General features: G+C 72.6%; 51 protein-coding genes and 1 riboswitch (1 of these 52 running past the window's edge). Of the genes, 33 read left to right on the top strand and 18 right to left on the bottom strand.

From position 1 onward, the window contains the following. From cobM to KBX71_RS22175, 7 genes are all read right to left on the bottom strand, one after another. Positions 1-706, bottom strand: the 5' portion of a protein-coding gene (gene cobM, locus KBX71_RS22205; RefSeq protein ID WP_210819867.1) for a precorrin-4 C(11)-methyltransferase. It extends 128 nt beyond the left edge of the window; only the first 706 of its 834 coding nucleotides appear in the window; it begins with the start codon at positions 704-706; the stop codon falls past the left edge of the window. After that, positions 703-1482, bottom strand: coding sequence for a precorrin-2 C(20)-methyltransferase (cobI, locus tag KBX71_RS22200; protein ID WP_210819866.1), 780 nt, complete (start codon positions 1480-1482; stop codon positions 703-705). Before cobI ends, cobM begins: the two co-directional genes overlap by 4 nt. Then, positions 1479-2834, bottom strand: coding sequence for a cobyrinate a,c-diamide synthase (locus KBX71_RS22195; protein ID WP_210819865.1), 1356 nt, complete (start codon positions 2832-2834; stop codon positions 1479-1481). The genes cobI and KBX71_RS22195 overlap by 4 nt, the downstream gene beginning before the upstream one ends. Further along, a complete protein-coding gene (cobO, locus tag KBX71_RS22190; protein ID WP_124823190.1) occupies positions 2828-3439 on the bottom strand; it encodes a cob(I)yrinic acid a,c-diamide adenosyltransferase in 612 nt (203 codons plus the stop codon). The genes KBX71_RS22195 and cobO overlap by 7 nt, the downstream gene beginning before the upstream one ends. 72 nt (positions 3440-3511) lie before the next feature. Continuing rightward, on the bottom strand, positions 3512-5656 hold the full coding sequence (locus KBX71_RS22185; protein WP_210819917.1) for a magnesium chelatase subunit D family protein: 2145 nt from the start codon (positions 5654-5656) through the stop codon (positions 3512-3514). A 148-nt stretch (positions 5657-5804) separates the two neighbouring features. Continuing rightward, complete coding sequence (gene cobN / locus KBX71_RS22180; RefSeq protein WP_210819864.1) at positions 5805-9473, bottom strand: cobaltochelatase subunit CobN; 3669 nt, start codon at positions 9471-9473, stop codon at positions 5805-5807. A gap of 281 nt (positions 9474-9754) precedes the next feature. Then, positions 9755-9884, bottom strand: a riboswitch (cobalamin riboswitch). 326 nt (positions 9885-10210) lie between these two features. After that, entirely contained in the window at positions 10211-10546 is a 336-nt protein-coding gene (locus KBX71_RS22175; protein ID WP_210819863.1) for a hypothetical protein, read from the bottom strand. A 128-nt stretch (positions 10547-10674) separates the two neighbouring features. On the opposite strand from KBX71_RS22175, the gene KBX71_RS22170 reads away from it, so the two are divergent. The 5 genes from KBX71_RS22170 (at position 10675) to ileS (ending at position 16654) form a co-directional block, all read left to right on the top strand. Further along, positions 10675-11256, top strand: a complete 582-nt coding sequence (locus KBX71_RS22170) for an RNA polymerase sigma factor (protein ID WP_210819862.1) — start codon at positions 10675-10677, stop codon at positions 11254-11256. Beyond that, on the top strand, positions 11249-11962 hold the full coding sequence (locus KBX71_RS22165; RefSeq protein ID WP_210819861.1) for a hypothetical protein: 714 nt from the start codon (positions 11249-11251) through the stop codon (positions 11960-11962). Before KBX71_RS22170 ends, KBX71_RS22165 begins: the two co-directional genes overlap by 8 nt. A gap of 89 nt (positions 11963-12051) precedes the next feature. Further along, positions 12052-12537 (top strand): hypothetical protein, encoded by a 486-nt coding sequence (locus KBX71_RS22160; protein WP_247683908.1) that lies wholly within the window; start codon positions 12052-12054, stop codon positions 12535-12537. Between the two features lie 30 nt (positions 12538-12567). Beyond that, entirely contained in the window at positions 12568-13230 is a 663-nt protein-coding gene (locus KBX71_RS22155) for a hypothetical protein (RefSeq protein WP_210819859.1), read from the top strand. A 277-nt stretch (positions 13231-13507) separates the two neighbouring features. Beyond that, positions 13508-16654 (top strand): isoleucine--tRNA ligase, encoded by a 3147-nt coding sequence (gene ileS / locus KBX71_RS22150; RefSeq protein WP_210819858.1) that lies wholly within the window; start codon positions 13508-13510, stop codon positions 16652-16654. A 19-nt stretch (positions 16655-16673) separates the two neighbouring features. Here the strand turns inward: ileS and KBX71_RS22145 are convergent, their stop codons facing one another. Continuing rightward, positions 16674-17912, bottom strand: coding sequence for an MFS transporter (locus KBX71_RS22145; RefSeq protein WP_307847236.1), 1239 nt, complete (start codon positions 17910-17912; stop codon positions 16674-16676). Between the two features lie 160 nt (positions 17913-18072). On the opposite strand from KBX71_RS22145, the gene KBX71_RS22140 reads away from it, so the two are divergent. Next, complete coding sequence (locus tag KBX71_RS22140; protein ID WP_210819857.1) at positions 18073-19062, top strand: LacI family DNA-binding transcriptional regulator; 990 nt, start codon at positions 18073-18075, stop codon at positions 19060-19062. A gap of 91 nt (positions 19063-19153) precedes the next feature. After that, positions 19154-19882 carry a phospholipase gene (locus KBX71_RS22135; protein WP_307847234.1) on the top strand — a complete coding sequence of 243 codons (729 nt, stop codon included), beginning with the start codon at positions 19154-19156 and terminating at the stop codon, positions 19880-19882. A gap of 12 nt (positions 19883-19894) precedes the next feature. On the opposite strand, the gene KBX71_RS22130 is transcribed toward KBX71_RS22135, so the two are convergent. After that, positions 19895-21019 carry an aromatic acid exporter family protein gene (locus tag KBX71_RS22130; protein WP_210819856.1) on the bottom strand — a complete coding sequence of 375 codons (1125 nt, stop codon included), beginning with the start codon at positions 21017-21019 and terminating at the stop codon, positions 19895-19897. Positions 21020-21672: 653 nt separating this feature from the next. Next, the gene (locus KBX71_RS22125) at positions 21673-22302 is read right to left on the bottom strand and encodes a TetR/AcrR family transcriptional regulator (RefSeq protein ID WP_210819855.1); all 630 of its coding nucleotides are present in this window, start codon (positions 22300-22302) and stop codon (positions 21673-21675) included. A 66-nt stretch (positions 22303-22368) separates the two neighbouring features. On the opposite strand from KBX71_RS22125, the gene KBX71_RS22120 reads away from it, so the two are divergent. The 18 genes from KBX71_RS22120 (at position 22369) to KBX71_RS22035 (ending at position 40344) form a co-directional block, all read left to right on the top strand. Then, on the top strand, positions 22369-23532 hold the full coding sequence (locus tag KBX71_RS22120) for an FAD-dependent oxidoreductase (protein WP_210819854.1): 1164 nt from the start codon (positions 22369-22371) through the stop codon (positions 23530-23532). 169 nt (positions 23533-23701) lie between these two features. Further along, on the top strand, positions 23702-24484 hold the full coding sequence (locus KBX71_RS22115) for a DUF3153 domain-containing protein (RefSeq protein WP_210819853.1): 783 nt from the start codon (positions 23702-23704) through the stop codon (positions 24482-24484). Between the two features lie 145 nt (positions 24485-24629). Continuing rightward, positions 24630-24965 (top strand): hypothetical protein, encoded by a 336-nt coding sequence (locus KBX71_RS22110; protein WP_124815279.1) that lies wholly within the window; start codon positions 24630-24632, stop codon positions 24963-24965. An 11-nt stretch (positions 24966-24976) separates the two neighbouring features. Continuing rightward, a complete protein-coding gene (locus tag KBX71_RS22105) occupies positions 24977-25585 on the top strand; it encodes a glycine zipper family protein (RefSeq protein WP_210819852.1) in 609 nt (202 codons plus the stop codon). Then, positions 25582-26280 carry a carboxypeptidase-like regulatory domain-containing protein gene (locus KBX71_RS22100; RefSeq protein ID WP_210819851.1) on the top strand — a complete coding sequence of 233 codons (699 nt, stop codon included), beginning with the start codon at positions 25582-25584 and terminating at the stop codon, positions 26278-26280. The genes KBX71_RS22105 and KBX71_RS22100 overlap by 4 nt, the downstream gene beginning before the upstream one ends. Before the next feature lie 23 nt (positions 26281-26303). After that, the gene (locus KBX71_RS22095; protein WP_112590216.1) at positions 26304-27566 is read left to right on the top strand and encodes a phage tail sheath subtilisin-like domain-containing protein; all 1263 of its coding nucleotides are present in this window, start codon (positions 26304-26306) and stop codon (positions 27564-27566) included. A 1-nt stretch (position 27567) separates the two neighbouring features. After that, complete coding sequence (locus KBX71_RS22090; RefSeq protein ID WP_124815287.1) at positions 27568-28050, top strand: phage tail protein; 483 nt, start codon at positions 27568-27570, stop codon at positions 28048-28050. Between the two features lie 1063 nt (positions 28051-29113). After that, entirely contained in the window at positions 29114-29455 is a 342-nt protein-coding gene (locus KBX71_RS22085; protein ID WP_210819850.1) for a hypothetical protein, read from the top strand. Continuing rightward, positions 29455-30348 carry a hypothetical protein gene (locus tag KBX71_RS22080; protein ID WP_210819849.1) on the top strand — a complete coding sequence of 298 codons (894 nt, stop codon included), beginning with the start codon at positions 29455-29457 and terminating at the stop codon, positions 30346-30348. Before KBX71_RS22085 ends, KBX71_RS22080 begins: the two co-directional genes overlap by 1 nt. Beyond that, a complete protein-coding gene (locus KBX71_RS22075) occupies positions 30345-31937 on the top strand; it encodes a phage baseplate assembly protein V (protein WP_210819848.1) in 1593 nt (530 codons plus the stop codon). The genes KBX71_RS22080 and KBX71_RS22075 overlap by 4 nt, the downstream gene beginning before the upstream one ends. Next, positions 31937-32275, top strand: coding sequence for a hypothetical protein (locus KBX71_RS22070; RefSeq protein WP_210819847.1), 339 nt, complete (start codon positions 31937-31939; stop codon positions 32273-32275). Before KBX71_RS22075 ends, KBX71_RS22070 begins: the two co-directional genes overlap by 1 nt. Beyond that, complete coding sequence (locus tag KBX71_RS22065) at positions 32272-32706, top strand: GPW/gp25 family protein (protein WP_124823053.1); 435 nt, start codon at positions 32272-32274, stop codon at positions 32704-32706. Before KBX71_RS22070 ends, KBX71_RS22065 begins: the two co-directional genes overlap by 4 nt. Next, positions 32703-35414, top strand: a complete 2712-nt coding sequence (locus KBX71_RS22060; protein WP_210819846.1) for a putative baseplate assembly protein — start codon at positions 32703-32705, stop codon at positions 35412-35414. The genes KBX71_RS22065 and KBX71_RS22060 overlap by 4 nt, the downstream gene beginning before the upstream one ends. Next, positions 35395-35910, top strand: coding sequence for a phage tail protein (locus KBX71_RS22055; protein ID WP_124815534.1), 516 nt, complete (start codon positions 35395-35397; stop codon positions 35908-35910). Before KBX71_RS22060 ends, KBX71_RS22055 begins: the two co-directional genes overlap by 20 nt. Continuing rightward, entirely contained in the window at positions 35907-36836 is a 930-nt protein-coding gene (locus KBX71_RS22050) for a hypothetical protein (RefSeq protein WP_210819845.1), read from the top strand. The genes KBX71_RS22055 and KBX71_RS22050 overlap by 4 nt, the downstream gene beginning before the upstream one ends. After that, a complete protein-coding gene (locus KBX71_RS22045; protein ID WP_210819844.1) occupies positions 36833-37294 on the top strand; it encodes a hypothetical protein in 462 nt (153 codons plus the stop codon). Before KBX71_RS22050 ends, KBX71_RS22045 begins: the two co-directional genes overlap by 4 nt. 30 nt (positions 37295-37324) lie before the next feature. Next, on the top strand, positions 37325-38080 hold the full coding sequence (locus KBX71_RS22040) for a hypothetical protein (RefSeq protein WP_210819843.1): 756 nt from the start codon (positions 37325-37327) through the stop codon (positions 38078-38080). A gap of 50 nt (positions 38081-38130) precedes the next feature. Then, positions 38131-40344, top strand: a complete 2214-nt coding sequence (locus KBX71_RS22035; protein WP_210819842.1) for a hypothetical protein — start codon at positions 38131-38133, stop codon at positions 40342-40344. 21 nt (positions 40345-40365) lie between these two features. On the opposite strand, the gene KBX71_RS22030 is transcribed toward KBX71_RS22035, so the two are convergent. Genes KBX71_RS22030 through KBX71_RS22005 form a run of 6 tightly spaced genes read right to left on the bottom strand, consistent with a single transcriptional unit; the run spans position 40366 to position 46266 of the window. Then, the gene (locus KBX71_RS22030) at positions 40366-41211 is read right to left on the bottom strand and encodes a PmoA family protein (RefSeq protein ID WP_210819841.1); all 846 of its coding nucleotides are present in this window, start codon (positions 41209-41211) and stop codon (positions 40366-40368) included. Further along, complete coding sequence (locus tag KBX71_RS22025; protein WP_210819840.1) at positions 41208-41867, bottom strand: hypothetical protein; 660 nt, start codon at positions 41865-41867, stop codon at positions 41208-41210. The genes KBX71_RS22030 and KBX71_RS22025 overlap by 4 nt, the downstream gene beginning before the upstream one ends. Next, complete coding sequence (locus tag KBX71_RS22020; RefSeq protein WP_247683907.1) at positions 41851-42750, bottom strand: carbohydrate ABC transporter permease; 900 nt, start codon at positions 42748-42750, stop codon at positions 41851-41853. Before KBX71_RS22020 ends, KBX71_RS22025 begins: the two co-directional genes overlap by 17 nt. After that, positions 42750-43733 carry a carbohydrate ABC transporter permease gene (locus tag KBX71_RS22015; RefSeq protein ID WP_210819839.1) on the bottom strand — a complete coding sequence of 328 codons (984 nt, stop codon included), beginning with the start codon at positions 43731-43733 and terminating at the stop codon, positions 42750-42752. Before KBX71_RS22015 ends, KBX71_RS22020 begins: the two co-directional genes overlap by 1 nt. 36 nt (positions 43734-43769) lie before the next feature. Beyond that, on the bottom strand, positions 43770-45116 hold the full coding sequence (locus tag KBX71_RS22010) for an ABC transporter substrate-binding protein (RefSeq protein ID WP_210819838.1): 1347 nt from the start codon (positions 45114-45116) through the stop codon (positions 43770-43772). Between the two features lie 19 nt (positions 45117-45135). After that, complete coding sequence (locus KBX71_RS22005) at positions 45136-46266, bottom strand: LacI family DNA-binding transcriptional regulator (protein ID WP_124822892.1); 1131 nt, start codon at positions 46264-46266, stop codon at positions 45136-45138. A gap of 235 nt (positions 46267-46501) precedes the next feature. On the opposite strand from KBX71_RS22005, the gene KBX71_RS22000 reads away from it, so the two are divergent. The 7 genes from KBX71_RS22000 to KBX71_RS21970 all read left to right on the top strand — a co-directional run bounded on the left by KBX71_RS22000 (position 46502) and on the right by KBX71_RS21970 (position 55752). Further along, positions 46502-47830 (top strand): Gfo/Idh/MocA family protein, encoded by a 1329-nt coding sequence (locus KBX71_RS22000; RefSeq protein WP_210819837.1) that lies wholly within the window; start codon positions 46502-46504, stop codon positions 47828-47830. 25 nt (positions 47831-47855) lie between these two features. After that, entirely contained in the window at positions 47856-49289 is a 1434-nt protein-coding gene (gene uxaC / locus KBX71_RS21995; protein WP_210819836.1) for a glucuronate isomerase, read from the top strand. Continuing rightward, complete coding sequence (locus KBX71_RS21990) at positions 49286-50590, top strand: enolase C-terminal domain-like protein (RefSeq protein ID WP_210819835.1); 1305 nt, start codon at positions 49286-49288, stop codon at positions 50588-50590. Before uxaC ends, KBX71_RS21990 begins: the two co-directional genes overlap by 4 nt. Next, entirely contained in the window at positions 50581-52074 is a 1494-nt protein-coding gene (locus tag KBX71_RS21985; protein ID WP_210819834.1) for a mannitol dehydrogenase family protein, read from the top strand. Before KBX71_RS21990 ends, KBX71_RS21985 begins: the two co-directional genes overlap by 10 nt. After that, positions 52064-53278: a Gfo/Idh/MocA family oxidoreductase gene (locus tag KBX71_RS21980; protein WP_307847233.1), complete on the top strand. Its 1215-nt coding sequence runs from the start codon at positions 52064-52066 to the stop codon at positions 53276-53278. The genes KBX71_RS21985 and KBX71_RS21980 overlap by 11 nt, the downstream gene beginning before the upstream one ends. Before the next feature lie 105 nt (positions 53279-53383). Further along, positions 53384-54109, top strand: a complete 726-nt coding sequence (locus tag KBX71_RS21975) for an HD domain-containing protein (RefSeq protein ID WP_196926509.1) — start codon at positions 53384-53386, stop codon at positions 54107-54109. 149 nt (positions 54110-54258) lie between these two features. Continuing rightward, positions 54259-55752, top strand: a complete 1494-nt coding sequence (locus tag KBX71_RS21970; RefSeq protein ID WP_210819833.1) for an FAD-binding oxidoreductase — start codon at positions 54259-54261, stop codon at positions 55750-55752. A gap of 77 nt (positions 55753-55829) precedes the next feature. Here the strand turns inward: KBX71_RS21970 and KBX71_RS21965 are convergent, their stop codons facing one another. Beyond that, positions 55830-56195, bottom strand: a complete 366-nt coding sequence (locus KBX71_RS21965; protein WP_210819832.1) for a barstar family protein — start codon at positions 56193-56195, stop codon at positions 55830-55832. Positions 56196-56213: 18 nt separating this feature from the next. Beyond that, positions 56214-56663, bottom strand: a complete 450-nt coding sequence (locus KBX71_RS21960; protein WP_307847232.1) for a ribonuclease domain-containing protein — start codon at positions 56661-56663, stop codon at positions 56214-56216. A 245-nt stretch (positions 56664-56908) separates the two neighbouring features. On the opposite strand from KBX71_RS21960, the gene KBX71_RS21955 reads away from it, so the two are divergent. Further along, a partial coding sequence (locus KBX71_RS21955; RefSeq protein ID WP_210819831.1) for a hypothetical protein occupies positions 56909-57671 on the top strand: 763 nt, incomplete at its 3' end.

The following is a 57671-nucleotide window of genomic DNA, read 5'->3' as shown; positions in this document are numbered from 1 at the left end:
CGGCGAGGGCCGGCCCGACCAGGAACAGGGTGTGCTTCCACAGCTTGTGCTGCTTGACAGTCGCCTCCAGGCTGCCGACCGTGCAGCGCACCACCAGTTCGTCGGGCCAGGTCGCCTGGTACGCCACCACGGCCGGGGTGTCCTCCGGGTAGCCGCCGGCCAGCAGTTCGGCCTGCACCTGTCCGGAGCGGGCGGCGGAGAGGAACAGCGCCATGGTGGTGCCGTGCCGGGCGAAGTCGCGGACCCGCTCGCCGGGCGGCATCGGGGTCTTGCCACCTTCGAGGCGGGTGAGGATCACCGACTGGGCCACCTCGGGCACTGTCAGCTCCCGTCCGACGATCGCCGCGACGGCGGTGAACGAGGACACCCCGGGCACGATCTCGACGGCCAGGTCGAGGGCCCGGCACAGGTCCAGCTGCTCCTGCACCGCGCCCCACAGCGCCGGGTCTCCGGAGTGGATCCGGGCCACGGTCAGCCCCTGCTCGGCGGCACGCTCGTAGAGCGGCAGCACGCCCTCGATGGGTAGCTGCGACGAGTCGACGATCTCCGCGCCGGGGCGGGCGTGGTCGAGCACGTCGGCGTGCACCAGGCTGGCCGCCCAGATCACGATGTCCGCCTCGGCGATCACCCGGGCGGCCCGCAGGGTCAGCAGGTCCGCCGCTCCGGGGCCGGCTCCGACGAACCACACAGTGCCATCGCTGGTCACAGCTTTCCTCCTCGGTGCTCGCGGCGGGCCGGAACCAGCAGCGTCGACAGATAGGGCAGGTCGTGCTCGGTGTCCTCGACCGGCCCGATACGTTCACCGGGCAGTCCCAGGCTGCGTCCGAGCACGGCGTCGGCGAGGCGGCCCTGCCGGCGCAGCTCGGCGAGCAACTCCGGGTGCCGCCGCCAGCCCTTGTAGGCGACCACGCTGCCCGGCCCGGCCAGGGCGTCGGCGAAGAGCGCCAGGCCCGCGGTGGCCGGCAGCAGGGTGAGCGGTTCGCGTCCCTCGCAGAGCGGGGTGCCGCTACGCGCGGCCAGCTCCTGCATGGCGGTGACGCCGGGCACTGTCGCCACCCGCACCGCCGGGCGCAGCGCGCGGACGCTCTGGGCCAGGTAGCCGAAGGTGGAGTAGACGTTGGGGTCGCCGATGGTGGCGAACGCGAGGGACCGCGCCCCCGCGTCGATCGCCTCGACCACCACCCGGGCGGCCTCGTCCCAGGCCGCCGCCCGTCGGGCGGTCACCCCACCCCGGTCGTCCAGCGCGAACGGCAGCCGGCGCATCCGGTCCGCCGCGACGTACTCCCGGACGGTCGCCTCGGCCCGCCCGGCGTCCGCTGCCGGTGGCGTCGGGCCGGCGGTCACGGTGGTCGCGACCCGGTCCGCCATCACGGGTACGAAGACCAGGTCGGCCTCGCGCAACAGCCGCACCGCCTTGACGGTGAGCAGTTCCGGGTCACCCGGGCCGACGCCGACCCCGGTGAGCGTGGCGTCGGCGCTCACCGGCACGCCTCGACGAGTCGACGGGCCGCGTCCGGGTGGCCGGACCAGTGGGTGTGCAGGTAGGACGCGTGCACCCGGCCGGTGACGAAGCCGTGCTCGGTGTCGTTCCAGCGCCACGCCGGCGCGTCGCCGTGCCCAGGGTCGGTGGCGGTGCGGTGGAACTCGTGGCCGCGTACCGGCTCGCCGGCGCGCGCCACGGGCGAGTCGGTGACGGCCACTGCCTCGCGGTAGCCGAGGGTAAGCCGGTCGGTCATTCGGGCGGTCAGGTCCAGTCGGCCGCACATCGGCACACCGTCCAGGGACCGCCCGAGGTAGAGCAGCCCGGCGCACTCGGCCACTATCGGCCCGTCGAAGTCAGCCAGTTCGGCGCGGAGCGCCGTGTTGTCGGCCAGTGTCTGCGCGTACGCCTCGGGGAAGCCGCCGCCGATCACCACCGCCCGGGTGCCGGTGGGTAGCGCCGGGTCACGCAGCGGGTCGACGGTGACGACCTCCGCGCCGGCCGCGGCGAGCAGTTCGGCGGTCTCCGCGTACGAGAAGGTGAAGGCCGGACCACCGGCGAGGGCGACCCGTGGTCGCTCGACGCCGGCCGGCCCGCCGACGGCGGCGACCGGGTCCCACGCCGGGGTGGTCAGCGGCGGGGCGGTCCGGGCCAGGTCGAGCACGGCGTCGAGGTCCACTGTGGCCTCGACCAGCTCGGCGAGCGCGGTGACGATCGCGACCGATTCGGGTGCCCGCTCGGCGACCGGCACCAACCCGAGGTGCCGGGCCGGCGCGGCCACCTCGGCGGCGCGGGTGACAGCCCCGAGCACCGGTACGCCCACCTCGGCGAGGGCGTCGCGCAGCAGCGTCTCGTGCCGGGGAGAGCCGACCCGGTTGAGGATCACCCCGCCGATCCGTACCGCCGGATCGAACGCGGCCATGCCGAGGGTGAGCGCGGCGGCCGACCGGCCCTGCGCTGTGGTGTCCAGAACCAGCAGCACGGGTGCCTCGATCAGCCGGGCGACGTGTGCCGTGGAGGCGTAGTCGCGGCGGCCCACCGCGCCGTCGTGCAGCCCCATGACGCCCTCGACCACTGCGATGTCGGCGGGCGTGGGGACGCTCGCACCGTGGCGCAGCAGCGGGGCGATCCGGTCGACCCCGACCAGGAACGGGTCGAGGTTGCGCCCTGCTCGCCCGGCGGCGAGGGCGTGGTAGCCGGGGTCGATGTAGTCGGGGCCGACCTTGTGCGGGCTGACCGTCAGACCCCGACGGCGCAGCGCGGCGAGCAGCCCGGTGGCCACAGTGGTCTTGCCGTGGCCGCTGGCCGGGGCGGCGACCACCACCCGGGGCAGCGCCCAGTGCGCGCTCACCACTCGATGCCCTTCTGGCCCTTCTGGCCGGCGTCCATCGGGTGCTTGACCTTGGTCAGCTCGGCGACCAGGTCGGCGGCGGCGACCAGGCGCGGGTCGGCGTCCCGACCGGTGATCACGACGTGTTGGAAGCCGGGCCGGTCGGCCAGTGTGGCGACCACCTCGTCGACGTCCACCCAACCCCACTTCATCGGGTAGGTGAACTCGTCCAGCACGTACAGCCCGTAGCGCTCGGCGGCCAGGTCACGCTGAATCTGCCGCCAGCCCTCCAGGGCGTCGGCGGCGTGGTCGGCCTCGCCGCCGCGCTGGATCCAGGACCAGCCCTCGCCCATCTTGTGCCAGGCCACCGGGGCGCCCTGGCCGGTGCGCTCGTGCACCTCACCGAGCGCCCGGAAGGCGTTCTCCTCCCCCACCCGCCACTTGGCGCTCTTGACGAACTGGAACACCCCGACCGGCAGGCCGGCCGTCCAGGCCCGCAACGCCAGCCCGAAGGCCGCCGTCGACTTCCCCTTCATCTGTCCGGTGTGAACGATCAGCAACTGTCGGTGCCGCCGCTGCCGGGTGGTCAACCCGTCAGCAGGCACGTGACTCGGTTGTCCCTGCGGCATCAGCACGTCCCCCGTCCCGCGGACACTCCCGCGATCTTGCGGTTTCTGTTGGTCATATGCGCACTTCGCCCTCTATGCCGCGACAGGAAGTGCAAGATCGCGGGGGTGGGGGTGGGTGAGGGCTTCGAGGGGCGTTCGGGGGGCGTTCAGCTGGGTGGCCAGGCGGGCGGCCAGGTGCAGGCGGACCGGGCCGGACTCGCAGTCGACGACCACGCACGGAGCCCCCGTGGCGGCCAGGACGCCGGCCGCCGCTGCCGCCCGGTCGAGGGGACGAGTGCCCGCCGTGGCTCTCCCGTCGGTGACGACAAGGACCAACGGGCGGCGCTTCGGATCGCGCAGGCGCTCCACCCGCAACAGGTCCGCGGCGGCGAGCAACCCCTCGGCCAGCGGCGTACGCCCGCCGGTGGGCAACTCGGCCAGCCGGGTCGAGGCGGCCAGCACCGACGAGGTCGCCGGCAGCAGGATCCGGGCGTCGGCACCCCGGAACGCGATCACCGCGACCTTGTCCCGCCGCTGGTACGCGTCGGTGAGCAGGGCGAGCACCGCGTCCTTCACCGTGGTCATCCGCTGCCTGGCGCCCATCGAGCCGCTCGCGTCCACCACGAAGAGCACCAGGTTGCCCTCGCGCCCCTCACGAACCGCCTCGCGCAGGTCGTCCCGGCGCAGTCGCAGCGGACCGGTCAGCCGGCCCCGGGCGGCCTGGTGCGGCGCGGCGGCGCGGATCGTGGCCGGCAGGTGCAACGCCCCGACCCGGCCCGTCGGCACCCGCGCGCCGGTGGTGCGGCCCCGCCCGGTGCGGGCGCGCGAACGCCGGCCCGGCACCCCGTCACCCACGCCGGGCGCGGTGAGCACCCGCGCCTTCAACCCACCCCGGGGTACGGCCACCGGCTGGGACTCCCCGCCGCCGGTCGGGTCGTCGTCACCGGTCACCGACTGCCGGCCGCCGCGCGGGCGCGCGTTCTGGCCGTCGCCGCCTCGGTCGCCCTGCTGGTGCTGCGGCCAGCCGCCGGTGCCGTCCGGGCCGTCGGTGCGCCCCTCGGGGCCCGCGCCGTCCCGCGCCGTCGAGTGCTCCGTCGACCCGGGTTCGCAGTCGTCGACGCCGTTGCCGCCCTGCGGTCCGCCGCCGCTAGGGCCGCCCCCGTTTGGTCCGCCCCCGTTCGGGCCTCCGTCACCGGCCGGGCCACCGCCGTCCGGGCCGCCGTCGTCGGGGCCGGCGTCGTCCGGGTCGTCGGGGTGGGCGTCCTGGGCGCGCTGCAACGCCTCGTCGAGGCGCTTCTCGTCCAGCCCCGGGGTGTCGAACGGGTCGCGGCGGCGGCGGTGCGGCAGCGCCAGCCGGGCGGCCACCCGGACGTCGTCGATGGTGACCCGGTCCCGGCCGTGCCAGGCGGCGTGGGCGAGGGCGGTACGGGCGGTGACGATGTCGGCCCGCATCCCGTCCACGTCGAACGCCGCACACACCTCGGCGATCTGCCGCAACGCGGCGTCCGGCAGGCGTACCCCGGGAAGTCGGCGGCGGGCGGCGACCACCTGGGCGGCGATCTCCGCGTCGGCGTCGGCCCAGCGGGCGGCGAAACCGACCGGGTCCGCGTCGGCGGCCAGCCGGCGGCGGACCACCTCGACCCGGATCTCCGGGTCCCGACTGGCACCCACCTCCACGGTGAGCCCGAACCGGTCGAGCAGCTGCGGGCGCAGCTCCCCCTCCTCCGGGTTCATCGTGCCGACCAGCAGGAACCGGGCCGCGTGACTGACCGAGACGCCCTCCCGCTCAACGTGGCTGCGGCCCATCGCCGCCGCGTCCAGCAGCAGGTCGACGAGGTGGTCGTGCAGCAGGTTGACCTCGTCGACGTAGAGCACCCCCCGGTGCGCGGCGGTGAGCAGGCCCGGCTCGAAGGCGCGTACCCCCTCGCCGATCGCCTTCTCCAGATCCAGCGCGCCAACCACCCGGTCCTCGGCGGCGCCCACCGGCAGCTCGACGAGGCGGGCCGGGCGGGTCTCGGCGGCGGCGTCGGCCGGGTGCGGGCCGTCCGGGCAGGCCGGGTCGGGCTCGGCCGGGTCACAGCCGAAACGGCAGCCGGCCAGCCGGCGCACCGGCGGCAGCAGCGCGGCGAGCGCCCGCACGGCTGTGGACTTGGCGGTCCCCTTCTCACCACGGACCAGCACCCCGCCGATCGCCGGGGACACCGCGTTGAGCAGCAACGCCAGCCGCATGTCGGCCATGCCGAGCACCGCGCTGAACGGGTAAATCGTCACTGTGCCTTCTTCCGTTCGCGACTGCGGGGCTCGCAAAACCGGCTCACTCCTCGCGCTAACTGTGCTTCCTTCGATCGCGACTGCGGGGCTCGCAAAACCGGCTCACTCCTCGCGCTCACACCCGGTCCTCCAGGTCGCCCTCGCTGGCCAGGTACGTGTCGCGCAGCCGATCGAGGGTGGCCGGTTCCGGCTTGGCCCACAGCCCCCGGTCGGCGGCCTCCAACAGCCGCTCGGTGATGCCGCGCAGCGCCCACGGGTTGGACTTCTCCAGGAACTCCCGGGTCGTGCCGTCGAAGAGGTACGCGGCGGCCAGGTGCTCGTACATCCAGTCGTCGACCACGCCGGCGGTGGCGTCGTAGCCGAACAGGTAGTCCACTGTGGCCGCCAGCTCGAACGCGCCCTTGTAGCCGTGCCGGCGCATCGCGGCGATCCACTTCGGGTTGACCACCCGGGCCCGGAAAACCCGCCGGGTCTCCTCGCCCAACGTGCGGGTGCGCACGTCGTGCGGCATCGCCGAGTCCCCCACGTACGCCTGCGGTGACGTGCCGGTGAGGTGGCGGACCATCGCCACCATCCCGCCGTGGTACTGGAAGTAGTCGTCGGAGTCGACGATGTCGTGCTCGCGGGTGTCCTGGTTCTTCACCGCCACAGCGATCCGGGCGAACGAGCGCTCCATGTCGGCGCGCGCCTCCCGCCCGTCCAGGCCCCGGCCGTACGCGTAGCCACCCCACACCGCGTACACCTCGGCCAGGTCGGCGTCGCTGCGCCAGGTCCGGGCGTCGATCAGGGGCAGCAGCCCCGCGCCGTACGCGCCGGGCTTGGAGCCGAAGATCCGGGCGGTGGCCCGCCGCTCGTCGCCGTGCTCGGCGACGTCGGCGGTGACGTGTGCCCGCAGGTAGTTCTCCTCGTCCGGCTCGTCCAGGGCGGCGACCCGCCGGACGGCGTCGTCGAGCAACGCCACGACGTGCGGGAACGCGTCGCGGAAGAAGCCGGAGATGCGCACTGTGACGTCGACGCGGGGCCGGCCCAGCTCGGCGGTCGACACCACCTCGATGCCGGTGACCCGCCGGGACCTGTCGTCCCAGACCGGCCGGCAGCCCAGCAGCGCGAGCACCTCGGCGATGTCGTCGCCCTGGGTCCGCATGGCGCTGGTGCCCCACACGGTCAACCCCACCGAGCGGGGGTACGCGCCGGTGTCGGCGAGGTGCCGGGCCAGCAGCGAGTCGGCGAGGGCCACCCCGACGTCCCAGGCGTTGCGGCTGGGGATGGCCTTCGGGTCGACGGAGTAGAAGTTGCGGCCGGTGGGCAGCACGTTGACCAGGCCCCGGGTGGGTGAGCCGGACGGGCCGGGTGGAACGAACCTCCCGTCCAGCGCCCCGAGGGTGTTGGTCAGCTCGTCGGTGGTCCGGTCCAGTCGGGGCACCAGCTCGGTGGCGGCGAAGTGTAGCACCGCGGCGACGTCCGGGATCGACCGACCGGTCACCTCCGTCACCACGGCGTCGACAGTGTCCACGGCCCAGTCCAGGGTCTCCATGCCGACGACCAGCCGCCGCGCGAGGGCCTCGATGAGGTCGATCGCGTCGGCGGCGGTGCCGGCCGGCCCGTCCACCACGTCGGTCAGCGCCGTGGGCAGCGCCAGTCGCTGTCCCGGCGACGCGAGCAGCTCCTGCTCGTCGAGGGAGTACGCGGCGGCGAGGGCCTGGCGCATGCCGGGCAGGGCGCGGGCGCCGCCCCAGATCTGCGGGGCGCGCAGCACCGCGAGGACCAGATTGACCCGTGGCTCGCCGGTGGGCGCGTCGGCGAGGATGTGCAGCCCGTCGCGGATCTGCACGTCCTTGACCTCGCAGAGGTACCCGTCGAGGTGCAGCACGAAGTCGTCGAAGTCGTCCGCGTCGGGCATGGCCTCGGCGTGCAGGTCGTGGTGCAGCTCGGCGGCGCGCACCAGGTCCCAGATCTGGGCCCGCACGGTGGGCACCTTGGCCGGGTCGAGGGCCTGCACTGTCGCGTACTCGTCGAGCAGTTGCTCCAGTTTGGCCAGGTCGCCGTAGGTCTCGGCGCGGGCCATCGGCGGGACCAGGTGGTCGACGACCACGGCGTGCGCCCGCCGCTTGGCCTGGGTGCCCTCGCCGGGGTCGTTGACGATGAACGGGTACACCAGCGGCAGGTCGCCGAGGACCGCGTCGGGCGCGCAGTCGGCGGCGAGGCCGAGGCCCTTGCCGGGCAGCCACTCCAGGGTGCCGTGCTTGCCCAGGTGCACCACGGCGTCCGCGCCGAAGCCGCCGTCCGCGACGGGCGCTGTCAACCAGCGGTACGCGGCCAGGTAGTGGTGGCTGGGCGGCAGGTCCGGGTCGTGGTAGATGGCGATCGGGTTCTCCCCGAAGCCGCGGGGCGGCTGGATCAGCAGCACCACGTTGCCGAAGCGCAGCCCGGCGAGCACGATGTCGCCGCCCTCGGTGTACAGCTCGCCGGGCGGCTCACCCCAGTGCTCCCGCATCCGCTCGCGCAGTTCGGCCGGGACCTGGTCGAACCAGCGCCGGTACGTCGGCCCCGGTATCCGGGCCTCGGCGGCGGCCAACTGCTCCGGGGTGAGCCACTCCACGTCGTGGCCACCGGCGGCGATCAGCGCGTGGATCAGCGCGTCGCCGTCGTCGGGCGGCGGCGCGTCACCCAGGTCGTAGCCGGCCTCGGCCAGCGCGGCGAACAGCCGGACCGCCGAGGCCGGGGTGTCCAGCCCGACGGCGTTACCGACCCGGGAGTGCTTGGTGGGGTACGAGCTGAACACCACGGCGACCCGCTTGTCGGCGTGCGGCACGTACCGCAGCCGGGCGTGGCGCACCGCGATCCCGGCGACCCGGGCGGCCCGCTCGGGGTCGGCGGCGTAGACCGAGAGCCCGTCGGCGTCGATCTGCTTGAACGAGAACGGCACTGTGACGATCCGGCCGTCGAACTCGGGGATGGCCACCTGCATGGCGGCGTCCAACGGGGACAGTCCGGCGTCGCTGTCGGCCCACTGCGCGTGGGTGCTGGTGAGGCAGAGCGCCTGGATGACCGGCACGTCCAGGGCGGCCAGGGCACCCACGTCCCAGGCGTCCTCGTCGCCGCCGCCGGAGGCGTCCGCGGCGACCGCGCCGCCGGCCGCGAGCACCGTGACCAGCAGAGTGTCACAGCGGGCGAAGAGCCCGAGTGGGCCGGCGCCGGCGGTCAGCCCGCGCAGTGAGCCGCAGAAGATCGGCAGCGGGTTGCCGCCGGCCTTGTGGACGGCGTCCGCGAGCACGTCGACGAAGTTGGTGTTGCCGGCGAGGGCGTGCGCCCGGTAGAAGACGATTCCCACTGTGGGCCGGTCCGGGTCGGCGGGGTGGTCGCCGTGCACGCCGTACGCCGGGGTGGCTGTGGGCGGGGCGAACCCCTCACCGGTGAGCAGCACCGTGTCGGACAGGAACCGGGCCAGCTGCCCCAGGTTGTCCGGCCCGCCCTCGACCAGGTACGCCAGCGCCTGGGTGACGACCCCGGACGGCACCGTGGAAATGGCCATCAGCTCCGCGTCGGGGAGCGCCTCGCCGCCGAGCACGACCGTCGGCACGCCGGTGGCGAGCACCACGGCGAGGCCGTCCGGCCACGCCTGCCGACCGCCGAGCAGGCGTACGACGACGAGGGCGATCCCGTCGAGCAGGGCGGGCACCTCCTCGACGGTGACCCGCGCGGGGTTGGCCAACCGGTAGTCGGCGCCGCTGGCACGGGCGGCCAGCAGGTCGGTGTCGGCGGTGGACAGCAGCAGGATGCGCACGGCAGGCTCCGGAAAGTGACGCCCTGGGCCGCCACGAGGGCGACCGGGGACGATGCGGGTGGGTACGGCGTCAGCCGGTACGACGGCCCGGGCGAACGGCGCACCGACGCATGCGTCGGGGCCGGTCAGCGCCGGGCGATCAGCTCAGCGGTGCCGGTGGCCGGTGTCCTTGGAACGCACTGCCTGGAGCGCGATACGACGATGATCGTCGATGAATGAGACGCCGTGCGTCATCGGGTCCTCCTCGGGTGTCCACGCCCTGGGGTACGTCCCGACGGCCGAAGTATCCTGGCTTCCGGATCGACGCTCTCCCCCGGCCTTCCAACCGCAGACACACGGCCGTGACTCACGAGGGGGGATCGCTCCCCGGTGACAGTGGCGGGACCGCGTCGGAATTGCACCGACTTCCTTCACTGCCGTCAGGCCGCGAATGCTGCCACACCGCCGCGTCACCGGTCAACGCGGACCCCGGCGTCGCCCGGTCACGCCCACCACATCGACCTGCGGAAATATCGGTGCGCGGGGGGTCGAGTGTTGCCGTGGCAGGGTGGGGTGGTGCGGTGGCAGGGGGCGAGGTGTCCACGCGGGCCCTTTGGAGCTGATGTCGTCAACGATTCAGCCGCCTTGACTCCCGGCTGGGACGTACGGCGATGTCGCCAACGATTCAGCTCCAAAGGAGCCGAACGACACACGCCCGGAGCGAAGCGACGCCCGCCCAGGGCCGAGCGACGCCAGGGTCAGCGGGCGTGACGTTCCGGGTGGGCCCGGCTCCAGGTCCGCATCCGTTCCGGGTAGCCGGTGCGCGCCGCCTCGTAGAGCGGCACCGCGTGTTTGCGGGCGATGGTCCCGGCCGCGCGGGGCGTTCCGGTACGGCGACGGATCCACTCGCCGTCGTGGGCGATCGCCACCACCGTCGTGTCCGTCGCGGTCGTCTCCGGTTCCAGGTAGAACTCCACCCCGCGCCGGGTGGCCACGAACGCCTCCAGCGCCGCGAGGTCGTCGCGGGTCGCCTCCCGGTCCAGCTTCGTCGGAGTCGGCTCGGCACCCCGTGACCGGCGATTGAACCAGCTCATGCCCCGCCCCTCTCCTCGACACCTCTCCAGTGCAGCACCGATTCCTGGCAATACGCTGCACGCCGGATGGGAGACAGCTGACCTGCGTCGGGAAGGCCCTGTGGAACCCGCGGCGGGTGGGCGGTGTCATGAGTGTGATCCGAACGGAGGCTCCCCTGGACGACGAGGCGCTCGTCACCCGCGCTCGGGCAGGTGACCTGGAGGCGTACAACCTCCTGGTCGCCCGGCACACCGCGTCCGCGTACCGGACCGCGGTGCTGCTCGGCGCCGGCTCGGACTCCGAGGACGTCATCCAGGAGGCGTTTGTGAAGGCGTACCGGAAGTTGTCCCGTTTTCGCGGCGACTCGTCATTCCGGTCGTGGCTGCTCACGATCGTCGCCAACGAGACCCGCAACCTGCACCGCTCCCGTGGCCGGCGCGACGGGCTCGTCCTGCGGGCGGCGGCAGCGGACCCGACGTCCGAGGTCGCCGAGGACGACGCGGTCGGCGCGGTCCTCGCCGGGGAGCGCCGGGCGTCGCTGGTGCAGGCCCTGCGACAACTGCCGGTACGCGACCGCGAGGTGATCGTCTGCCGGTTCTTCCTCGATCTCACCGAGGAGGAGACGGTGGCGGCTCTGGGTTGGCCCCGGGGAACTGTGAAGTCGCGCACGTCCCGGGCGCTGGCGAAGCTTCGCGGCCTGCTCGACAGTGCGGAGGTCCGGCATGGGTGACCTCGAACGGGAACTGCGTGACCTCTCCACCTGGCTCGACACACCCGATCCTCCTGACGTGACGGCCCAAGTCCGCGCACGGCTCGACAGGCCCACGCGCCGGTGGCGTGCGCTCGTCGCGGCGGCGCTCGTCGCCCTGATCGTGGCGGTGGTGTTGCCGCCGAGCCGGGCCGCCATCGCCGACGCCGTCACGGGGCTGCTGCGCTTCGCCGGTGTCAGCATCGCCACCGCGCCCGCCCCGACGCTGCCCAGCGGTGGTGCCTCGCCGTTGCCGGGGCAGCGCGCCGCCGGCCTGGAGGAGGCACAGCGAGCGGTACGGTTCCCGATCCGCCTGCCGGCGAAGCTGGGTCCGCCCGAGCGGGTGCTGGTCGCCGACCCGGATGCCACGGGGCGGTACCGGGTGGCGACGCTGCTCTACGACGGGGGCGGGCTGCGCGTCGACGCCTTCGATGGTCGCCTCAACCTGTCCTTTCACAAGGAGGTCATCCCGCCGGGAGCGGAGTGGGTCCAGGTCAACGGCGACTTCGCGGTGTGGGTCGACGGCCCACACGCGCTGTCGTACGTGGACCGTGCGGGGAACGTCCGCGAGGAGAGCGCCCGACTGGCCGCCTCGACCCTGATCTGGCAGGACAACGACGTGAGCTACCGGCTCGAGGGCGACCTCACCAAGACCGAGGCGATCGAGATCGCACGCTCACTGCACTAGGAACCTGGCGCGTCCGGGCGGTGTCGGAAAGAGGCGACGGGTCGTCGACGCGTACCGGAAGGAGCGAGATGGTTTCCTGGGGCAGGTTGATGCTGGCATCCTCGGTGGTCCTGCTTGCGGGGTGCACCGCCACGACCAGTGGAGCGACGCCGACGGCGGGTGCGGCCACCACGGCGGGCACCGCGACCGCCTGCGCGGCACGGGTCGAGACGGGGTCCCTGCCGGACTGGGCGGACGCCGGATTCAGCGGGGACGCCCGGGTTCCCCACGTCTTCGGCGCGAAGGGTGACATCGTGGCGGTGTTGTTCGCCCATCCGCTGCGCCAGGTCCGCGAGGACGGGTCCAACAACAAGATCCTCTGGGTGGCTCGCGCCGCCACGACCTCGCCCGACCCGACGGCACCGGCAACCCTGGTGATCACCGCGAAACTGGACGGCACCGACACCCGGGTGACCCGGGAGGTCGCCGGCGGGCCAGGGCCGTCGATCATCGACCTGCCGCAGGCCGGGTGTTGGCGCCTCGACCTGCGCTGGTCCGGGCACACCGACACGATGGACCTGGTCTACGCCCCCTGACAGCACCTCGGGCCGCCTAGGCTGCCGATCATGCCCATGGACGGGCGGGCGGCGGCGGCCCGCAACAACGCCGAATGGTGCGACATCGTCTGCGGCAGCCACGGGCTGGCCGGCCGTACCGACGCCGACGCCTGGTCGGTCCCCCACCGTTCGCCACAGTGGTACCCGGACGCGGTCACCCTGCGGCCGCGCGTCGACGCCGAGGCCCTGCTGGCCCGGATCGACGCGGGGCCCGGCGCGTCGGTGAAGGACAGCTTCGCCGACCTCGACCTGTCCGGGTACGGGTTCCGGGTGCTCTTCGACGCGCAGTGGATCCACCGGCCACCGTTGGCACCACCTGTCGACCCACCGCTGACCCCGGTCACCACTCCCGACGACCTGGCGTCCTGGGCGGCGGCACACGGCGGCGGGGAGTTGTTCCGCCCCGCGCTCCTGGCCGACCCCCGGGTACGGGTGCTCGCCCGCCACGACGACCGGGGTGTGATCACCGGTGGAGCGGTGCTCAGCGGCGACGGTCCGTACGGCGTCTCCAACCTGTTCACCCGCACCGACGGCTCCCGGGACATCTGGCGCGCGGTGTGCGCCACCCTGCCCCACGCGCCGCTGGTCGGCTACGAAACCACAGCGGACCTGACGCCGGCGCTCTCCGCTGGCTTCACCACCACCGGCCCTCTCCGCATCTGGCTGCACTAGCACTCCGGCCACTGCTCCGCGCGCGGACAGCTATGCTGGACGGCATCGGCACCGATCCGGCCATCACCGGGGAGCCTCCGGAAGAACGGGCAGCTCAACTGCCCCAGTAGAACCGGACGTAGCGGCACGTCACGTCGCAGAATTGAGCGGCGCCCGCACCATCGAGGCGCAAGCGGGGTGGTACCGCGGAGTCCTGGCCATACGCCCGGCGCTTCGTCCCCGCGTGGGCAGTGAGCTGATGCCCGCGCAGCGGATGTGAAGTGTAGGGAGAACGTCGGTGCCGGACGGTCCATCGAAGTCGCCATTCGTGCCACTGCCCACCAAGATCGACTTTGGTGCGCTGGACCGCACGGTCATCGAGTGGTGGCAGGCCAACAACGTGTTCGACCGGAGTCTGGAGCAGACCGCCGACGGCCCGTCGTGGGTGTTCTACGAGGGACCGCCGACCGCCAACGGCACGCCGGGCACCCACCACATCGAGGCGAGGGTCTTCAAGGACCTCTTCCCCCGGTACCGGACGATGCGCGGCTTCTCGGTGCCCCGCCGTGCCGGCTGGGACTGTCACGGCCTGCCGGTCGAACTCGCGGTCGAGAAGGAGCTGGGGCTCGGCGGCAAGCCCGACATCGAGAGAATGGGCATCGCGGAGTTCAACGCCCTGTGCCGCACCTCGGTGCTGCGGCACGTCGACGAGTTCGTCCAGCTCAGCGAACGTATGGGGTATTGGATCGACCTGGAGCATCCGTACGAGACGATGTCCCCGGAGTACGTGGACAGCGTCTGGTGGTCACTGAAGCAGATCCACGACGGCGGGCGCCTGGTGGAGGATTTCCGGGTCGCGCCGTACTGCACCCGCGACGGCACGACCCTGTCCGACCACGAGGTGGCGCAGGGGTACGAGACGGTCGTCGACCCCTCCGTGTACGTGCGGTTTCCGGTGCACGGGGAGGTAGCCGGACACAGCGGTGTCGACCTGCTGATCTGGACCACCACCCCGTGGACCCTGGTGTCCAACACCGCCGTCGCCGTACACCCCAGCATGACGTACACGGTCGCCCGCACCGAACGGGGCACGTTCGTCGTCGCCGAACCGCTGACTCGGCGGGTGCTCGGCGACGAGGCGGAGATCCTGGCGACCGTACCGGGGCCGGCCCTGGAGGGCTTGCGGTACGAGCGGCCGTTCGACCTGGTGGACATCCCGGACGCGCACCGGGTGGTCCTCGCGGAGTACGTCACGACCGAGGACGGCACCGGCCTGGTGCACCAGGCGCCGGCCTTCGGCGCGGACGACCTCGCCGTCTGCCGCGCGTACGGGTTGCCGCTGGTGAACCCGGTCGCCCCGAACGGGCGGTTCAACGACGGCATCGACCTGGTCGGCGGCGTGTTCTTCAAGGACGCCGACGCGTTGCTCATCGACCGTCTCAGGGAGTCTGGTCGGTTGTTCCGGCATGAGCCGTTCGAGCACCCCTACCCGCACTGCTGGCGGTGCCACACCCCGCTGATGTACTACGCGCAGCCGTCCTGGTACATCAGGACCACCGAGGTCCGCGACGAGCTGACCCGGGAGAACGAGAACACCAACTGGTTCCCCGAGCACATCAAACACGGCAGGTACGGCGACTGGCTGAAGAACAACATCGACTGGGCGGTGTCCCGCTCCCGGTACTGGGGTACCCCGCTGCCGCTGTGGCGGTGCCCGGACAACCACGTGACAGCTGTCGGTTCCCGCACCGAGCTCGGCGAGCTGGCCGGCGCCGACCTGTCCGAGCTGGATCCGCACCGCCCGTACGTCGACGACATCACCTTCGCCTGCCCGGAGTGCGGCCGGACCGCCACCCGGGTCCCCGAGGTGATCGACGCCTGGTACGACTCCGGCGCGATGCCGTTCGCGTCGTTGGGCTACCCCCACGTGCCGGGTAGCAAGGAAATCTTCGAGCGCACCTACCCGGCTCAGTACATCTGCGAGGCCATCGATCAGACCCGCGGGTGGTTCTACACGCTGATGGCGGTGGGCACGCTGGTCTTCGACAGGTCCCCGTACGAGAACGTCGTCTGCCTCGGGCACATCCTGGCCGAGGACGGCCGCAAGATGAGTAAACACCTGGGCAACATCCTGCTGCCGATCCCGTTGATGGACACGCACGGCGCCGACGCGGTGCGCTGGTTCATGGCCTGCTCCGGCTCACCGTGGTCGCCGCGCCGGATCGGGCCCGGCCCACTCGACGAGATCGTCCGCAAGGTCTTGATGACCTACTGGAACACCGCGGCGTTCTTCTCCCTCTATGCGGCGAACACGACGTGGGCGCCGCACCTGGCGCAGCCGGTCGCCCAGCGACACGTGTTGGACCGGTGGATCGTCGGCGAGGTCCACGCCCTCGCGGCCGCCGTGGACGAACGTTTGCAGAACTACGACACGGCGCGCGCCGGCCGACTGCTCGCCGACTTCATCGACGACCTGTCGAACTGGTACGTGCGGCGGTCGCGGCAGCGTTTCTGGGAGGGCGACCCCGACGCCCTCACCACCCTGTGCGAGTGCCTCGACATCCTCACGCGGCTGCTCGCGCCGTTCATTCCCTTCGTCACGGAGGAGGTGTGGCAGCAGGTCGTCCGGCGGGGGGCCGCATTGGCCCCGGAGTCGGTGCACCTGGCGACCTGGCCCACACCCGACGCCACGCTGATCAGCGCGGAGTTGTCGGCCCAGGTCGCCACGGCGCGGGCGTTGGCGGAGGCGGGCCGGTCCGCGCGTAAGACGAGCAGTCTGCGGATCCGTCAGCCGTTGAGCCGCGCGCTCGTGGGGCTGCCGTCCGGCACCGTTCTCCCGCAGGCGTTGCTGGACGACATCGGCGACGAGTTGAACGTCAAGGTCCTCGAACCGCTCGATCCCCAGAGCGGGATCATCGACGTGCAGGTCAAGGCGAACTTCCGGACCCTGGGCCGCCGGTTCGGCAACCGCACCCAGCACGTCGCGAAGGCCATCGCCGGCGTGGCCGCCCGGGAGTTGGTCGACGGTGTCCGGGCGAACGGGACGTACCCGCTGTCGGTCGACGGCGCGCAGGTCGAGGTGGGCCTCGACGACATCCTGATCACGGAGGTGCCGCGCACCGGTTGGGTCGTCGAGTCCCAGCGCGGGGCGACGATCGCGTTGGACACCGAGATCACCCCCGAACTGGCGGCCGAGGGCGTCGCACGCGACGTCGTACGCATCGTCCAGCAGGCCCGCCGCGAAGCCGACTTCGAGGTCTCCGACCGGATCACGGTGGCGATCGCCGCGCCCGCGGACGTCGCGGCGGCGATCTCCACGCATCAGAAGCTCATCGCGCACGAGACCCTCGCGCTCCAGCTGACGGTAGTGGACGCGTTGTCGGAGGGGTTCTCCGGCACCGTGGGCGACGGCCACGAGATCGTCGTACACGTCGTGCGGGCCTGAGCGGCAGCGGGGTGGGAGGTCAACGGGGCTGGGTCGGCGGGCGCAGCACGGGCACCAGCAGCAGGGTCGGCAGCAGCAGCAGCGGCACCACCAGCAGCGCGCGCAGGGTGCCGACCTCGTCGCCGATCAGCCCCAGCAACGGCGGGCCACCGAGGAACGCGGTGTAGCCGATCACCGCGACCACGCTCACCCGCACCGCCGCGTGCGCCTCGTCGTCGGCCGCCGCGCTCATCCCGACCGGGAAGCCCAGCGACGCACCGAGGCCCCACAGCGCGACGCCGATGATGGCCACCGGTCCGGAGCCGGCCAGCACGGCCAGGCCGGCTCCGACCACGGCGAGGCCGATGGTGCCGCTGAGCACCGGCACCCGACCCCACCGGTCCAGCGCGACAGTGCCGGCGGTACGCCCGACGGTCATGCCCACCACGAAGACAGCGAAGACCGCCGCGCCGGCGGCCTCGCTCAGGTCCCGTCCGTCGATGAACGCGACGGCCAGCCAGTCGTTGGCCGCGCCTTCGGTGAACGCCGCCACCAGCACGAACAGCCCGATCAGCAGGGTGCGCGGCTCCCGCCAGGCGGCGAGCTGCGCCCGACGGCGGGCAGCCGGGGTGGCGTCCGCCGGATCGCCGGTGTGATCGCTGCCCACGGGCAGGAACGTCCGGGCGGCGAGCGCGGTGCCGGCCAACACCACCACCGCCACCGCGACGAGATGCGCGCCGACCGACACGTCGAACCGGGCCGCCCCGGCGCCGAGCACCGCTCCGGCCACCGAACCGAGGCTCCACCCCGCGTGGAAACGGGGCATGATCGTACGACCCAGCCGCCGTTCCACCGCCGCGCCCTCGATGTTCATCGCCACGTCGCAGGCGCCGGAGCCGTAGCCGAGCGCGACCAACCCCAGGGCGACGACGGCGAACGACCCGGTCGTCGTGGCGCCCAGCCCCGCCACGGTCAGACCGACCGCGACCAGCACGGTGGCCATCGTGACGGTGCGGGCCGCGCCGAATCGCTGGGCGAGCAGGCCGGAGGTGGGCATGGCGAGCAGCGCGCCGACGCTCATCGCCAGCAGCAGCAACCCGAGTCGGCCGGCGGAGAGGTCCAACGCCTCACGGACCGCCGGGACGCGGGAGAACCAGCTGCCGACGGCCAGCCCGTTGAGGGTGAAGGTGACAGCGACGCCGTTGCGGGCGAGCCGCACCGTCCGCAGGGTCGGCGACGTGATGTCCGGGGTCACGGGCCGACTGGTGGGGGCGCTCACGAGGGTGGGTCCTCTTTCTCGGGGTGATCTCCTCGCACGATCGCACACCTGAGAGCGCTACCACCACAAGCGGCAACCGCCCCTTACCGCTGCTGGTTCGGGAGGGGCATGATGTGAGCAGGCGTTGGTCCGACCGGACGGGCCGCCGCGGGAGGCGACGATGACGACAGCGGCACACCGGCCGGCCACTCTCGAGGACGTGGCCCGGGTCGCCGGCGTGTCCCGGTCCACGGCGTCGCGGGTGATCGCCGGCACGGGGTTCGCCTCGCCGACCGCTCGGGAACTGGTCACGGCGGCCGTCGACCAGCTCGGCTACGTGCCCAACCCGGCCGCCCGGGCGTTGGTCCGCGGCGGCGGCGTACGCCTGGTCGTGGCCGTTCTGGGCACCAGCGCCGCGGTGCTGGACGACCCGTACGTGCACCAGGTGGTGGGCTCGGCCGCCCGGGTGTGCACGCCCGCCGGTGTCGGGGTGGCGCTGCACTGGCTGCCGTTCGGCGACCCCCGCAGCCTCGACCAACTCGACGGGGACCGCAGCGTCTGCGGGGTGATCCTGGTCAACACCACCGAGGAGCTGCTGGAGGCGGTGCCGCGGTCGCTACGCGGGCGGGTGGTCTCGATCGGCGTCGGCTCGGCGACGGTGCCGTCGTTCGACGTCGACAACGCCGCCGGCTCCGAAGCGGTGCTGCGCCACCTGTACGCCTCGGGTCGCCGCCGGATCGCCATGGTGACCGGCCCCCGGTGGTTGCCCTGCGCGCAACGCCCCGTGCAGACGTACCGCCGACTCATGGCCGAGGCCGGCCTACCGGAGCGGATACTCCCCGGGGACTTCCGGGCGCCGCGCGGTCGGACGGCGGCCGGCGAGGCGCTGCGCTGCTGGCCGGACATCGACGCGATCTACGCGATCAGCGACGACACCGCGCTCGGGGTGATCGCGGGCCTGCGGGACGCCGGCGCGCGGGTGCCCGGCGACGTCGCGGTGGCCGGCTTCGACGACATTCCGTTGGCCGGGATGACCGCCCCGGCGCTGACCACGGCGAGTCATCCGGTGGGGCGGATCGCCGTCGCCGCGGCCACCGCCCTGCTGGACGGGCGCCCGGCTGCTCCGGTGACCCTCTTCCCGTCCGCCCTGGTGGCTCGGGCCAGCGCCTGAGTCGACACTCAGCCGAGAACGTCGACGGTTAACCCCGCACGGGCCGGGTAACCGCGTCGGACCTTCCGTCCACCGCGAGGAGCGCCCACTCGTGTCCGACTCCGCGCCGTCGCACTGGGACTCGCCGCCGAGCCCTCGGGACGGCCGGTTGACCGCCCGCCGCCACCCGCCGGTGGCACCGGGCCGCACCGGGCTCGTGCCGATGACCGGCGCCGACGGGGACCGGCTGGCCCTGGGGTACGTCCCGGAGCCGGCGACCGACGGTTCGGCGTACCGGTTGGTGCTGCTCCTGCACGGTGCGGGCGGCTCGGCGCGACAGGGACTGGATCTGCTGTTGCCCGTCGCGGACGCGCAGCACCTGCTGCTGGTCGCCCCGGACTCGTCGGCAGCCAGTTGGGATCTGATCGCCGGCGGCTTCGGGGCGGACGTGGGGCGAATCGACGGGCTGCTGAGGGCCGTCTTCGACACCTACCCGGTGTCCGACGTCACGGTCGGCGGCTTCTCCGACGGCGCCTCGTATGCGCTGTCGCTGGGCCTGGCGAACGGGGATCTGTTCGACGCGGTGCTGGCCTTCTCCCCCGGTTTCGCCGCGCCGCCGGTCACCCACGGCCGGCCACGGGTCTTCATCTCGCACGGCGTCGACGACCGGGTACTGCCCATCGACGTGTGCAGCCGCCGCCTCGTCCCCCACCTGCATGACCTCGGTTACGACGTCACCTACGAGGAGTTCCCCGGCGGCCACGACATCCTCGCCCCGATCCGCGACTCCGCCACCACCTGGCTCACCACCCATCCCCCAGGGGCAGGGAACCGCCGCTGATCGGTGCAGGCGTCAGACCGGGGGGAGGCCGAGGGCGTCGTCGACGCGGGCGAGGACGGCGGCGTCGTCCTCCGGGTTGACGCCGCGCAGCAGGTCGATGGCCGTGGCCCGGACCTGACCGATGATCATCGCTAGGGGGAGAGTCTGCGTGGAGCCGAAGAGCTGCCCGGCGGCGTGCACGGCGGCCAACGCCGACTCGTCGGCCCGGGCGGCGTGCTGGTCGGCGGCCTCCTCCTGCCCGTTCAGGTCGGCGGCGAGAGCGGCACCGGCCGCACGGACCGCCTCGGCCAGTGACCGCAGGGCGGCGCCCAGCTCCGCCGGGGCCGGGGTGTGCAGCCGGCTGAGGGTCACGCCCGCACGGGCCAGCACCCGGACGTTGCGGACCGCGTAGTCGATCTGCCGGATCGACTCGTCCACCGAGCGCAGCCGACCGATGTGCTGACGTCGACGGACGTTGAGCCGCAGCGCCTCACCGGCGGCCAGCACCCCGTCGCGCAGCCCGTCCACCCGGACGTCCATCCCGCGGGCCTGCCTCAGTGCGGCGACCGCCGCCGGTTCGTCACGGTCGTCCAGCGCGTCGGCGATCACACCGAGCAGCCCGGCCAACTCGTCGAAGGTCCGTCGCACCTCGGCGACAAGCGGAGCCAGCGGATGCCGGGCGTCGACCAGGAGGCTGGCCGCGAGCGCGACCGCACCGCCGACCAGCGCGTCGACGAAGCGGAACGGCACCAACGACCCGTCCGGCGGTGCGACCACCACCAGGTAGAGCGCGGAAACGGCCGCCTGCACCAGCGTCACGCCGGTGGCGCCGAAGGCCACCGCGAGGAGGACGGTGAGCAGGATGACGGTGAAGACCGTCCAGGTGCTGCCCGGGCCGAGCGCCTGTACCACCAGGTCCGCGACGAGCACCCCGGCGGCGACCCCGAGAACGACCTCGACTGCTCGGCGGATGCGCTGCCCCCGGGCCTGACCGAGGACGATCAGCGCGGCGGCCGGCGCGAAGAACGGCTGCGGGTGCCCGAGCAACCGGGTGGCCAACAGCCAGGCCACGGTCGCCGCGACGGTCGCCTCCAGCACCGGCCGCCAGCCGTGCCGCAACCGCCCGCCGGCCCTCCGCAGGCCGCTGAACCGCACCATCTCCTACACCCCCGCCCTCTCCTACCCGCGCCAGCCGACCTGCCGTGCCCCGGTCCACCGCCACACCGCCGACGCCGCCACCGCACCGCGTCACACCGCACCGCACCGCACCGCACCGCACCGCACCGCACCGCACCGCACCGCACCGCAGCGCCGGCCCCGGCACCGCGCCGCCATCACCACCCCGCCACCACGCGGTCAGCTCACGACACCGCGCCACCAGCTCGCGGTGCCGCCGCCCGACCTACCGCAGCATGTCGTCCGCGCCCCCTTTGGAGCTGATGCCGTAAACGAATCAGGCTCGATGTCGTAAACGATTCAGCTCCAAAGGACCCGACCACGGCACCACGCCGGCGGTCCACGGCATCCGAGGCGATCGTCTCCCATCACGCGTCGGACCTGATCACCGGGCTGCTCCGCGCCCTCGCCCGGTGCGCTAGCGCACCGCCGAGCCCGCGCGCCCGACGCACCCCGCACACCGCCGAGCGCGCACGCCCGACATACCCCGCGCGCCGCCAGACCCGCACACCACCGAGCCCGCACAACGCCAGGGCCGCACACCGCCAGGGCCGCGCAGCACCAGGGCCGCGCAGCGCCAGGGCCGCGCAGCGCCAGGGCTGGCTACCCACGCGACGACCGGCGCGCCGGTCGGGTCAGCGTCCGGTGAGGGCGCGCAGCAGCGTACGGACGGCGGCGCTCAGGTCGGCGCGGCTGGCCGCGGTGCCGGGCTGCGGGGCGCTGAGCGCGCCGGCGCCGGCCAGCCGGTCGAAGAGCAGCCCGTCCACGAACGCGACGAACTGGTCTCCCTGCCGATCGGGGTCGGTCGCCCCGGCCCGGGTCAGGAGGTCCCGGGCCTGTGCCCGCAGACCGGTGCCGTGTTGCAGGATGCCGCGCAGTTCGGGCCGGTGCACTCCCTCCAGCAGGCAGGCGTAGCGGGCGAGGCTCCGGCTGCGTCCGGTGCTCAACCAGCGGTCGAGCACCTCGGCGACGCCGGCGGCGAGCGCGTCGAGGTCGTCGCCGTCCAGCCGGGGAGCGGGCGTCGGGGGTGGCGGGCCGGTCGGTAGGTCGTACGCGGCCAGGTCGGCCCGGTCCCGGTCGGCGAGTCGTCCCACCACCGCCTCGATCAGCGCCTGACGGGTCCGCAGGTACGCGGAGGTGGTGCCCGGCGGCATTTCGGCGCGACTGTCGACCGCCCGGTGGGTCAGGGCACGCATGCCACCGTCGGCGATCAGTTCGATGGCAGCGTCGGTCAGCGTCGCGATCCGGTTCGCCCGCGCCGTCATGGCAGTTCTCCTTCAGTAGGTCCGCAGGTAGTATCCTCCTTCTACAGATGTAGAAGGAGGATCGACGTGGACGACTCACACGCGGTGGTGGTGGGCGGCGGCATCGGCGGGTTGAGCGCGGCGCTCGCCCTGCACCGGCACGGATGGCGGGTCACCGTGCTGGAGCGCGCCCCCGAGCTGCGCGAGGTCGGCGCCGGTCTGAGCCTGATGGCCAACGCGGTGCGCGCGTTGGACGCCCTCGGCCTCGGCCCGGCCCTGCGGAGGGGTGGACACGGCGAGGCACCCGGTGGAATGCGCAACCGGCACGGGCGGTGGCTGTCCCGGGTGGACGCCTCCGAGATGATCCGGCAGCTGGGCACCACGGCGCTCGGCGTACACCGGGCCACGCTGCACCGCACCCTGCGCGAGGCCCTGCCCGCGTCGTCCCTGCACACCAACGCCACGGTGGAGCACGTCGAGTCCGGCCCGGACCACGCTGAGGTGCGCTACCAGGGGCCCGACGGCCCGCACACCCTCACCGCCGATCTGGTGGTCGGCGCCGACGGCCTACGCAGCCAGGTCCGCGCCCAGCTCTGGCCGCAACACCCCGGCCCGGTGTACGCCGGATCGACGACGTGGCGGGCGGCCATCGCGTTTCCGGACCCGATCCCGGCCGCCATCACCTGGGGCCCGGGAGCCGAGTTCGGCATGGTGCCGATCGGTGACGGTCAGCTCTACTGGTACGGCGCGGTAAATGCCCCGCCCGGCGGCCACGCCCCCGACGAACTGGCGGCCGTGCGGGAGCACTTCGGCCACTGGCACGACCCCATCCCGGCGCTTCTCGCGGCGACCCCACCCGAAGCCGTCCTGCGTAACGACATCCACTACCTGGCTGCGCCGCTGCCCTCGTACGTGCGGGGGCGGGTGGCGCTGCTCGGCGACGCCGCCCACCCGATGACGCCCAACCTCGGGCAGGGTGCCGGGCAGGCGATCGAGGACGCGGTGGTGCTCGGCGCGGTCTGCGCCGGCGGCGCCGAGAGAGTGCCCGCCGCCCTGGCCGCGTACGACGAGCAGCGTCGACCACGCAGTCAGTCCGTTGCCCGTGCCTCCTACGTCGCCGGTCGGCTCGGACAGCAACTGCACAACCCGATTGCCTTCGCGATGCGGAACATCGCGTTGCGGCTCATCCCGGGCCGGGTCGCCCTGCGCAGCATGGCCCGCTACGCGGACTGGCGACCGCCGGCGGGCTGAGAGCGTCGCTGGCCAGCAGTGGCAACAGCGGCCGCCCCAAAGCTCCAGAATAGTCATTCGGGTCGTCGTCGGAGCTAATCAAAGGCGACAGTGCGTCGGTACAATCGGCGACTTCATTGTGACTGATCGCTGACTGCTGATAATGAAAGCGATCACACACACTGAGCCCATGAACAGGAGAGTCAACCGCGGTAGGGCACTCCGCGTCGCGGTGTGTCTCCTTCTCCTCGCCGCGTTGAGCGGCTGCATGCAACTCAACATGGGGTTGACCATCAACGCCGACGACACGGTCGACGGGCAGCTCCTGCTGACGGCCCAGAAGTCGGTGCTCAGCGCGCGTAACAAGAACCTCCCGGTCGCCTTCGCGGAGTTGCGGCAGAACATCCCCGCCCTGCCGGCCGGCGAGGAAACCCTTTACCAGGACGACACTTTCTACGGCTCGCAGATCAGTTACCGCAAGGCGCCGCTGGCCGGTTTCGACACCGAGAGCGTGAAACTGGTTCGGGACGGCGACCTGTACCGCTTCACGCTGCCGCTCGATCCCAAGAAATATGGCGGAAAGGTTGCGGAGCAGAATCCGCAAAATCAACAGGCGTTCCTCAAGCTCATGTCGTTCGAGATCTCGGTGACATTTCCCGGCCGGGTGATCGACAGCAATGGCACCGTCAACGGCCGTTCGGTCAGTTGGAAGGTCGATCCCAACCAGGAGAAGCCGACCGAGCTGCGGGCCGTGGCCGAGGCGCCGCCCCGACCGTCCACCTCGCCGGTTGCCGCCGGCGAGGAGGACGACGGCGGGTTCCCCTGGTTGCTGGCCGTCGGCGGTGTCCTCCTTCTGCTGCTGCTCGCCGCGGTGGGCGTACTCCTGGTGCGTCGCCGTCACCCCGCGGCGCCGGCTGCGCCCGGTCCGACCCCGCCGCCGGGCCCGCCCGCCGGTGCCCCGGGGCCCGGCTGATCCATCTGGTGGCCGGCTCAGCCGGCCACGCCCGGCCCCGGCCGCCCCGGACACGACGGCGACCGGCCCCGGTGCTCCCCGAGGGGGCACCGGACCTCACCACCACCACATCCCGGTCGCACCATCGCAGAAAAGGGGGATCGTCATGAACGATCTCTTCACCTGGGCAGCCCTGGGGACCATCGCCGGCGCGAGCGCCGCCACCCTGCTGGCCACCAACGTCATCGGCGGGCTGATCGGCCCGAGCGGCGACAAGCTCCGCAAGTGGATCGCCATCGCCATCGCGCTGCTGCTGTCCTACGTGACAGCGGCGTTCGCCGACGACGCCGGCGGCGAGAAGTGGTTCATCGCGTTCTTCAACGCGCTTGTCATCTTCTCCGCCGCGCTCGGCGTCAACCAGTTCCCGCCCGGCAACCGACAGGCGACGCCGACCCAGGTCGCGAGCGGTCGTGAGCCCCGAGTCTTCCGTTCCTGGGTCTGAGGGGTGTCGTCATGGTCTTCGGAATTCTCAGCGCAGCCATCCAGGTCGGCTTCGGCGCCCTGCTCGGTTTCCTCACCGGTGGCCCGATCGGGCTGCTGATCGGCGCCGTCGTGGGCCTGGTGATCGGCGCGGTCTTCGGCTGGTCGGTGGCCTCCGCCGGGGTGTACGCCTCGGACGCCCGCGGCATCTTCCTCTTCGTCGTCGACCACACCTGGAGTCTGCTCAACACTGTCGTCGGCGCCATCTACCTCACCGTGCACCTGATCTTCGGGCACTCGCTGGACCGGCCCACCTCACTGGGCAGCGGTCGGGTCAGCGTGGTGGAGGGGGTTTCGACCCGGTACGCCACCACCATCGGCACCGTCTGCGCCGGTTCCAGCTCGGGCATCCAGCGGCACGAGGACGTGCACATCTTCCAGGGTCGCCTGCTCGGGCCGCTCTACATCCCGTTGGTTCTGGCCAACTACGTCCTGTTCACCATCGCGCCGGTGTGGCTGCTCTACCACGACCACACCAACGCGCCGATCAACCGTTTCACCCGGTACTTCGAGATCGGCGTCTACCCGCACGTGTGGAACGAGGCCATCGCGTACCGGATCCAGGGGACGCCACCGCGATGAGCACCCACGGGCGCGGACCGATCGAGACCGCCACCGCCGAGTTGGTCGCCTGGGTGACCGGCGCGGCGGGGGAACCCGTCCCGGTCGGCCCGCCCCGTGCGTGCGACGACGCCGACGGGCTCACCCTCTGGCCGATGGAGCTGCGCTCGGCCCGGCAGACCCGCTCCAGCGGCGCGGTCCGTGAACCGTACCGGTTCACGGTCCGCCACCTGCTCTGTGTGACCGGGCCGGCCGGGTTGCCCCGGCTGGACCGGGTGTTGACCGCCGCGACCAGCGACGGCAGTTACCCGGTCCTGCTGGAAGCCGGCGATCCGCCACTGTGGACGGCTTTCGGCACGGCGCCCCGACCGGCGCTGCTGATCGACGTGGCGGCGCAGGTGGACCACCCGACTCCGGCCGCGCCGCCGGTGCTGCAACCACTGCGGCTGCGGCAACTCGACGTGCGCAGCCTCAGTGGGCGGGTGGTCGGCCCCCAGGACCAGCCACTGGCCGCGATGCGGGTCGAGCTTCCCGCCACCGGGTCCGCCACCCGCACCGACCCCGAGGGCCGATTCCTGATCGTCGGCGTCCCGCACGACCCCGAGCACCCGAGCCCGGTCCGGCTGCGGCTGACCGGCCGCGGGCTCGTCCTCACCGCCGACGTCGACCCGGCCGAGGACGACATCGTCATCGTCTGCGCGCCACCGACCCACTGACACCCACAGGCACAGGAGGACCGATGCCCAGTTACTTCTCCCCCGGCATCTATGTCGAGGAGGTCCCCAGCGGCGCCCGACCGATCGGGCCGGCGAGCACCAGCATCGCCGCCTTCGTCGGCGTCGCCCCGGACCGCTCCGCCCACCTGGGCAAGGCGGTGCCGGTCAACAACTGGACGGAGTTCCTGCGGCTCTTCGCCGGTGGGGAGCGGGTGGAGAGCACCCCGCTGGCCCGCGCGGTCTTCGGATTCCTGGACAACGGGGGCGCCCGCTGCTGGGTGGTCAACGTCGGCGAGGGTGGCGCGATCACCGGCACCGGGCAGCGGCGCGGCGGTCTGCAACTGCTGGAGGCCGTCGACGAGATCTCCATCATCGCCGCGCCCGGCTTCCACGACGTGGTGTCGCACGAGGCGCTGCTCAGCATGGCCGAGCGCACCCGCACCATGGTGGCGATCTGCGACCCGGCACCGGACATCGACGACATCTCCGCGTTGACCCGGGTCGCCACGCCGTCCTCCGGCAAACCCCCCAAGCCCGCCGAGGGTACGGGCGGCGGCGCGGCCGGTGGTCCCGGCGGCGGCCCGGCCCAGCCGGGCGGCTCCGGCGGCCACGAGGGGGCTGCCTACCGGCCGCGACAGTCCGAGTTCGGCGCGTTCTACTACCCGTGGCTGCGGGTACGCGACCCGATCAGCGGCGAGTTGGAACTCACCCCGCCGAGCGGGCACCTGGCCGGCATCTGGGCCCGCACCGACGCCCTGCGCGGGGTGCACAAGGCCCCGGCCAACGAACCGGTGCGCGGCGCCGTCGACCTGGGCTACCTGGTCACCCGACCGGAACACGACGTGCTCAATCCCAAGGGCGTCAACGTGATCCGCTACTTCGCCGGCGAGGGCATCCGCGTCTGGGGCGCCCGTACGCTCGCCGCCGAGGCCAGCGAGTGGCGCTACCTCAACGTCCGACGTCTCAGCATCGCCATCGAGCAGGCCATCGCGAACGGCACCCGGTGGATGGTGTTCGAGCCCAACGACTTCACCCTCTGGCGTTCGATCCGGCGCGACATCGGGGCGTTCCTCACCCGGGTGTGGCGCGACGGCGCGCTGTTGGGGCGCAGCCCCGAGGAGGCGTTCTTCGTCAAGTGCGACGAGGAGACCAACCCGCCGGACGTGCGCGACGCGGGCATGGTGATCGCCCACATCGGCATCGCGGTGGTCAAGCCCGCCGAATTCGTGGTGTTCAAGCTGAGCCAGTGGGCCGGCGGCACCGAGACCGAGACGATCGGAGGCTGACATGCCCACCACCGCCACCCCGCAACCCGGGGCCCCGGTCGACCCGTACCGGGCGTACAACTTCCGGCTGCTCATCAACGGCGTCACCAACGGCCACTTCACCGAGATGACCGGGTTGGAGGTGAACATCCCCGGGCAGCCGTACCGGGAGCACGGCCTGGGTCGGATGCGGATGGTGCCCGGTCAGGCCGAGTACGAGCCGGTGACGCTGCACTTCGGCATCACCGCCTCCCGCGAGCTGTGGGACTGGGTGAACGCCACCGCCCAGGGCACCCTCAACCGCCGCAACGTCTCCGTGGTGCTGCTGGACTCGGTCGGGACCGCCGAGGTGCTGCGCTGGAACCTGATCGACTGCTGGCCCACCCGGTGGCGCGGGATGCACCTCAACACGCTCAGCCACGAGATCGCCATCGCCTCGCTGACCCTGCGCTACGAGGGCCTGGAGCTGGAGACCGGCGGTGCCACCGCGCCGACGCCCGCGTAGCTGGCTGGCCGGCCGGCTGCGTTCGGCGGCCGGGGCGGTGCAGCGCCTCGCCGGTCGGGTCGAGCCCGCCGGACACCCTCCGCCGCCGTCGGAGACCCCCGTGCCGACGCCGCGTCGTTTCGGGGAGCCTCCGCAGCACTGGCTGGACCTGGTCGCCGCCCACGCGCCCGGCCTGCTGCACGACCTGGATCTCGATCCACCCGCCGCCGAGCCTGCGGAGGGGCGCGCCGGTGGGTCCAGCCTTGGCGATCGGATCGATCAGGACCGGCCGGACCGGTGGACCGCGGTGACGAGACCAACTCGGCCCGTCGGGGAGGGCGCCGGGCACCCCGCCGACACGGTGCGTCGTCGTGCCTCCGGCACCCTGGGTCGTCGTGCCCCCGGCACGGGAAGTGGGCCCGGCCGCGCTACCAGCACGAGCGGCGCTGACCTGGCCGCGCACTCCAACGGGCGTGGCCGCCCGGCGTCCGCCGCGCCTGGCACGGCGGGTAACGATGTAACGGTGGGCGAGGCGTACGGCGTCAACGGGTCAGAGGTGGTGAGCGAGGGCCGACGGCCCGACGGGTTGCACTCGACGGATCGAACCGGGAGGTCGGAGCACGCACCGAGCGCAGTCGACCGGTCCGACAGCCCAGGGAACAGCGGTACCAGCCCACCGGGCAGCAGCGACGCCTCCGACGTCGCGATGACCGCCGAGGCGCCCCTCGCAGCGGACGCGGACCGACATCCGTCGGGCCGGCTGCTGGACGGTTGGCGTCTGCGCGCGCCAGCCCGACGGGTCGCGACGACAGGAGCGGCGCGGGACGACGTCACGGCCGCTGACACGAGAGGGCTACCCCGAATCGGGGAGCCAACCTCCCCGGCGAGCCCTCCGACCCCCACCGCCCATACCGCCCCTGCCGAAATCTTGGAAGATTTCGGCCCCTCCAGGGGCGCTCACCTTCCAAGGTCCACGACTGACTCCGCCGGCGTCGCCGGGGCGAGTCCGAACCGGGGAGCGGCTCGGCACGGGCGGTCAGCTGTCGGCGAGGCCGACACGGGCTGGGGGTCGACCGAGGGCGGAATGACGGCGGCCGGCGGCGTGGCGGTGACCGGCGGGGGCCTGTGGCCGGCCCTTCCGGACGATCGGTCACGGTCGGGGCAGCGGGTTGGCGAGCGAGGTGGACAGGGCACCGGAAACCGGAACGGTCAGGCCGCGAGGGCCGGAGGTGTCGCCGGGATCGGCTCGGAGCAGCGCGATCCGGGCGTCGGGCGAGGGCCGGAGAGCATGGTGTTCCGGGCCGACACGACGGCGCTGGACCCGTGGCCGGCGCTGCCCGACGACACGGCCCTGTGGTCGGTCGCCGCCGCGGCGCTGGACACCGCCGAGCTGAACCGGCTCGATCGGGAACAGGCGGGCGACTGATGGAACGTGTCGCCTTCCTCATCGACTCCTCCGGCGAGCGGGTGGACTGCCTGCTCAACCCGGAGACCGTGCAGGTGACGCGGCTCGCCGGCGTACGTCAACGGGGTGCCGGCGGCGGGCAGCTCACCGGGTCCGGTCTGGCCGACGACCCGCTGGTCTTCACCGGTGGTGGCCGTACCGAATTGGTGTTGGACCTGCTCTTCGACGTCGACTTCGTGGAGGCGCAGCTCCGTCCGGCCGACGTCCGGGTGCTCACCCGTCCGCTGTGGATGCTGGCGGAGAACTCCACCGCCGAGCATGGTTGGCTGCGACCACCGTTGGTCCGGTTGGTCTGGGGCAAGACCTGGAACGTGCCCGGTGTGATCATCGCGGTGGCGGAGCGCTTCGACGCGTTCACCGGCACCGGGTCGCCGCGACGGTCCTGGCTGCGGCTGAAACTGGTCCGCGCCGCCGAGACGGCCGATCAGGCCGAGGCCGGCTTCGCCGAGGAGTTGGCCGCCGCGAGCACCCCGACGGCCGCGCCGGGCAGCGCGGTGATCGCCGCCGGTGACGGCGCTGCCGAGCCGGGTCGCTCCGGTGTGCGTTTCGACCTGCTGGCCAACGACGCGCTGGGCTCGCCGCTGCGCTGGCGGCTGCTGGCCGAACACAACCGGATCACCGATCCCCTCGCCGTGCCGGCCGGCACCACCCTGGCCGTCCCACCGACCGTCGGCACCGGAGTCGGGTCGACCGTCGGCGGTGCGGTGACCGGGCTGGCTCGGGCGGTGGGTGGCGCGGTGGGCGCGGGAGCGTCGTACGTGGGAGGCTCGATCGCCGGAGCGCCGTGGAACGCGGCCACCGGCACGACCGGCGCGGGTCCGGGCGGGTCCGGCAACCCCGGGGGCACGCCGTGACCAGCATCGCGCCCCGGGCGTTGCTCGTCCTGCTCGACGGCGCCGAGTTGGTCGGCGCGGCCCGTCAACGGGTCCGCTCGCTGCGGGTGGCGGCTCGCCTCGACCAGCCCACCCAGGCCGAGCTGGTGCTCGCCACCACCGCCGGGACCGGCGCGTTCGACCCTGCGGTACGCCCCGGCACGGCGCTCGACGTCCGGCTCACCGACCACGCGGACGCCCTGTTCACCGGTGAGGTCACCTGTGTGGAGGTGGAGTACGCCGCCGACGGGGCCGCGGTCCTGCGGTTGCGGGCGTACGACCCGCTGCACCGGTTGCGTAAGCGCCAGGGGTTGCGGGTCTTCACCTCGGTGACAGCCGTCGAGCTGGCCCGGGAGCTGTGCGGAGCGGTGGGGTTGGCGGTGACGGCCGAGGTCGACGGCCCCCGGTTGGAGCGGCTGCTCCAGCACCGGCACAGTGACCTGGAGTTGCTGCGTGAGGTGGCCGGCCGGGCCGGGCTGCACCTGGCCGCCGACGGTGACGGCGTCCGGCTTGTCACGCTCGCCGGTTACGGGGAGCCGATCGCGTTGACGCTCGGCGCGGGGGTGCACACCCTGCGGCTGTCCACCAACACCGACCAGGCCAGTGGTGCCAGCGCGGCGCTGGGCTGGCACCCGCAGCGGGCCGAGGTGATCAGCCAGCAGGTCGACGAGGCGCGTTGCGGCCGGCCCGCCGACGACCGCCCGGACCCGGCCGACGTGGGCGCCGACGGCGTTCGCACCGCCGTGGACCAGCCCGGCCGCAGCGACGACGAGTTGGCGGCGCTGGCCCAGGCCCGTCTGGACACCCGCGCGGCGACGTTGGTCACGGCCGAGGGGGTGGCCGAGGGCGATCCGGCGCTGCGGCCGGGCCGCCGCGTCGACGTCGGCGGTGTGCCCGACCCGGTCGCCGGGACGTACGTGCTGACCGAGGTGGTGCACACAGTTGACGGCAACGGGCACCTGACCCGCTTCTCCACGGTGCCGCCGGTCACCCCGGCGACCCCGACCGGCGGCGCGGTGGTCACCCTCGGCACCGTCACCGACGTCGCCGACCCGGACGGGCTGGGCCGGGTCCGGTTGACCCTGCCGGCGTACGGGGACCTGGACGCCGGCTGGCTCGCCGTGCTCTGTCCCGGTGCCGGGCCGGGCAAGGGTCTGGTGGCGCTCCCCGATCCGGACGACACAGTGCTGGTGGTGCTGCCCGGCGGCGAGCCGGCCTCGGGCATCGTGCTCGGTTCGCTGTTCGGCGCCGTCGAGCCGTACGACGCGGGCATCGACGACGGAAAGGCCCGCCGCTGGACGATGCGCACCGCCGGCGGGCAGTCGATAGTCGTCGACGACGTGCGGCGCAGCCTGCGGCTGGCCACCGACGGCGGCAGCTTCCTGGAGTTGACCCCCGACCTGGCCACCCTGCACGCGGCGTCCGACCTGGTGATCTCCGCACCCGGCCGGGCCATGGTGGTACGCGCCCGCAGCGTGGACTTCCTGCACGCCGACTCGACCGAGGACCCGACCACCGCGGCGGAGCAGGCCCGTTCGCTCGCCCGCGCCCACCACCAAGGAGGCGGCTGATGCGCTGGATCCACAGTGACTCCGTGATCACCTGCGATCACGACGGCCGGGTCGAGAACCGACCCTCGCGGCAGTGGGTGACCGTCACCGGCGTGCCCGTGCTCGTCGACGACGACCCGGAGGGACGCACGATCATCGCTTGCCCGAACTACGGCCCGACCATCAAGCCGTGTAGAAAGACGCTGACCGTCCGGGTCGGTTACAGCGACTGGGTACGCGTCGACGGGCACCGGGTGGTGCTGTCGCACCTGGAGGGGTTCACCAACGGCACACCGCCGGGGCTGGTCAAGCACACGGTTCGCGACCCCGCTCAGGGGTTCCTGGGGGCGGACCGATGAGGGCCTTCCGCTTCGTCGGCGCCGGCTTCGACGCCGGCCGTACCGGCGGGTTGGCGCTCACCGCGGCCGGCGGCCTGGCGATGACCGAGGGCGACGAGAGCGTACGGCAGGCGCTGTTCCTGCTCCTGTCGACCACGCCGGGCGAGCGGTTGATGCGACCCGGGTACGGCTCCCGGCTGCACCGGTTGGTCTTCGCGCCCAACGACGACACCACTGCCGGTCTGGCCATCCACTACGTCCGGCAGGCCATCGCCCGGTGGGAGCCCCGGGTCGAGGTGATCGACGTGGACGCCGGGCCGGACCCGGACGACGCGTGGCGGTTGGTGATCCGGTTGGACTACCGGGTGCGGGCCAGCCTGACACCCGGGCAACTGGTCTTCTCCGTGGACCTGCTCCCGGCCGACGAGCCCGCCCAGGGAGGCCCCTCATGACGCTGCCCGTGCCGCACCTGGACGATCGCGGCTTCCTCGACCTGGTCACCGAGGCCCGGGAACGGATCCGGCAGTCCTGTCCGGCGTGGACCGACCTGTCGGCGCACGACCCCGGCATGGCTTTGGTGGAGACGTTCGCGCACCTCACCGAGGTGATGATCTACCGGTTGAACCAGTTGCCGGAGAAGGCGTACGTCTCGTTCCTGAACCTGCTCGGGGTCACCCGGCACGCCCCGACCGCGGCCTGGGCGGACGTCCGGTTCACCCGTACCGGCACCGACCGCGCCGCGGTCCGGATCCCGGCCGGGCTGCGGGTCGCGGCGGCCCGGGGCGCGGACCCCCGGCCGGTCGTGTTCGTCACCACCGAGCCGACGCTGCTGCCCGCCGACGAGACGTCGGTGACGGTACGGATGCACCACTGCGAACCGGTGGAGGCGGAGCTGCTCGGCGTGGGCACCGGCCAGCCGGGGCAGGTGCTGCGCGCGGCGCACGCGCCGCTGACACACACCGCCGAGGCGCTGGACCTGCTGCTCGGGGTGGAGGTGCCGGCCGGCACTGTCGAGCTGGGCGCGGCGGCCCGCGAGCACGACGGTCGCACGTTCGAGATCTGGCAGCCGGTGGACAGCTTCGCCGGGCTCGGCCCGCAGGCCAAGGCGTACCTGGTCGACCGCTGCTCCGGCACTGTCACCTTCGCCCCCGCCCTCGACCTGCGACCCCCCGCCGGGGCGACCCCGTCCGCTGAGGTCGCGGCCGACCCGGCCACACCGGCGGGCACCGTGCCGCCGGTGACCACCGCGGTAGCGCCGCTCGCGACCATCGCGGCGGTGCCGCCGGCCGGGCGGCAGATCCGGCTCTGGTACCGCGCCGGTGGCGGGCCCACCGGCAACGTGGCGGCGGGCACGCTGACCAGCCTTCGCGACCCACTGCCCGGGGTACGCGTCGACAACCCCGCCCCGGCGGCCGGCGGCCGCGAGATGGAGGCGCTGGAGTCGGTGCTGCTGCGCGGCCCGTACGAGTTCTTCGCCCAGCAACGAGCGGTCACCGCCCGCGACTTCGAGGTCCTCGCCACCAGCTCCGGCGCGGTGGCGCGGGCGCGGGCGTTCACCCGCGCGGCGGTGTACAGCTTCGCCCGGCCCGGCGAGGTCGAGGTGGTGCTGGTGCCGTACGTGCCGGAGGCGGCCCGTCCGGGGGGTCGGCTGCCGGTGGCGGTGCTGCGCGAGCACGAGGTGCCCGAGGCGCGCCACCGGGTCGAGGCGGACCTGGAGGAACGCCGGATGCTCGGCATCCGCTCCCGGGCCACCTGGGCGCGCTTCAAGGCGGTGTCGGTACGCGCGCGCGTGGTGGTCCGCCGCGAGGAGGACGTGGACGCGGTCCGTCGCCGCATCCACGACCGGCTGCACCAGACGTTGAGCCCGCTGCCCACCGCGCTCAATCCGACCGGCTGGCCGTTCGGCGAGCCACTGCGGGCGTCTAACGTGTACCGGCTGCTGGAGCACGCCGAGCCGGGGGTGCGCTACGTCGAGTCGGTGCGTTTCGTGGTCGACGAGGCACCCGACGCCGGCGTCCGCGCCCTCGCCGTGGACCAGTACCAGCCGCGTACCTGGTACGCCGGGCGCGGCCCGGTGCTGTTCCGCTCCAGCAACGGCGGCGCGGGGTGGGAACCGGCCGGTCGCTTCGACGACGAGACGGTGCTGCGGGTGGCGCCCGCCCCCGCGCCGGTACGGCCGGGCATCGTCGCGCGTCCCGGCTCGGTGGCCGTGGTGACGCTTCGCGAATCGGGTGGCTCCCGGGTCCACCTGAGCACCGACCTGGGTGAGACGTGGTCGTTGCTCACCGACCTGGACTCGCGGATCTCCGACGTGGCCTGGTTGGACCGCGACGGCGCGGGCGCGCTGCTGGTGGCCACCGACACCGGCCTGTACGAGGTGTCGCTGCTGCCCGGGGCGGTGCCGTTGCAGATCCTGGTCGATCCGTCCGACGCCGACCGGGGCTTCTACGCGGTCCGCACGTTCGTCTCCGAGCGGGGCGCACCGGGCGTCGCGGTGGCCGCGCAGGCCAGCTTCGGGGTGTACCTGTCGACAGGTGGCGGCCGGCCCGGCAGCTTCACCCACGTCGGACTGGCCAACGTGGACAACCGGGTCCTCGCCGTGCAGTACGACGGTCCGGCCACCCTGCTGTGGAGTGGCGCGGGCGAGCCGGACCCGAAGAAGCCCGGCCAGGGCTGCCACCGCACCCGGCTGTTCGAGTCCGACGTGAAGTGGCAGTCGATGCAGGCCGGGTGGCTGGGCGGCACCTGCCGGGACCTCGCGTTCGCCGGCCAGCAGGCGGTGGCGGCCACGCAGAGCGGCGGGGTGCTGCGGCTGGACGCCCTGGCCGCCCAGCCGCAGTGGCAGGCGGTGTCGGTCAACTGCGGGTTGCCGTTGCGGGACCGGACCCGGTTCGTGCCGGTCGACGCCATAGCGGTGAGCGGCCCGACAGCCGGCGGCGCGGCAACCGGCGGCGCGACAACCGGCGGCACCGTCGCGGCGGAGCGGCTGATCCTGGCCAGCGGTGAGCGCGGCGTGCACCGCAGCGCCGACGCCGTCACGTGGACGCCCAGCGCCAACCAGGCCACCGCCGACGTGGTGACCGTCCCGGATACCTGGCTGCTCTGCTCCGGCGAGCACGACATCGAGGTGGTGCGCCAGGATGCGACGCTCGGCGATTGAACGGCTGCTGCCCGCCGCCTACCAGCGGGCCTGCGTGCCGGGCAGCGTGCTCTGGGCGCTGCTGGACGTGATGGAGGGGCTGCACGCCCCGGACGAGGCGGTCCTCGCCGAGGTGGACGCGCTGTTCGACCCGTACCGGGCGCCGGACGGGCTGGTCGTGCGGTTGACCCGCTGGGTGGCGATGGACCACGTGGTCGCCTCCCCCCGGCCGGACACCCCGCTGCCGCTGCCGGTGGGTCGGCTGCGCGACCTGGTGGCCAACGCTGCCCTGCTGGCCCGTTGGCGCGGCACCCCGTACGGGATTCGTCGGGCCCTGGAGCTGGCCACCGGGACGTCGGGCTTCGCCATCGACGAACCCCCCGAGCGGCCCTTCCACGTCGTGGTGCGGGTGCCGGTCGCCGCCGCCGGCCAGCTCGCCGTGATCACCCGCATCGTCGAGGCGGAGAAACCCGCCTCGGCCACCGTCGAGATCGTCCTGGAAGAGGAGTCGTCATGACCACCGAGTGGGCGGTCGTCGCCGCCGCCGAGCAGTTCACAGTCGACCCGCGCAACAGCGGCGAGCTGACCTTCACCGTCTCCAACCCGGGCAACGCGCCGGACACCGTGGTGTTCGACGTGGCGCCCGGTGACGGCTCCCAGCGGGCGTGGTTCACCGTCGCCGAGCCCCAACGGGTGGTACCCGGCCAGGGTTCGGTGTCGTTCCTGGTCAAGCTCGCCGTGCCGGCCGGCACCCCGCCCCGGCGCTACGACATGACCGGGTTCGCGTACTCGGCGAACACCGCTCCGGAGGAGAGTTCCCGCTCCAGCGGCCGGGTCACGTACGAGGTACGGGCGGTCGCGCCGCCACGGCGTACCCCGTGGTTGTGGATCGCCGCCGCGGCGGCGTTGGTGCTGGTGGTGGTCGCCGTGGGCGTGGTGTTGCTGACCCGCGACGGCGAGCCGGCCCCCGGCGAGCCGAGGGTGGTCACCGTCGAGGCGGAGAGCCTGGTGCCGGGCGCGGTGGTGGAGTCTCCGAAGAAGAGCGGGGCGAAGGTGGAGGCACAACCCAACTGCTGTGGGGTGACCTGGTCCGGCGACAAGCAGTTGTTCTTCCAAGGGTTGGCCATCGGCGACAAGGTCAGCGTGACGGTGCAGATCCCGGCCGACGGCATCTGGCGTTTCGCCGCGGTACGCACCACCTCCTTCGACTACGCCAACACCGTCTTCGCCGTCGACGGCAACCAGGTCGGCGGCACGTTCCTCGGCTTCACGCCGACCGTGCGGAAGACGGAGTTCCTGGACGTCGGCACGGTCCAGCTCGCCGGGGGCCCGCACCAGGTCACGCTGCTGGTGGTCGGCAAGACGCAGGGCACGAACCGCTACTTCGCGGGCGTCGACGAGATCCGGTTCACCGAGATCGTGGCGCAGGCCGTGGCGCGATGAGTGGTCGGCAGAAGGCTCTGCTGGGGCTCTTCGCCGTCCTGCTGGTGGCGCTGTTCGTGGTAGCGGTCGGCGCGGGCCGCGACGACCGGGGTGATCCGGGGGGCCGGCACGGGCTGGTCGACCGGTTGGGCGCGCTGGGCGGCGAGCGTTCCGCTGTTGATCCGACCACGGTCAGCGCCGACTGCGCCGACGAGGCGGGCCGGCTGGAGTTCACCGGCAGCTGCGCGGTGCGGGTCGCGGACCCCGGCGGGCTGCGCACCCTGGTGCTGCGCAGCGCGGCGCGGTTCACTGTCGTCGCCCCGGCGCCCGGCGACGCCGACCTCACCATCCGCGACGAGGTCGAGCCGGCGGCGGACGGCACCGGCGCGGTGGCGAAGATCGCCGTCGATCAGGCCACCGAGGTGGGCCTGGTCTGCCCCGGCCTGGGCGCCTGCACGGTCGTCGTGGCCACGTCCTGACCCGATCTGGATCGAGAGGAAGGTGCCGCCGTGGGTGACCTGCGCAAGCCGTTCCTGCTGCTGGCCATGCTCGCCATCGTCCTGGCGATCGGGGTGGAGCTGGGTGCCGGGCTGCTGCTCGGCGGCGCCGACGCCGGTGCGGCCCTCGCGGACAGCGCCGGCGCGTTGGACGTGGAGATCGACGACGTGTCCGGGGTCAGCGAACCGTCCGGCCGGGGCACCGGCTACCTGGCGTTGATCGACGCGGTGGCGGCCTGGAGCACCGGGCTGTTCTGCCTGGGCCTGCTGCTGCCCGAGCGCGTCCAGGGCCGGGTGCAGGGCGTCGCCAGCCTGATCTTCTCGATCATCCTGATCATCGTCGGGCTGGTCGCGCTGGTCGTCGCGTTCGTGGAGCTGTCCATCATGGTGTCGCTGTTCCTGGCCGTCCCGTTCGGCACCCTGGCGTACCTGGCGCTGTGGGGGTTCTTCCCGGTCGGCGAGGCGGCGGTGCTGCTCGGGCTGGTGCTGCTGCTCAAGCTGGTGTGGGCCGCGATGCTGGTGCTGGCCCAGCCGCGCTTCCTGCAGAACAAGGGCCTCGTCCTGCTGATCCTCACCACCCTGCTGTGCACTGTCGTGCTGGAGTTCCTGCACAACCTGGTGCCGGTGATCCTGGTCAGCATCGTCGACGACGTGGCGGCGCTGGTCTTCGCGATCATCGCGATCATCTGGGGGCTGGTGCTGTTGATCGGCTCCATCCCGGCGATCGTCAAGGCCATCCGGGTGACCGCCGCCCTTCCGGCCCGTTGACGTTTGCGGTATCGGCAGCGCGCGGATGGATTGTCTGTGACCCTGACGGCGTGGACGAGACGCCGGAGCGCGAGGCCGTGGAGCTGCGGGTGCACGGCATTTCCGGAGTCACCGCCGAACGGATCCTCGACCACCCGATCGTGGTCCGGGTCGCCGGCGACACGCACGCGGGCTTCTTCCGGCCCCGGCCGGGGAGCGGCACCGCCGGCGGGGCCACCGACGGAGTCGCCGTCGAGGCGTACCGCTGGGGTTCGCTGACCGCCGGCGCGGCGGTCCGGACGGCCTCGATGTTGCTGCTGCTGCCCTTCATGCTGAGCAACCTGGCGATCTGGCTCCGACCCCCGGGGAACGACAGGTGGGGGCTGCTCGGCGTGCTGTGCCGGTTGCTCGCCGCCACCCTCACGGCCACGTTCGTGCTGGCGGCGGTGGGCGTCACGCTGGACCTGGTCGGCTGGCAGTGTGTGCCGTACCCCGGGTGCCGGGCCAGCCGCCCCTACCTGGCCTGGCTGCACGCCCTCCCGACCGGGCCCCGACTGGCGCTGCTGTCGATCGTTCCCCTGCTGGCGCTGCGGGTCGTCTGGGCCATCGGCACCCGGTCGGCGCGGGCCTTCGAGGGGTTCGGCCCTTCGTCGACGCGACCCCTGCCCATCGAGAGGGCCGAGAGCCTCGCCTACGCCGACTTCTGGCAGGACGAGCAGACCACCGGTTGGCTGCGACAGCTCCACGTGGTGCTCGGCATCGGGACGCTGAACGTCGCCCTGCTCGCCGGCATCACACCGGGCGGCGCGGGCGCGCCCGGTCACGACGTGCTGTTCGGGATCGCCGCCGGGCTGCTCATTGTCGCGGTGATCCTCCTCGCCCTGCCCGTGCCGGCCAGGGCCCGACGGCTCCTGCGCCCCCTCTGGGCGGCCACCGTGGTGGTGACCGTGTGCTGCCTCGGCGCGGCCACGCGCGCGGACCCGGCACCTGTCGGGTTGGGCAAGCTGCCCGGGTACGAGGGCGCCGCCGCCGGGGTGGTCGCCGCGCAGGGCGTCCTGCTCGTCGTGCTCACCGTCGTCACGTACACCCGGCAGCGTGCCGCCCGCGACGGCGAGCGCCCCGTCCTGCGCGGGCTCGGCACCCCGATCATGGCGGCGGCGGCGGTGAGCGTCGGCGCCGCCTTCACCGCGACCCTGGTCTACCGCGTCGCGGACGCCCTCGACCACGGCAACATCCCCGACCCGATCCGGCCCAACCCGCCGGTCGTCGGCCCGCTGGAGCCGCCGGTGGCCTACTGGTGGGCTGCGCTCGCCGGGCTCGCCGCGCTGCTGATCGGCGCGGCGGTCACCTCGGCCACCCTCCTGCTGAGCCGACGGCGGCGGCGGAGGCTGGCGGCGCGGATCACCGAGCGGGACTACCCCGACGTGCCGGCGCAGGACACGCACCGGCTGCGCCTGGTCCGGGAGACCATCGCCCGGTCCCGGATCACCGAGGAGTTCGGCCCGGTCCTGGTCGCGTTCCTGCTGATCGCGTCGCTCGGGCTGGCCACCGTCGCCTTCGACCTGATCGGTATCGGTCCCACCCAGCTCGCGGACCGCCTGGGCGGGCACGGTGGCGCGGCCGCAGTTTTCACCGCCTACGTCACCGACGCCGGGGTCTGGGTCATCAGCCTGCTGGTGATCAGCCTCCTGATCCTCGGATTCCGCGCGTACCGGTCGGCCCAGACCCGCCGGGTGGTGGCGGTGCTGTGGGACCTCGGCACGTTCTGGCCCCGCACGGTCCACCCGTTCGCGCCGCCCTGCTACGCCGCCCGCGCCGTGCCGGAGCTGGCGAGACGGATCACGGGTTTCGCCGCGCGGGGACCTGTGGTCATCTCCGGGCACAGCCACGGCTCGGTGCTCGCCGCGGCCACCATCCTGCAACTACCGCCGTCCGTGCTAGCGCGGGTCTCGCTGTTGACCTACGGCTCACCGCTGCAACGCACCTACGCGCGGCTCTACCCGGCGTACCTCGGGCCACGGACGCTGCGCGACCTGGGCGGGCGCATCGGGTGGCGGTGGCGCAACCTGTGGCGCGACACCGACCCGATCGGCGGGCCGATCTTCCCGGCGGGCCCGGGCGGCGCGCCGCCCGGCGTCGACATCGACACTCGACTGCGTGATCCCCGCAGCCTGACCATCGACCCGACGGACACCGTGCCGCCGCCGATCGAGGGACACTGGCCGTACCACACCCAGGCCCAGTACCAGCTTGCCGTCCGTGAGCTGACCGACCGGTCCGGCTGACCGCCGGGCCCGCGCGGGGGTTCACGGCACCGCCACGACCAGGGCCCGGACCCGGTCCCGGTCGAGGGTCCCGTCGGCCACCCACACCCGGTACCGGCCGTGCCGGCTCCCACCGGCCGGCACCACCGCCGGACGGTCGAACGCGAACGCCACACAGACCCCCGGATACATCCCGGTCCGCACGAACCATCTGTCGCCTCGGCCCAGACCGGCAAAGACCAGGGTGTACGCCCCGCCACCCGACCGGACGCCGGTCAGCGCGAGCCACGGCGCCGCACTGCCGTTGACCGTCTCCTCCCCGGCCGTGTCGGCGGTGGACACCGCCGGTTCGCCGTCGGCGGCGGCCCGCCAGAAGAACCCGCCGTAACCGGCCCCGCCCGGGCGGCCGTTGGTGGCCGGGCTACCCAGCTGGATCTCCCGGTCGTCCGGGGCGACGAGAACGGACTCCACATCGAGCCGCCAGGCGTCCGGCGCGACCACCGACGCGGCGAGCCACCTCCGCTCGGTCAGCAGCACCCCGCCGGCCCGGTCGCGCCACTGGAGGTCGTGCACGTACCGGCCCGGGGACCGCTCGACCTCGCCTGTGTGCGCGATGACGCCGTGGTCGTCACGCCAGGTGTAGCCGACGTCGCGAACATAGGTGCGCCCACCCCAGAGGTTGCTGCCGTTGACGTCCTGCACCGCGAGGGACGCGCCGAGGTGCCACACGTGGTCGGCGGGGAGCGCGTCGGTGACGATCGTTCCGCCGAGCGTGCGTACCGGGTGCAGGTACGGTCGGGGCCCGTGCCGCACGTCCAACGCCGGGTCGAGCACGTACTCGGCCACCTCCGTGGCACCGACCGTCAACCGCACCGGCTCCGCGCTCACGGCAGCTCCCGGTGGCCGACGACGCTGGCCGGGACCGGCCGGCGGCCGGTGACGGCGTGCAGGGCGGCCACTGTGTAGCCGGCGAGGATCGGCACCGCGACCGGGGTGACCAGGACGGCGAGCAGCCCGGCCAGCGCCACGACCCCGGTCGGCGCGGCCCAGCGGGTGGGCGCGTCGAGGCAGGCGCGGGCGGCGGACCGGGCCGAGGCCCGCCACCGCCCGCCCCCGTTGCCGCCCACCTCGACGACGACCAGCCCGGCATACCCGGCCAGAGAGGCCGCGATCAGCGCCGTCACCAGCAGCGCCGCCGGGCCGCCCGGCACCCGGCCGGTGGCCAGCGCCGCCAGGTCGGCGGCGAGCAGCGCGGCGGCGACGAGCGCGAGCAGGCTGACCGGCGCACCGGGCAGCACCGAGCGGCCGAACCGGCGCACCGTCGTGCGCGCCGACGGCCAACTGCCGGTGCGCGTCCAGTCGTGCACCGCCGCGCTGGCCGTGCCTGCCGCCGCGGCGGCGGTGAGCAGGGGCACCGCCGCGAGGGTCAGCAGGATGCCGAGAAGCGCGAGGTCGGCGGCGTCGCGGGCGACGTCGCGCCAGTCCCGCCGCCCGCCGGCGTCCGGAGGTTCGGCCCCTGATGGCGGTTCAGCCCTTGATGCCACTGGTGTTGATCCCCTCGACGAGCATCCGCTGGAACGCGACGAAGAACAGGAAGACCGGCAGCAGCGACAGCACCGACATGGCGAACATCGGACCGACCGCGCTCTGGCTCGTCGAGTCGATGAACAGGGTCAGCGCGACCGGGACTGTGTAGTCCTCCAGTTGGGACAGGAAGACCAACTGGCGGAAGAAGTCGTTCCAGGTCCAGATGAACGAGAAGATCGCCGTGGTGACCAGCGCCGGACGGCTCAGCGGCAGGATGATGTGCCGGAAGATGCCGAACGGGCCGGCGCCGTCGATGCGGGCCGCCTCGTCCAGCTCGCGCGGGACGCCGCGCATGAACTGGACCATGAGGAAGACGAAGAACGCCTCGGTGGCCAGGAACTGCGGGATGAGCAGCGGCAGGTAGGGCCATTCGCCGCCGACCAGCCCGAGTGTGCGGAACAGGATGTACTGCGGAACGATCAGCACGTGCTGGGGCAGCAGCAGCGTGCCGATCATGACGGCGAACCACATGCCGCGCAGCCGGAACCGCAACCGGGCGAAGGCGTACGCGGCCAGCAGGCAGGAGAGCCCGTTACCGACGACGGTGAGCAGGCTGACCATCGTGCTGTTGAGGAAGAACCGGCCGAAGCTGACGTCGAAGTTGGACCACCCGGCGGTGTAGTTGCCCGGGCTGAACCGCTCCGGCAGCAGCCCGACGTTGTTGACGATCTCCTCCTGGGACTTCAGCGAGGTGCCCACCATCCAGATCAGCGGGTAGAGCACCACGGCGACGATCGCCACCAGGATCAGCAGTCGCAACACGGGCCGCCCGCCGGGTCGTCGGCGCGGGTTCGGCGGCGCTGTGGTCGGCGCGTCGGTTGTCGGGGTCACCGTCACCATCACCGGTCCTCCCCGTCGGAGTAGTGCACCCAGAACCGTCCGGTGCTGAAGAAGATCGCGGTGATGACCGCGATGGCGAGCAGGAACACCCAGGCCATCGCCGAGGCATAGCCCATGTTGAGCTCGGTGAAGCCGGTGATGTAGAGGTTCAGCGTGTACATCAGGGTGGAGTCGACCGGGCCGCCGGTGCCGTTGCTGAGCACGAACGCGGCGGTGAAGCCCTGGAAGCCGTTGATGGTCTCCAGCACCAGGTTGAAGAAGATGACCGGGGACAGCATCGGCAGGGTGACGTTGCGGAACTGGCGGAACCGGCCGGCCCCGTCGACCGACGCGGCCTCGTACAGCTCGGTGGGCACCTGCTTGAGCCCGGCCAGGAAGATCACCATCGGCGCGCCGAACTGCCAGATGGCCAGCACCATGAGGGTTTCGAGGGCCCAGTCGGGGTCGTTGACCCACGGTTTGCCGGTGATGCCGAAGAGGCTCAGCAGCGAGTTGAACGCGCCGTCGCGGTTGAACATGTTGACCCAGACGATGGCCAGCGCGACGCTGCCGCCGAGCAGGGACGGCAGGTAGAACAGCCCGCGGAACAGCCCGACACCGCGCCAGGCGCGGTTGAGCAGCAGCGCCACGCCGAGCGCCGCGGCCAGCTTCAGCGGTACGGCGATCACCGCGAAGGTCACTGTCACCCGCACCGCGTGCCAGTACGACGGGTCGGCGGTGAACATCCGTTCGTAGTTGGCCAGCCCCACCCACTCCACCTCGGAGAAGGGGGTGAGGATGTCGTAGTTGGTGAAGCTCAGGTAGAGCGACAGCAACATGGGGATTGCCGTGACGCCCATCAGGCCGATGAGCCACGGCGACAGGAAGACGTACCCCGCCAGACCTTCGCTGTGCCGGAGGCGTCCGGGCCCACGCCTGTCGGCGTGGGTCCGGGCGGCTCCGGGGCCGCGTCGGGTCGGGTCGGGCGCCGTGGTCAACGCCACGAACAGCTCCTCTCTTCGACACAGACCTTGACGGCGTCAGGCGATGGCGGACTTGCACGCCTCGACGAACTGGGCGGCGGCCTCGGCGGGGGTGGCCCGGCCGTACTGCGCGTTCTCGGCGGCCTTGATCAGCTCGGACTTCACCTTGCTGTGCCCCTTGATCGGCACCTGGGGCGACTCGCCGAACTTCTGGGTCAGCTCCGCCTCGACGGCGATGGACTGCTTCATGGCCGGGTCGGTGGTGTCGTCGCTGACCACCCGGCGCAGGTCCAGGTTGGACGGCAGGCCGCGGTCGGTGCCGAGCAGCTTGACCGCCTCCAGGTCGTTGTTCAGGAAATTGATCACGTCGATCGCGACGTCCTTGTTCTTGCTGCCCTTGAACACCGACCAGTACATCGAGGCCCGGGCCCACTGCGCGCTGGGGTCACCGGGGTAGGCGATCACGCCCAGCTCGTCCTTGGTGTTCTTCTTCAGGTCCGGCATCTGGTTGGCCCAGACCCACGAGGTCGCCGACTTGCCGGTGACCACCAGCTGCTTGGTGACGTCGCTGGAGTTGCCCTCGTGGATGACGTCCGCGGTCGGGGTGGCCTTGCGGTCCCGGGCGCCCTTCCACAGGTCGAACCACTTCGTCACGTCCTCGGCGGTGAAGCCCAACTCCTTGCCCTTGTAGAGGTCCTTGCCCTGTTGGCGCAGCCAGACCCAGAGCGCCTTGTAGTCGGCGCTCGGGTCCTGGGTGCCGGGCACCTTGGTCTTGGCGGTGACCTGCTCGGCCCAGGCGATGTGCTGCTCCCAGCTCATCCCGGTGGTCGGCTCGGGCAGGTTGTGCTTGGTCAGCAGCGTCTTGTTGTAGACCAGACCCTGGGTGTTCTCCCCGGCGGCCAGGCCTGCGAGCTTGCCGTCGACGACGCCGTACTGCCAGAGGCTCTTGGGGAACTTGGAGGTGTCCAGCTTTCCGGACTCCTGGTAGGAGGTCAGGTCGAGCGTGGTGTTGCGGGCCGCGTACTCGGCGAGGTAGTTGTCGTCGATCTGGAACAGGTCCGGCGGGTTGCCGCCGGCGGTGAGCGTCGCCAGCTTGTCGAAGTAACCCTGGTTGGCCTGCCAGGTCGTTTCGAAGGTCACGTTCGGGTGCTTCTTGGTGTAGAGGGCCAGCGCGTCCTCGGTCAGCTTGGCCCGGGCGTCGCCGCCCCACCAGAAGATGGAGAGCTTGACCGGCGCGTTCGGATCGGCGGCTCCGCCGTCGTCTCCGCAGGCGGCGGCACCGAACATCAGCGGTGCGGCGACCGTCACGGCGAGCAGGCCACGGAGCAGGTGCCGCCGAGGCAGCGGGGTACGGTGGGCGCGCCCGACGGGCGCGTCAGTGGTGGGGGGCGTTGCGGGGTGCATGTGCGCTCACTCCTCGGCATTAGGAGGCGACGGCGTCACCGGTGGCCGCAGTCGGGATGCCCGGGCCCGCAGGGCAATGCGGGCCCGGGCCACGCGGTGCGGCCAGGGGACGTGCCGGTCGGGCGTACGGGCCCGGGCCGGTCGAGTCGCGGATGACCAGGTCGGTCTGGAGCATTACCTGTGCTGTGGTACGACGGACGCCGAGCGCCGTGCCGGCACCGGACCCCCGCGCGTTGCGCGGTGACTCGATGTCCTGTTGCAGCAGCATGTCGACGGCCGTCCGGCCGGCGGCCCCGGTGGGTGTGGCCACCGTCGTCAGTTTGGGTCGGGTCAGCCGGCTCAGGGTGATGTCGTCGACTCCGACGACGCTCACCTCCTGCGGCACCCGGACCCCGAGCGCGTCCAGCCCCTCGATCAGGCCGATCGCCATCAGGTCGTTGTAGGCGAGCACTGCCGACACGCCGCTGCGTCGCACCTGCTCGGCGACGGCGGAGCCGCCGACCTCGGTGGGGGCGTTGGGGCCGAGCACTGTCAGCTCCGCGCCGCCGGCTCGGGCAGCCGCGCCGGCGGCACGGCGCATCTCCCGGTTGGTCCACGAGCTGCGCGGGCCGCCGAGCAGCGCGATGCTGCGGTGCCCCAGGCCGACCAGGTGCTCGATCGCCGAGCGGGCGCCCTGCCCGACGTCCATCAGCACGCAGGGCAGGCCGGTCACCTGGCGGTTCACCACCACCAGCGGCACCTCGCGGCTGAGCTGCTCGATCAGGCTGTTGCTCATCCGAGGGCTGCACAACAGCACCCCGTCCACCTGCTTGGCCAGCGCGTGGACCAGTTCTTCCTCGGCGGTCGGGTCCTCGTTGGTGTCGGCCACGAAGACGTGGTAGTCGCGGTGCCGGGCCTGACTTTCCGCCGCCTTGATCAGCGGCGGGAAGAACGGGTTCGCGATGTCCGCGATGATCAGCCCGATGTTGTGCGTCCGCCCGGTGATCAGGGCTCGGGCGGCGCGGTTCGGCCGGTACCCCAGATCCTCCGCGCACGCCAGCACCCGGACCCGGGTCTCCGGGTTGACCAGGTGCGGTGCGGAGAAGGTGCGGGACACGGTGGAGATGTGCACACCGGACGCCCGGGCGACGTCCCGGATGGTGACTGGCACGGCGGCCCCTTCGTCCGATGTGGTGGCGGTCACGTGGGTGTGGCCCATTAATGCAAACGGTTGCGCCAGTGTCAACGGTCAATGGTTACGGCTTCGTTGCACCCACACTCCCCTTGGTGATCTGTGGCCCCCCAAACACTGACATATGACGCCGATTCCGGTGCCGTCGTTGACGCGATCGGATCGATCGTGATTACTTCATTGCAAACCTTTGCAGCCCCCGGGAGGCGACCGCATGTCACCTAGAGCCGCCGGACGGGTCCGGTACGCCGTCGTGGGCACCGGCGCGCGGGCGGAGATGTTCGTCCGGGCGCTGGTGCTCGACCACGCCGACACCACCGAGTTGGTCGCCTTCGCCGACATCAACCAGGCCCGGATGAACGCGCACAACCGCTGGCTGGGCGAGCTGGGGCATCGCCCGGTGCCGACGTACCCGGCCGACGACTTCAAGGCCATGCTGGACAAAGAGCGTGTCGACGTCGTCCTGGTCACCAGCGTGGACGTCACCCACGACGAGTACGTGGTGGCCGCGCTGCGCGCCGGCCGCGAGGTCGTCACCGAGAAGCCGATGACAGTGGACGCGGCCCGCTGCCGGCGGATCCTCGACACGGTGACCGAGACCGGCGGCAGGGTCACCGTCGCCTTCAACTACCGCTACAACCCGCTGCACGAACAGGTTCGCCGGCTGCTCGCCGAGGGCGCGGTCGGCGAGATCGGCTCGGTGCACTTCGAGTGGCTGCTCGACGTCCGCCACGGCGCCGACTACTTCCGCCGCTGGCACCGCGACAAGGCCAGCTCCGGTGGGCTGATGGTGCACAAGGCCAGCCACCACTTCGACCTGGTCAACTGGTGGCTGGCCGCCACACCCGTCGAGGTGTACGCGGCCGGCCGACTCTTCTTCTACGGCGAGGACGGTCGCCGGCACGGCTACGCCCGCGACTACGACCGGGCGCACGGCTCCCCTGCCGCCGCCGACGACCCGTTCGCGCTGCGGCTGGACGCGCACCCTCGGCTGCGGGAGTTGTACCTCGACGCCGAGGCCGAGGACGGCTACCAGCGCGACCGCAACGTCTTCGCGCCCGGGGTGAGCATCGAGGACGACATGGCGGTGCTGGCCCGCTACTCCACAGGCGCCACGATGACCTACCACCTCACCGCGTACGCGCCCTGGGAGGGCTACCGGGTGATGGTCAACGGCAGCCGGGGCCGACTGGAGCTGGACGTGGCCGAGAACGACTTCGTCGACCGGGGCACCGCCGGCGCGGTCAAGGGCGCCGCCCTGCACGGCGCCGAGGCGCCGATCGAGGGCGGAGGTGCGACGCTGACAGTGCGCCCGTTCTGGGCCCCGCCCCGGCAGATCCCGGTGGAGGGCCGCAGTCGGCACGGGCACGGCGGCGCGGACGCCCGGATGACAGGGGTGCTCCTCGGCGGTCAACCCGACCCGCTGGGCCGCGCCGCGACCGCCGACGACGGCGCGTTGGCCCTGCTCACCGGCCTGGCCGCCAACCGGTCCTTCGAGACCGGTCAACCTGTGCGCGTCGCCGACCTGCTCACCCCCCGCTGACACCGGAGACGAGGAGCCCCACCCCGTGCCCACGTTCAACCACACCGACCTGCTCCTGCCACCCGAACCGGGCCAACGCGCGCTGGCCCGGGAGCTGTACGCCCTGGCGGCGGAGCAACCCATCATCTCTCCGCACGGGCACGTCGACCCGGCCCTGCTCGCCGAGGACCGCCCCTTCCCGGACCCGGCGCAGCTGCTCATCGTGCCCGACCACTACCTGACCCGGATGCTGCTCAGTCAGGGCGTACCCCCGGGGGATCTGGGGGTGCCCACCCGCGACGGCAGCCCGGTGGAGACCGACGGCCGGGTGATCTGGCGACGCTTCGCCGCGCACTGGCACCTGTTCCGGGGCACCCCGTCGCGACTCTGGCTGGAACAGACCTTCCGCACCGTGTTCGGGGTGCACACCCCGCTCGGCCCGAGCACCGCCGACGCCCTCTACGACGAGATCGCGGCCCGGCTCGCCGAGCCGGACTTCCGACCCCGGGCGCTGTTCGAGCGGTTCGGCATCGAGGTCCTGGCGACCACCGAGTCGCCGCTGGACGACCTCGCCCAGCACGCCAAGCTCGCCGCCGACGGGTGGGGCGGGCCGGGCGGCCGGGTGGTCACCACGTTCCGCCCGGACGACGTGGTGGACATGGAGTTCGAGGGCTGGTCGACGAACGTGGACCGTCTCGGCGACCGGGCCGGCGAGGACACCGGCACGTACACCGGCTACCTGGCCGCGCTGCGGGCCCGACGCGCCGCGTTCATCGCCGCCGGCGCGACCTCCTCCGACCACGGCCACCCCACCGCGCGCACCCTGGACCTGACCCCGGCCGAGGCCGAGCGGCTCTACGACAGGGGTCGGCGCGGCGAGGCCGACGCCGCCGACGCGGAGGCGTTCCGGGCGCACATGCTCGTGGAGTTCGCCCGGATGTCGCTCGACGACGGCCTGGTCATGCAGCTGCACCCCGGCGCGGTGCGCAACCACAACCGGTGGTTGCACGCCCGGCACGGTCGCGACGTCGGCGGCGACATCCCGCAGGCCACCGAGTACGTGCACGCGCTCGCCCCGCTGCTGGAGCGCTACGGCAACGACCCCCGGCTGCGGGTGGTGCTCTACACCCTCGACGAGGACACCTTCACCCGCGAGCTGGCGCCCCTCGCGGGCGGGTACGCCGCGCTGCTGCTCGGCGCGCCCTGGTGGTTCCTGGACTCCCCGGAGGTGCTGCGCCGGTTCCGGGAGACGGTCACCGAGACCGCCGGCTTCTACAACACCACCGGGTTCGTCGACGACACCAGGGCGTTCTGCTCCATCCCGGTACGCCACGACGTGGCCCGGCGGGTGGACGCCGGCTTCCTGGCCCGGCTGGTCGCCGAGCACCGGCTGCCGATGGACGAGGCGGCCGAGACCATCGTCGACCTGGCGTACCGGCTGCCCAAGCGGGTCTTCAACTTCGGAGGCAACAACCAGTGACGGTCACCATCACCTCGGTAGAGGTGCACGACGTGCGGTTCCCGACCGCCGCCCGGGGCGACGGCTCCGACGCGATCAACCGGGGTGACTACTCGGCGACGTACGTGGAGCTGGGCACCGACGCCGGCCCGACCGGCGCCGGGTTCACCTTCACCAACGGCCGGGGCAACGAGATCACCTGCGCGGCGGTGCGCGCCCTGGCGCACCACGTGCGGGGGCGCACCATCGAGGAGATCACGGCCGAGCCGGTGGCGTTCTGGCGCTCGCTCAGCGCCGACGTGCAGCTGCGCTGGCTGGGCCCGGAGAAGGGCGTCATCCACATGGCGACCGGCGCGCTGGTCAACGCGGTGTGGGACCTGCGGGCCACACTGGCCGGCAAGCCGATGTGGCGCTTCCTCGCCGAGCTGCCCACTGACGACCTGGTGGCCAGCGTCGACTTCAAGCACATCACCGACGCCCTCAGCCCGGACGAGGCGGCGGCCATCCTCGAGAAAGGGCGCGACGGGCTGGCGGACCGGTTGGCCACCCTCGAACGTGACGGTTTCCCGTCGTACACCACCTCGGTCGGGTGGCTCGGCTACCCCGACGACAAGGTGCGGGCGCTGACCCGGCAGGCGTACGCCGACGGCTGGCGGGCGATGAAGATGAAGGTCGGCGGCCCGCTCGCGGACGACCTGCGGCGGGCCCGGATCATCCGGGAGGAGATCGGCCCGGACGCGTTGTTGATGATGGACGCCAACCAGGTCTGGGACGTCGACGAGGCGATCACCGCGATGGCGGCGCTGGCCGAGGTGGACCCGTACTGGATCGAGGAGCCCACCCACGCCGACGACATCCTCGGCCACGCCCGGATCGCCCGCGCGGTGACCGAGTTGACCGCCGGCCGCTGCCGGGTCGCCACCGGTGAGGTGGCCGCCAACCGGGTGATCTTCAAGCAGTTGCTCCAGGCCGAGGCGATCGGCGTCATGCAGATCGACGCCTGCCGGGTCGGTGGCGTCAACGAGGTCCTGGCGGAGCTGCTGTTGGCGGCGAAGTTCGGCGTACCGGTCTGCCCGCACGCCGGCGGCGTGGGCCTCTGCGAGTATGTCCAGCACCTGGCGATCTTCGACTACCTGCGGGTGGGCACCGGGTTGGACGGTCGAATGATCGAGTACGTCGACCACCTGCACGAACACTTCGTCGATCCGGTGCGGACCCGCGGTGGCCGCTACCTGCTGCCGGAGCGTCCCGGTTACAGCGCCACCATGAAGCCCGCCTCGATCGCCGAGTTCCGCTTCCCGGACGGTCCGGCATGGCGGTGACCGTCGGGGCCTCCCGGCTCGGCCTGGGCATGCTGCGCCGGCTGCCCGCCGAGGTCCGCCCGCTGATCCGGCCGGGCACCGTGCCGACCGGCGTCGTACACCTGGGGTTGGGCGCGTTCCACCGGGCCCACCAGGCCGTCTACACCGAGGCGGCGGTCGGCGCGGCCGGCGGTGACTGGGGCATCGTGGCCGTCGCCCCGCGCAGCTCTGCCGTGGTCGAGGCGATCGCCGCGCAGGACAATCTCTTCAGCGTCAGCGCGCTCTCCGCCGCCGGCAGTGCCACCCGGGTGGTGGGCGCACTGAGCGGAGTACGGCACGCGCCCAGCGACCCGGACGCCGTGGTGGCGCTGCTCGCCGACCCGGCGGTCCGGGTGGTGACCCTGACCGTCACCGAGAAGGCGTACCAACTCGACCCGGTGACCGGCCAGCTGTCCCCGGACTCGGCGCTCGCCGCGGACCTGGCCGGCGGCGGACCGCCGACCACGGTGCCGGGGCTGCTGCTGCGCGGGTTGGCCGCCCGGGCCGCCGCGGACGCCGGGCCGGTGGCCCTGGTGAGCTGCGACAACCTGCCGGCCAACGGTCGGCGGCTGCACGGCATGCTCGACCAGGCGGTCGGCCGCGCCGGCGGTGTGCCCGCCGGGCTGGTCGAGTGGGTGGCCGCCAACGTCACCTGCCCGGGCACCATGGTGGACCGGATCGTGCCGGCCAGCACCCCGGAGACGATCGAGGCGGCCCGCCGCGCGCTCGGCGTGACCGACCTGGCGGCGGTGGCCGCCGAGCCGTACGCGCAGTGGGTGATCGAGGACGACTTCCCCGGTGGACGACCGGGCTGGGAGTTCGCCGGCGCGGTGCTCACCGACGACGCCGGCCCGTGGGAGCGGTTGAAGTTGCGCGCTCTCAACGGCGTGCACTCGGCCATCGCGTACCTCGGGGCGTTGGCCGGTCGGGAGACGATCGCCGACGCGCTGGAGATCCCGCACCTGCGCGACGTGCTGCGCCGGCTGATCGCCGAGGACGTCGCGTCCAGCTTCACCCCGCCGGACGGGGTGCTGGTGGTCGACTACGGCGAGCAGGCCCTCGCCCGGTTCGGTAACCCGGCGATTCACCACCGCACCCTCCAGGTGGCCATCGACGGCTCCCAGAAGCTGCCGCAGCGCGTCCTGCACACCATCGCCGACCTGCGCGCGGCCGGGCGGTCCGCGCGCTGGGGCGCGCTGGTCGTGGCGTCCTGGTTACGCTTCGTGCTGGGGTACGCCGACGACGGCCGGCCGTTGCCGTTCCAGGACCCACTGGCCGGGCCGATCCGGGCCGCGCTGGATGCCGGAGCGCAGAGCCCGACGGGCGCTGTCGACGCGGTCTTCGCTCTGCGCGAGGTCATCCCGGTGGAGGTGGCCGAGGACGACGAGGTCCGCGCCGACGTGATCGCCTGGCTGACCGCGTTGGAACGGCACGGCGTCGAGGCCACCCTGGCCGGTGCCCGGTGACCGGGTCGACAGTGGCCGGGCGGCGGTGAACGGGGCCGCACCGCCTACCCGGGTGGCGGTGATCGGGGCGAACGGGCACGGCCGCTGGCACCGGCGGGTGATCGCGCCCCTGCACGCCGCCGGTCGGCTGCGGTTGGTCGCCCTGGTCGACGTACGGCCGGTGGAGGACGACCCGGCCGCTCCGGTGCCGCCCGGGGCGGCGGTGTTCACCGACCACCGGGCGATGCTCGCCGCCACCCGGCCGGAGGTGGTGGTGATCTGCACGCCGCCGCACACCCACCTGGCGATCGCCCGCGACGCCCTGGCCACCGGCGCGGACCTGCTGCTGGAGAAGCCGCCGGTGCTGTCGCTGGCCGAACACGAGGAGTTGACCTGGGCGCTCACCGCCGCCGGCCGGGTGGCCCAGGTCGGCTTCCAGGCGCTCGGCTCGGCGGCCCTCACCGCGCTGACCGACGCGCTGGCCGCCGGACGACTGGGCACTGTCACCGGCATCTCCACAATCGCCGCCTGGCAACGGCCGGACGCCTACTACGCCCGCTCCCCCTGGGCCGGTCGACGGAGTCTGGACGGCCGGCCGGTGTTGGACGGCGCGCTCGCCAACCCGTTCGCGCACGCGGTGATGCAGTGCCTGGCGATCGCCGAGGCGCTCGCGGGGGCGACGCCCTTGCCGGTCGCGATCGAGGTGGAACGCTACCGGGTCCGGCCGATCGAGGTGGAGGACACCGCCGTGCTGCGGGTCCTGTTCCGCGTCGGGCCGCCGGTGCTGGTGGCGGCGACCCTGGCCGCCGAGGAGTTCGTGGCGGGCGAGGTGGTGGTGACAGGTACGACGGGGCAGGCGGTGCTGGAGTACCCGACCGACCGGTTGCGCCTGCCCGGGGACGTGGTGACACGCCGGGTGCCGGGGCGGCGGGGGTTGCTGGAGAATCTGCTCGCCCACCGGGTCGACCCGGTGGGCGTACCGCTGATCGCGCCGCTGGCCCGTACCACCCCGTTCACCGCGCTGCTGGACGCGTTACAACCCGCGCCGGAGCCCCGGCTGCTCGACGGCGAGTTGGTGAGCACCCTCGGCGAGGGCGGGGAGCGGGTCCGCCACCTGCGGGGCGTCGTCGACGTGTTGCGCCGGGCGGCGGAGCGGGGGGCGCTGCCGAGCGAGCTGGGGGTGCCGTGGGCGTCCGCCGCGTACCGCGCCGAGCTGACCGGATAGCCCGGCACTCATCCCGACGGCCGGCCTGGACAGAACACGCACAGTCGGGTCGGGTCGGCGACGTACGGGCTCATCGATGTGGTGAAGATCGGCTATAAGTGACGCATGGACTTCCCGCCGCACCTGGGCAGCATGCCGATGCACGCGATCACCGAGATTCACGGCGAACCGGGCCTGCTGGAACGTTTCCGGCTGGAGGTCCAGCAGTTCGACGACGCCGCCCGGGCGCGGTTGACCGCCGCGCTCGACCTCGCCGCCGAGCTGCACCGCGACGATCGACGCGTCCGCGAGCCGTACCTCAACCACCTGCTGCGGGTGGCGATCCGGTTGATGCACCACTACCAGGTGCGGGACGTGGACGTCATCGTCGCCGGTCTGCTGCACGACGCCGTCGAGGACCACCCGGTCGAGCTGGCCGACGGCAACCCGGGCACCGACCCGACCGGGGCCGCGCTGGCCGCGCTCGCGGCGCGGTTCGGGCCGCGGGTGGCCACCCTGGTCGCCGCGGTCACCAATCCGGTGTACGACCCCGAGCGGGACCGCAACGCGCAGTACCGGGAGCACCTGGCGGTCAGCCTGGACCGGGAGCCCTGGGCTCGGGTGATCAAGGTGTCGGACTTCACCGACAACGGGGTGGGCGTGATCCACACCGTCGGGCCGAAGGTGATCTCGTCGGCCCGGAAGTACCGGCCGCTGGTGCCGCTGTTCCGGGACCTGATCGGCCGGCCGGACACCCCGTTGTCGCCCGCGGTGAAGCGGCACATCTTCGGCCAGCTCGACCTCGCCGAGGAGCGGTTCAGCGCCATCCTGGACCAGCCCGCCCCGAGTTGACAGGTACCGGATCACCCGACCGGGTTCCGTGACAAGTTCTCAGATCCGTCCAGAAGCCTCGGGCATTACGGTTGGTTTGCGCCGGATGAGAGGAAAATTCCCTCTCGGTTCATCTTTCGGGCGTGTCACCAATCGAGAGGATTCGGACCATGCGCGACCTTTCCCGTCGTGATCTGCTCAGGGCGACGGCCGTCGGCGCCGGAGCGGTCGCTATCCCGAGCATGATCGCCGGCAGCTCGGCCATCGCGGCCGACGGTCCCGGGTGGCCTTCCGACACGAAGTTCCCGCCGGCACAGCTGACCGGCCGGATCGTCCGGCCGCAGAGCCCCAACTACCCGGAGGCCAGCCTCGGCTGGGACGAGCTGTTCGTGCACTATCCGCTGGTCATCGTCTTCGCCCAGGAGACCCAGGACGTGGTCAACGCGCTCACCTGGGCGCGGCAGCACAACGTCGCGCTGCGGGTCCGCAGTGGTCGGCACAACCTGGAAGGCTGGTCGAACGTCGACAACGGCATCGTGATCGACGTCAGCGAGTTGAAGGACGTCCACATCGACACCGCCGCTCGCGTGGCGAAGGTCGGCGCGGGGCTCACCCAGTCGGAGGCAGTGACCGCCCTCGGGGAGCACGACCTCGCGGCGACGACGGGCACGGAGGGGACCGTGGGCCTCTCCGGCGCGACCCTCGGCGGCGGCTTCGGCTTCCTCACCCGCTACATCGGGATGGCCTGCGACAACCTGATCGGCGCCGAGATCGTCGTCGCGGCGGGCGCTGACGGGGCGAAGGTGCTCGAGGTGGACCCGTGGAACTACCCGGACCTGCTCTGGGCGCTGCGTGGAGCGGGCAACGGCAACTTCGGGATCGTCACCTCGCTGACCTACAAGGTCGCCCCGCTCACCAGCGTCGCCTACCTGCAGGTGACCTGGCCCGGTCTCGGCGACCTGCACGAGGTCTTCGACGCCTGGCAGCGTGTCGGACCGTTCACCGACCCCCGCCTCGGCACCCAGGTCGAGGTCCACCCGGACGAGATCCTGCTGTTCGCGGTGCTCGCGGAGGGATCGGAGGCAGAGGCCAGGAAGCTGCTGGCACCGATCCTGTCGATCGGCAACCCCACGGTCACCGTGCAGATTGGCAACTGGGGCGACGTCTACGCCGACTTCCAGATCCCCAACGAGGACGAGCCGGCGAAATGGAAGTTCTTCTCCCAGTTCACCCGCGAGCCGTTCCCGGAGAAGGCGGTCAGCATCGTCCGTGAGTTCATGGAGAAGTCGCCCTCGCCCGACAGCAACTTCTTCACCCAGGCGTTCGGCAGGGGGGCGCAACGACAGGAGCCGTTCGGTGGCGCGGCCTTCCCGCACCGCGACGCGCTCTTCTACTCCGAGCCCGGCGTCGGTTGGGGCACCCGCGGCGAACCCGACAGTGACGACGCCGTCACCCCGATCGCCCAGACCTGGATCGCCGAGTTCAGCCAGGCCCTGCGGCCCTACGTGGACGGCGCCTACGTCAACGTGCCGAACATCGGCATGGCCGAGTGGGAGAGGGCCTACTGGGGGCACAACTTCCCCCGGCTGCGCAAGATCAAGGCGAAGTACGACCCGCACAACGTCTTCCAGTACGAGCAGAGCATCCCGCCCGCGACGCACTGACCCGGATGACCAGCGGCGCGGGGTGGCACCGCCCGCGCCGCCGGGCACCGCCGCCGACGGCGGGCTCGAATTGGCGGTCAGGACGGCGCGGCCTCGTCGAGGACGACACGCAACGGGTGCGGGGCGCTGGTGGCCAGGTCGCCGAGCACGGCGAGCAGCAGACCGTACTGATCGGTCGGCTCGTCGGTGAGCAGTTGGCCGGCGTCGGTGATCAGCACTGTGAGCGGACCGGCGTCGAGCCGGTCCCGGAGCACGTCGGAGAGGGCGTCCCAGGTGTCCCCCAGGTACGCCGGCAGGGCCAGTACGGCAGCGAGCGCGGCGAACAAACGGGCCCTGGTCCGCGTCGTCGCTCCGGCCAGCACCACCGCGCCGGGCACGTCGAGGCCGCCGTCGTGGCAGACGATCAGCCAGTCGGGCACCCGACCCGCGTGCTCGTCGACCATCACGTACCTCCTGATCGGTCAGAGCCGGTAGAAGTCGGTGTAGTGGTTGGGCGAGAACCAGGTGACCCCGGTGCTGCGGTTCACCACGATCCGGTACGCGTCCCGGGCGGCGCCCTGGGTGCGCGGGTAGACGTCGTACTCGTAGTAGGTGGCGTTGGTGGGCAGTTGACCCTCGTAGTTGTAGAACCGGCCGCCAGCGAAGTTGGACTTCCCGCCGCTCCAGGAGTACCAGCCTCGGCTGGTCGGGAACCCCTTGGCGGACCAGCCCGAACGGGCGGTGCGGGCGTCCGCGCAGCGGCTCATGGTGCAGGAGCTGTAGACCGCCGCCGAGGCCGGGTCGGTCAACCGAGGGGAGACCACGGACGGGCCGACCAACGCGGCGGCGACCATGGCGAGGAGCAGGGCGAGGGTGGTGGTACGCCGGCGGATCGCGCCGAGCGTGGCCAGCGGGGACACGAGGGTGGACACAGGCTGCCTCCAGACCATCCGGTCTATCGATCCGCGTGATTGTCGGACCGGACCCAGTCTCGCCGCTGCCGGTCGACGGCAACACCCCTCGGCACCCGAACTGCTCCACAATGCTCGGTTAACCCCGAATGATCCTCAGTCCGGTTGGTGTCGATATGCCGTCTGCTCGGTGACGGCGTGGCGGCAGGCAAATCGGTCACCTGTTGTTAGCGTGAAACGCGGATCCGTGACCGTGGAGGGGTGCCATGACGGACGCCCCCGACGGGAGGCCGAGGCCCGGGGACCAGTGGCGACACCGGGGCGTACGCGCGTTGACCATCGCCCGCGACGCCGGTGTGCGCGGCTGGCGGTGGTGGGCGCGAAGCTGGGATCGGCTGGTCGCCGCGCTCCAGGACGAGGCGCCCGTCGGCTCCGCTGCCGCGCCGTCGCCGTCCGGTCCACTCGTCGAACAACGCGACGCACCCCGGCTCATCGCGGTCCCCGCACGCGGGTACGTGTACTCGTTCTACATCCGCGCCACGTTCGCCTGGTCGTCACCGGCGAGCCTGCGGTCCGAGGTGCTGAGCTGGTACGTGCAGTACTTCCAACCGAACGCGATCCAGCGGCTGACCCGTCTCGCCGCCGACGCCGCCCGGGACCTGCACCCACACCGGGCCGGTGACCTGGAGGTGGCGTTGCAGCGGGCGCTCGCCGAGGATCCCCTGTGGCACTACCAACGGGGCGACATCACGCTCACCTGCCGCCCCGACGCCGCCGTACGACTCGACGAACGGATCATGCCCGCGCTCCAGCCGCACGTCGACCGCCTGGTCAAGCTGGAATACCAGTTCGACGAACAGATCCGAAAGGCCGGGTACGCCGAGGAGCTGAGCCGCCAGTGGGCGACGATCCTGGATGGTCACGCGGACGACCGCGACCTGACCGACGCCCGCGACCACATGCTCACCGCCCAAAGGGAAGCCGCACGATGGATCGCCGAACTCCTCCACCAACACCCCACCCCTGCCC

It is taken from the genome of Micromonospora sp. D93 (assembly GCF_018070365.1).
Classification (GTDB): domain Bacteria; phylum Actinomycetota; class Actinomycetes; order Mycobacteriales; family Micromonosporaceae; genus Micromonospora; species Micromonospora ureilytica.
Note: the sequence above shows the minus strand (reverse complement) of the source record. Positions and strands in the feature narration are given on the sequence as shown.

Excerpts from the sequence above, each read along its gene's own strand:
- KBX71_RS22105 (WP_210819852.1), top strand. The coding sequence starts at position 24,977 with ATGGTCTTCGGAATTCTCAGCGCAGCCATCCAGGTCGGCTTCGGCGCC.
- KBX71_RS21965 (WP_210819832.1), bottom strand. The coding sequence starts at position 56,195 with ATGGTCGACGAGCACGCGGGTCGGGTGCCCGACTGGCTGATCGTCTGC.
- KBX71_RS22050 (WP_210819845.1), top strand. The coding sequence starts at position 35,907 with ATGACCACCGAGTGGGCGGTCGTCGCCGCCGCCGAGCAGTTCACAGTC.
- KBX71_RS21985 (WP_210819834.1), top strand. The coding sequence starts at position 50,581 with ATGGCGGTGACCGTCGGGGCCTCCCGGCTCGGCCTGGGCATGCTGCGC.
- KBX71_RS22130 (WP_210819856.1), bottom strand. The coding sequence starts at position 21,019 with ATGGTGCGGTTCAGCGGCCTGCGGAGGGCCGGCGGGCGGTTGCGGCAC.
- KBX71_RS22090 (WP_124815287.1), top strand. The coding sequence starts at position 27,568 with ATGCCCACCACCGCCACCCCGCAACCCGGGGCCCCGGTCGACCCGTAC.
- KBX71_RS22160 (WP_247683908.1), top strand. The coding sequence starts at position 12,052 with ATGCTGGCATCCTCGGTGGTCCTGCTTGCGGGGTGCACCGCCACGACC.
- KBX71_RS22165 (WP_210819861.1), top strand. The coding sequence starts at position 11,249 with ATGGGTGACCTCGAACGGGAACTGCGTGACCTCTCCACCTGGCTCGAC.
- KBX71_RS22110 (WP_124815279.1), top strand. The coding sequence starts at position 24,630 with ATGAACGATCTCTTCACCTGGGCAGCCCTGGGGACCATCGCCGGCGCG.
- KBX71_RS22070 (WP_210819847.1), top strand. The coding sequence starts at position 31,937 with ATGCGCTGGATCCACAGTGACTCCGTGATCACCTGCGATCACGACGGC.
- cobO (WP_124823190.1), bottom strand. The coding sequence starts at position 3,439 with ATGCCGCAGGGACAACCGAGTCACGTGCCTGCTGACGGGTTGACCACC.
- KBX71_RS22085 (WP_210819850.1), top strand. The coding sequence starts at position 29,114 with ATGACGGCGGCCGGCGGCGTGGCGGTGACCGGCGGGGGCCTGTGGCCG.
- KBX71_RS21975 (WP_196926509.1), top strand. The coding sequence starts at position 53,384 with ATGGACTTCCCGCCGCACCTGGGCAGCATGCCGATGCACGCGATCACC.
- KBX71_RS22080 (WP_210819849.1), top strand. The coding sequence starts at position 29,455 with ATGGAACGTGTCGCCTTCCTCATCGACTCCTCCGGCGAGCGGGTGGAC.
- KBX71_RS22155 (WP_210819859.1), top strand. The coding sequence starts at position 12,568 with ATGCCCATGGACGGGCGGGCGGCGGCGGCCCGCAACAACGCCGAATGG.
- KBX71_RS21970 (WP_210819833.1), top strand. The coding sequence starts at position 54,259 with ATGCGCGACCTTTCCCGTCGTGATCTGCTCAGGGCGACGGCCGTCGGC.
- KBX71_RS22045 (WP_210819844.1), top strand. The coding sequence starts at position 36,833 with ATGAGTGGTCGGCAGAAGGCTCTGCTGGGGCTCTTCGCCGTCCTGCTG.
- KBX71_RS22115 (WP_210819853.1), top strand. The coding sequence starts at position 23,702 with ATGAACAGGAGAGTCAACCGCGGTAGGGCACTCCGCGTCGCGGTGTGT.
- KBX71_RS22095 (WP_112590216.1), top strand. The coding sequence starts at position 26,304 with ATGCCCAGTTACTTCTCCCCCGGCATCTATGTCGAGGAGGTCCCCAGC.
- KBX71_RS22055 (WP_124815534.1), top strand. The coding sequence starts at position 35,395 with ATGCGACGCTCGGCGATTGAACGGCTGCTGCCCGCCGCCTACCAGCGG.
- KBX71_RS22010 (WP_210819838.1), bottom strand. The coding sequence starts at position 45,116 with ATGCACCCCGCAACGCCCCCCACCACTGACGCGCCCGTCGGGCGCGCC.
- KBX71_RS22020 (WP_247683907.1), bottom strand. The coding sequence starts at position 42,750 with ATGGTGACGGTGACCCCGACAACCGACGCGCCGACCACAGCGCCGCCG.
- KBX71_RS22100 (WP_210819851.1), top strand. The coding sequence starts at position 25,582 with ATGAGCACCCACGGGCGCGGACCGATCGAGACCGCCACCGCCGAGTTG.
- KBX71_RS22185 (WP_210819917.1), bottom strand. The coding sequence starts at position 5,656 with ATGGCCGACATGCGGCTGGCGTTGCTGCTCAACGCGGTGTCCCCGGCG.
- KBX71_RS22000 (WP_210819837.1), top strand. The coding sequence starts at position 46,502 with ATGTCACCTAGAGCCGCCGGACGGGTCCGGTACGCCGTCGTGGGCACC.
- KBX71_RS22060 (WP_210819846.1), top strand. The coding sequence starts at position 32,703 with ATGACGCTGCCCGTGCCGCACCTGGACGATCGCGGCTTCCTCGACCTG.
- KBX71_RS22175 (WP_210819863.1), bottom strand. The coding sequence starts at position 10,546 with ATGAGCTGGTTCAATCGCCGGTCACGGGGTGCCGAGCCGACTCCGACG.
- KBX71_RS22065 (WP_124823053.1), top strand. The coding sequence starts at position 32,272 with ATGAGGGCCTTCCGCTTCGTCGGCGCCGGCTTCGACGCCGGCCGTACC.
- KBX71_RS22170 (WP_210819862.1), top strand. The coding sequence starts at position 10,675 with ATGAGTGTGATCCGAACGGAGGCTCCCCTGGACGACGAGGCGCTCGTC.
- KBX71_RS22125 (WP_210819855.1), bottom strand. The coding sequence starts at position 22,302 with ATGACGGCGCGGGCGAACCGGATCGCGACGCTGACCGACGCTGCCATC.
- KBX71_RS22140 (WP_210819857.1), top strand. The coding sequence starts at position 18,073 with ATGACGACAGCGGCACACCGGCCGGCCACTCTCGAGGACGTGGCCCGG.